The 57305-nt window shown below is 72.0% G+C and carries 49 protein-coding genes, 2 pseudogenes and 1 riboswitch (1 of these 52 only partly in view); of the genes and pseudogenes, 31 read left to right on the plus strand and 20 right to left on the minus strand.

What is annotated here, in order from left to right; all coding sequences use genetic code 11:
* Positions 1-25 precede the first annotated feature (25 nt).
* Together ACTWP8_RS20590 and ACTWP8_RS20595 are read right to left on the minus strand one after the other, a co-directional pair.
* Positions 26-739 (minus strand): hypothetical protein, encoded by a 714-nt coding sequence (locus tag ACTWP8_RS20590; protein ID WP_443323626.1) that lies wholly within the window; start codon positions 737-739, stop codon positions 26-28.
* Entirely contained in the window at positions 732-1532 is an 801-nt protein-coding gene (locus ACTWP8_RS20595; RefSeq protein ID WP_443323627.1) for an alpha/beta hydrolase, read from the minus strand. Before ACTWP8_RS20595 ends, ACTWP8_RS20590 begins: the two co-directional genes overlap by 8 nt.
* Positions 1533-1761: 229 nt before the next feature.
* Here ACTWP8_RS20595 and ACTWP8_RS20600 point away from each other — a divergent pair, with 229 nt between their 5' ends.
* The 4 genes from ACTWP8_RS20600 to ACTWP8_RS20615 all read left to right on the plus strand — a co-directional run bounded on the left by ACTWP8_RS20600 (position 1762) and on the right by ACTWP8_RS20615 (position 5721).
* Positions 1762-2505, plus strand: coding sequence for a lysophospholipid acyltransferase family protein (locus ACTWP8_RS20600; protein ID WP_443313362.1), 744 nt, complete (start codon positions 1762-1764; stop codon positions 2503-2505).
* Positions 2506-2533: 28 nt separating this feature from the next.
* Positions 2534-3808 carry a MacS family sensor histidine kinase gene (gene macS / locus ACTWP8_RS20605; RefSeq protein ID WP_443323628.1) on the plus strand — a complete coding sequence of 425 codons (1275 nt, stop codon included), beginning with the start codon at positions 2534-2536 and terminating at the stop codon, positions 3806-3808.
* Between the two features lie 56 nt (positions 3809-3864).
* Entirely contained in the window at positions 3865-4509 is a 645-nt protein-coding gene (locus ACTWP8_RS20610; protein ID WP_443313635.1) for a response regulator, read from the plus strand.
* A gap of 183 nt (positions 4510-4692) precedes the next feature.
* Complete coding sequence (locus ACTWP8_RS20615) at positions 4693-5721, plus strand: 6-phosphofructokinase (RefSeq protein ID WP_443323629.1); 1029 nt, start codon at positions 4693-4695, stop codon at positions 5719-5721.
* A gap of 105 nt (positions 5722-5826) precedes the next feature.
* Here the strand turns inward: ACTWP8_RS20615 and ACTWP8_RS20620 are convergent, their stop codons facing one another.
* The gene (locus tag ACTWP8_RS20620) at positions 5827-8010 is read right to left on the minus strand and encodes an anthranilate synthase family protein (RefSeq protein WP_443323630.1); all 2184 of its coding nucleotides are present in this window, start codon (positions 8008-8010) and stop codon (positions 5827-5829) included.
* Between the two features lie 331 nt (positions 8011-8341).
* On the opposite strand from ACTWP8_RS20620, the gene ACTWP8_RS20625 reads away from it, so the two are divergent.
* Positions 8342-9691 (plus strand): class II 3-deoxy-7-phosphoheptulonate synthase, encoded by a 1350-nt coding sequence (locus tag ACTWP8_RS20625; RefSeq protein ID WP_443323631.1) that lies wholly within the window; start codon positions 8342-8344, stop codon positions 9689-9691.
* Between the two features lie 115 nt (positions 9692-9806).
* Positions 9807-10067, plus strand: a complete 261-nt coding sequence (locus tag ACTWP8_RS20630; RefSeq protein ID WP_443313367.1) for a (2Fe-2S)-binding protein — start codon at positions 9807-9809, stop codon at positions 10065-10067.
* A gap of 80 nt (positions 10068-10147) precedes the next feature.
* Here the strand turns inward: ACTWP8_RS20630 and bfr are convergent, their stop codons facing one another.
* Entirely contained in the window at positions 10148-10630 is a 483-nt protein-coding gene (gene bfr, locus ACTWP8_RS20635; protein WP_443313368.1) for a bacterioferritin, read from the minus strand.
* 151 nt (positions 10631-10781) lie between these two features.
* Here bfr and ACTWP8_RS20640 point away from each other — a divergent pair, with 151 nt between their 5' ends.
* Positions 10782-11405, plus strand: coding sequence for a sulfite oxidase-like oxidoreductase (locus ACTWP8_RS20640; protein ID WP_443323632.1), 624 nt, complete (start codon positions 10782-10784; stop codon positions 11403-11405).
* A gap of 65 nt (positions 11406-11470) precedes the next feature.
* Here the strand turns inward: ACTWP8_RS20640 and ACTWP8_RS20645 are convergent.
* From ACTWP8_RS20645 to thiO, 7 genes and pseudogenes are all read right to left on the minus strand, one after another.
* Positions 11471-11707, minus strand: a pseudogene (locus ACTWP8_RS20645) (DUF4396 domain-containing protein); the annotation flags it as partial.
* Complete coding sequence (locus ACTWP8_RS20650) at positions 11664-12539, minus strand: deoxyribonuclease IV (RefSeq protein ID WP_443323633.1); 876 nt, start codon at positions 12537-12539, stop codon at positions 11664-11666. The gene ACTWP8_RS20650 and the pseudogene ACTWP8_RS20645, both read right to left, overlap by 44 nt.
* A gap of 68 nt (positions 12540-12607) precedes the next feature.
* Positions 12608-14548, minus strand: coding sequence for a Stk1 family PASTA domain-containing Ser/Thr kinase (gene pknB / locus ACTWP8_RS20655; RefSeq protein WP_443323634.1), 1941 nt, complete (start codon positions 14546-14548; stop codon positions 12608-12610).
* A gap of 174 nt (positions 14549-14722) precedes the next feature.
* Complete coding sequence (locus ACTWP8_RS20660) at positions 14723-15211, minus strand: SRPBCC domain-containing protein (RefSeq protein ID WP_443323635.1); 489 nt, start codon at positions 15209-15211, stop codon at positions 14723-14725.
* 147 nt (positions 15212-15358) lie between these two features.
* Positions 15359-16156 carry a thiazole synthase gene (locus ACTWP8_RS20665; protein WP_443323636.1) on the minus strand — a complete coding sequence of 266 codons (798 nt, stop codon included), beginning with the start codon at positions 16154-16156 and terminating at the stop codon, positions 15359-15361.
* A 9-nt stretch (positions 16157-16165) separates the two neighbouring features.
* A complete protein-coding gene (thiS, locus tag ACTWP8_RS20670; RefSeq protein ID WP_443313374.1) occupies positions 16166-16366 on the minus strand; it encodes a sulfur carrier protein ThiS in 201 nt (66 codons plus the stop codon).
* Positions 16363-17580, minus strand: a complete 1218-nt coding sequence (gene thiO / locus ACTWP8_RS20675) for a glycine oxidase ThiO (RefSeq protein ID WP_443323637.1) — start codon at positions 17578-17580, stop codon at positions 16363-16365. The genes thiS and thiO overlap by 4 nt, the downstream gene beginning before the upstream one ends.
* Positions 17578-17690: riboswitch (TPP riboswitch) on the minus strand. (Overlaps the previous gene by 3 nt.)
* A 228-nt stretch (positions 17691-17918) precedes the next feature.
* Between thiO and ACTWP8_RS20680 the strand changes: the two genes are divergently transcribed.
* The 5 genes from ACTWP8_RS20680 to ACTWP8_RS20700 all read left to right on the plus strand — a co-directional run bounded on the left by ACTWP8_RS20680 (position 17919) and on the right by ACTWP8_RS20700 (position 22596).
* Positions 17919-19091 (plus strand): NAD(P)/FAD-dependent oxidoreductase, encoded by a 1173-nt coding sequence (locus ACTWP8_RS20680; protein ID WP_443323712.1) that lies wholly within the window; start codon positions 17919-17921, stop codon positions 19089-19091.
* Between the two features lie 168 nt (positions 19092-19259).
* The gene (locus ACTWP8_RS20685; protein ID WP_443323638.1) at positions 19260-19625 is read left to right on the plus strand and encodes an Rv2175c family DNA-binding protein; all 366 of its coding nucleotides are present in this window, start codon (positions 19260-19262) and stop codon (positions 19623-19625) included.
* A gap of 158 nt (positions 19626-19783) precedes the next feature.
* Positions 19784-20455, plus strand: a complete 672-nt coding sequence (thiE, locus tag ACTWP8_RS20690; protein ID WP_443323639.1) for a thiamine phosphate synthase — start codon at positions 19784-19786, stop codon at positions 20453-20455.
* A gap of 144 nt (positions 20456-20599) precedes the next feature.
* Positions 20600-21517 carry a methylenetetrahydrofolate reductase [NAD(P)H] gene (metF, locus tag ACTWP8_RS20695; RefSeq protein ID WP_443323640.1) on the plus strand — a complete coding sequence of 306 codons (918 nt, stop codon included), beginning with the start codon at positions 20600-20602 and terminating at the stop codon, positions 21515-21517.
* A 35-nt stretch (positions 21518-21552) separates the two neighbouring features.
* A complete protein-coding gene (locus ACTWP8_RS20700; protein ID WP_443323641.1) occupies positions 21553-22596 on the plus strand; it encodes a hypothetical protein in 1044 nt (347 codons plus the stop codon).
* 43 nt (positions 22597-22639) lie between these two features.
* Here the strand turns inward: ACTWP8_RS20700 and ACTWP8_RS20705 are convergent, their stop codons facing one another.
* The 4 genes from ACTWP8_RS20705 to ACTWP8_RS20720 form a co-directional block, all read right to left on the minus strand.
* Entirely contained in the window at positions 22640-24199 is a 1560-nt protein-coding gene (locus tag ACTWP8_RS20705) for a phytoene desaturase family protein (protein WP_443323642.1), read from the minus strand.
* 485 nt (positions 24200-24684) lie between these two features.
* The gene (locus tag ACTWP8_RS20710) at positions 24685-25293 is read right to left on the minus strand and encodes a TetR/AcrR family transcriptional regulator (protein WP_443323643.1); all 609 of its coding nucleotides are present in this window, start codon (positions 25291-25293) and stop codon (positions 24685-24687) included.
* A 44-nt stretch (positions 25294-25337) separates the two neighbouring features.
* A complete protein-coding gene (locus tag ACTWP8_RS20715) occupies positions 25338-27425 on the minus strand; it encodes a YhgE/Pip family protein (RefSeq protein WP_443323644.1) in 2088 nt (695 codons plus the stop codon).
* Positions 27397-28242, minus strand: coding sequence for an ATP-binding cassette domain-containing protein (locus ACTWP8_RS20720; protein WP_443323645.1), 846 nt, complete (start codon positions 28240-28242; stop codon positions 27397-27399). The genes ACTWP8_RS20715 and ACTWP8_RS20720 overlap by 29 nt, the downstream gene beginning before the upstream one ends.
* A gap of 230 nt (positions 28243-28472) precedes the next feature.
* On the opposite strand from ACTWP8_RS20720, the gene ACTWP8_RS20725 reads away from it, so the two are divergent.
* From ACTWP8_RS20725 to ACTWP8_RS20735, 3 genes are all read left to right on the plus strand, one after another.
* Positions 28473-29000, plus strand: coding sequence for an SAV_6107 family HEPN domain-containing protein (locus ACTWP8_RS20725; RefSeq protein WP_443313384.1), 528 nt, complete (start codon positions 28473-28475; stop codon positions 28998-29000).
* A 181-nt stretch (positions 29001-29181) separates the two neighbouring features.
* Positions 29182-29943, plus strand: a complete 762-nt coding sequence (locus ACTWP8_RS20730) for a methyltransferase (RefSeq protein ID WP_443323646.1) — start codon at positions 29182-29184, stop codon at positions 29941-29943.
* A gap of 406 nt (positions 29944-30349) precedes the next feature.
* The gene (locus ACTWP8_RS20735) at positions 30350-30772 is read left to right on the plus strand and encodes a DUF3040 domain-containing protein (protein ID WP_443323647.1); all 423 of its coding nucleotides are present in this window, start codon (positions 30350-30352) and stop codon (positions 30770-30772) included.
* A 260-nt stretch (positions 30773-31032) separates the two neighbouring features.
* On the opposite strand, the gene ACTWP8_RS20740 is transcribed toward ACTWP8_RS20735, so the two are convergent.
* From ACTWP8_RS20740 to ACTWP8_RS20755, 4 genes are all read right to left on the minus strand, one after another.
* Positions 31033-33504: a transglutaminase family protein gene (locus tag ACTWP8_RS20740; protein ID WP_443323648.1), complete on the minus strand. Its 2472-nt coding sequence runs from the start codon at positions 33502-33504 to the stop codon at positions 31033-31035.
* Between the two features lie 31 nt (positions 33505-33535).
* On the minus strand, positions 33536-34915 hold the full coding sequence (locus ACTWP8_RS20745) for a DUF58 domain-containing protein (protein ID WP_443323649.1): 1380 nt from the start codon (positions 34913-34915) through the stop codon (positions 33536-33538).
* Positions 34915-35982: an AAA family ATPase gene (locus ACTWP8_RS20750; protein ID WP_443323650.1), complete on the minus strand. Its 1068-nt coding sequence runs from the start codon at positions 35980-35982 to the stop codon at positions 34915-34917. The genes ACTWP8_RS20745 and ACTWP8_RS20750 overlap by 1 nt, the downstream gene beginning before the upstream one ends.
* 281 nt (positions 35983-36263) lie before the next feature.
* Positions 36264-36809 (minus strand): beta-class carbonic anhydrase, encoded by a 546-nt coding sequence (locus ACTWP8_RS20755; RefSeq protein WP_443313390.1) that lies wholly within the window; start codon positions 36807-36809, stop codon positions 36264-36266.
* A gap of 375 nt (positions 36810-37184) precedes the next feature.
* Between ACTWP8_RS20755 and rsmH the strand changes: the two genes are divergently transcribed.
* The 16 genes from rsmH (at position 37185) to ACTWP8_RS20835 (ending at position 54792) form a co-directional block, all read left to right on the plus strand.
* Entirely contained in the window at positions 37185-38141 is a 957-nt protein-coding gene (gene rsmH / locus ACTWP8_RS20760) for a 16S rRNA (cytosine(1402)-N(4))-methyltransferase RsmH (protein ID WP_443323651.1), read from the plus strand.
* A complete protein-coding gene (locus ACTWP8_RS20765; protein WP_443313392.1) occupies positions 38138-38524 on the plus strand; it encodes an FtsB family cell division protein in 387 nt (128 codons plus the stop codon). Before rsmH ends, ACTWP8_RS20765 begins: the two co-directional genes overlap by 4 nt.
* Positions 38525-38558: 34 nt before the next feature.
* The gene (locus tag ACTWP8_RS20770) at positions 38559-40466 is read left to right on the plus strand and encodes a peptidoglycan D,D-transpeptidase FtsI family protein (RefSeq protein WP_443323652.1); all 1908 of its coding nucleotides are present in this window, start codon (positions 38559-38561) and stop codon (positions 40464-40466) included.
* Positions 40467-40477: 11 nt separating this feature from the next.
* A complete protein-coding gene (locus ACTWP8_RS20775; RefSeq protein WP_443323653.1) occupies positions 40478-42229 on the plus strand; it encodes a UDP-N-acetylmuramoyl-L-alanyl-D-glutamate--2,6-diaminopimelate ligase in 1752 nt (583 codons plus the stop codon).
* Between the two features lie 62 nt (positions 42230-42291).
* Entirely contained in the window at positions 42292-43722 is a 1431-nt protein-coding gene (locus ACTWP8_RS20780; protein ID WP_443323713.1) for a UDP-N-acetylmuramoyl-tripeptide--D-alanyl-D-alanine ligase, read from the plus strand.
* Positions 43719-44789, plus strand: a complete 1071-nt coding sequence (gene mraY, locus ACTWP8_RS20785; RefSeq protein WP_443323654.1) for a phospho-N-acetylmuramoyl-pentapeptide-transferase — start codon at positions 43719-43721, stop codon at positions 44787-44789. The genes ACTWP8_RS20780 and mraY overlap by 4 nt, the downstream gene beginning before the upstream one ends.
* Positions 44771-46222 (plus strand): UDP-N-acetylmuramoyl-L-alanine--D-glutamate ligase, encoded by a 1452-nt coding sequence (gene murD / locus ACTWP8_RS20790; protein WP_443323714.1) that lies wholly within the window; start codon positions 44771-44773, stop codon positions 46220-46222. Before mraY ends, murD begins: the two co-directional genes overlap by 19 nt.
* A 53-nt stretch (positions 46223-46275) precedes the next feature.
* Positions 46276-47616 (plus strand): putative lipid II flippase FtsW, encoded by a 1341-nt coding sequence (ftsW, locus tag ACTWP8_RS20795; RefSeq protein WP_443323655.1) that lies wholly within the window; start codon positions 46276-46278, stop codon positions 47614-47616.
* Between the two features lie 6 nt (positions 47617-47622).
* Complete coding sequence (gene murG / locus ACTWP8_RS20800) at positions 47623-48717, plus strand: undecaprenyldiphospho-muramoylpentapeptide beta-N-acetylglucosaminyltransferase (RefSeq protein WP_443313399.1); 1095 nt, start codon at positions 47623-47625, stop codon at positions 48715-48717.
* A gap of 51 nt (positions 48718-48768) precedes the next feature.
* Positions 48769-49569 carry a cell division protein FtsQ/DivIB gene (locus ACTWP8_RS20805; protein ID WP_443323656.1) on the plus strand — a complete coding sequence of 267 codons (801 nt, stop codon included), beginning with the start codon at positions 48769-48771 and terminating at the stop codon, positions 49567-49569.
* A gap of 276 nt (positions 49570-49845) precedes the next feature.
* Positions 49846-51084: a cell division protein FtsZ gene (gene ftsZ / locus ACTWP8_RS20810; RefSeq protein ID WP_443313401.1), complete on the plus strand. Its 1239-nt coding sequence runs from the start codon at positions 49846-49848 to the stop codon at positions 51082-51084.
* A 10-nt stretch (positions 51085-51094) separates the two neighbouring features.
* The gene (gene pgeF, locus ACTWP8_RS20815; protein WP_443323657.1) at positions 51095-51823 is read left to right on the plus strand and encodes a peptidoglycan editing factor PgeF; all 729 of its coding nucleotides are present in this window, start codon (positions 51095-51097) and stop codon (positions 51821-51823) included.
* Between the two features lie 10 nt (positions 51824-51833).
* Entirely contained in the window at positions 51834-52553 is a 720-nt protein-coding gene (locus ACTWP8_RS20820; RefSeq protein WP_443323658.1) for a YggS family pyridoxal phosphate-dependent enzyme, read from the plus strand.
* A 124-nt stretch (positions 52554-52677) separates the two neighbouring features.
* The gene (locus ACTWP8_RS20825; RefSeq protein ID WP_443313404.1) at positions 52678-53319 is read left to right on the plus strand and encodes a cell division protein SepF; all 642 of its coding nucleotides are present in this window, start codon (positions 52678-52680) and stop codon (positions 53317-53319) included.
* Between the two features lie 62 nt (positions 53320-53381).
* Entirely contained in the window at positions 53382-53666 is a 285-nt protein-coding gene (locus tag ACTWP8_RS20830) for a YggT family protein (RefSeq protein WP_443313405.1), read from the plus strand.
* Positions 53667-53712: 46 nt separating this feature from the next.
* On the plus strand, positions 53713-54792 hold the full coding sequence (locus ACTWP8_RS20835; protein WP_443323659.1) for a DivIVA domain-containing protein: 1080 nt from the start codon (positions 53713-53715) through the stop codon (positions 54790-54792).
* Between the two features lie 170 nt (positions 54793-54962).
* Here ACTWP8_RS20835 and ileS read toward each other — a convergent pair.
* A pseudogene (gene ileS / locus ACTWP8_RS20840) lies at positions 54963-57305 on the minus strand (isoleucine--tRNA ligase); it runs 794 nt beyond the window's last position.

The raw sequence follows: 57305 nt of genomic DNA on the forward strand, positions 1-57305 counted from the left end.
GAACCGTGCGAAGACCCTTGGACCGTCAGACCACCGCGCCGCGCCCTGGGTCGTCGTCCTCGTCGTCGTCGCCGTCCCTCATGCGGATGACCAGGGTGGCGAAGCCGCCCAGGAAGCCGCCGACGCCGAGGGTGGTGATCCACCAGGTCATGTTCCACTGCAGCAGCACCGCGAGCAGGAGCAGCAGCGGGCCGCCGATGACCGCGAGCCAGGCGAACTTCGCCGTGGTGTCGGCCTGGGGGAGTGGCGGCGGCTCAGGGGGCACGAAGTGCCCCTCGTCCGACTCGTCGAAGTCGTCCTCCGACGGCTCGGGAGCCGACCAGTCGCGAGGGCCCATGGCGACCGCATAGCCCGTGATGCTCGAGCCGAGGGGCCGGTCCGCGCCCTCGGGCGGCTCCTTGGCCCCGGACTCGTCCCCGTCCGCGGCTTCGTCTCCGTCCCCGGATTCGGCCCCATCCTTGGACCCGTCTCCGGCGTCCGCTCCCTCGCCGCCCCGGCCCGCGTCCCCACTCCGGCCCGCGTCCCCACTCCGGCCCGCGTCCCCGCCCCGGCGCCGCTCGCCGTCCTCGCGCCCGTCTCCGTCCGCGGCCTCGTCCCCGCCTTCGCCCCCGTCTTCCGAGGACAGGTCCGGGTCCGCCGGCTCCTCGCCGTACGCGGCCACGATCGCCGCCCAGGCGGCGTCCTCGTCGACCGGGTCTCCGCCGTCCTCGCGCCCCGGTCCGGCGTCCCGCTCAGCCACCGCTCGCCGTCTCCTTGCTCTCCTCGCCGGCGCCGGGTCCGGCGCTTCCGGGCGCGAGCCGCCCGATGAAGTCGTACGAGTCCTGGAAGATCCGCTCCGCGTCGTAGTCCAGCGTCGCCACGTGGTAACTCCGCTCGAGGACCGTCTCGGTGACGTCCGTCGACGAGACCCGGCTCAGGATGCGGGCCGAGTCGACGGGCGGTACGACATGGTCCTGCGGGCTGCGCAGCAGCAGCAAGGGCTGGGTGACCTGCGGCAGCTCGGTGTCCACCAGACGGAAGAACTGGCGGAGCGAGTGCGCGGCGTGCAGCGGCACGCGGTCGTAGCCGATCTCGTCCACGCCGGGCTTCGCGACGTCGTTCGCCAGGCCCTTGGTGGTCCGCACCAGATACCGCACCACCGGCAGCGCGTGCGCCGCCAGGCCGTGCACCCTGTTGCCCGGGTTGACGACCACGACGCCGCTGACCGCGTCGCCGTGCTTGGCGGCCAGCCGGAGCGCTAGCGCCGCGCCCATCGACAGGCCGAACACGAAGACCCGGTCGCACCGGTCGATCAGCGCCCGCAGCTCCCGGTCCACCTCGGCGTACCAGTCCTGCCAGCCCGTGAGCTGCATGTCCTGCCAGCGCGTGCCGTGCCCGGGCAGCAGCGGCAGCGCCACGGTCAGCCCGCGCTCGGCCAGGAACGCGGCCCAGGGGCGCAGCGACTGGGGCGAGCCGGTGAAGCCGTGGCAGAGGAGGACGCCGACCTCTCCGCCTTCGTGGCGGAACGGCTCGGCTCCGGGGAGGAGCGGCACCTGAGGTCTCCTGTTCTACGTGGTGGGCTGGGGGCGCCCCCAGCGGTAGTCCCCCTGGGCCTGACGGCCCGGGAGGTGCCCCCAGGGGGAGGACGTCCGGATATGAGCCCGGTGTGGACTTCACCGTACGCGACTGGACTGACACCGGGTAGATCCGACGGTGGCCTCGGGGGCGGGGCCTGCGTCGCAGCAGGTTAAGGTCTGTTCGTCAGACACAGGAGGTCCTCGGTTGCTGTACGGCGCAATGAAGCTGTCCGTGGGAGGGGCGCTGAAGCTCGCCTTCCGCCCGTGGGTGGAGGGGCTCGAGAACGTCCCCGCCGACGGTCCGGCGATCCTCGCGAGCAACCACCTGTCCTTCTCGGACTCCTTCTTCCTGCCCGCGGTGCTCGACCGCAAGGTCACCTTCATCGCCAAGTCCGAGTACTTCACCTCGCCCGGAGTGAAGGGCAAGCTCACCGCGGCCTTCTTCAAGGGCGTCGGCCAGCTCCCGGTGGACCGCTCGGGTGCGCGCGGTGCCGGTGAGGCGGCGATCAAGAGCGGTGTCGCGGTGCTGGAGAGCGGCGAGCTGTTCGGCATCTACCCGGAGGGCACCCGCTCGCCCGACGGCCGGCTCTACCGCGGCAAACCCGGCGGCCTCGCGCGCGTGGCGCTGGCCAGCGGCGCCCCGGTGATCCCGGTCGCGATGATCGACACCGAGAAGGTCCAGCCGCCCGGCAAGGTCGTGCCGAAGATGGTCAGACCCGGCATCCGTATCGGCAAGCCGCTGGACTTCAGCCGCTACAAGGGCATGGATCACGACCGGTTCATCCTCCGTTCGGTGACCGACGAGGTCATGTACGAAATCATGAAGCTCTCCGGGCAGGAGTACGTCGACATCTACGCGACCGCAGCCAAGCGGCAGATCGCGGAGGCCGCGAAGCGGCAGGCGGAGGACGAGAAGGCGGCCAGGGCGGAGAAGCCGACCGGGGCGTAGCCGCGCCGGGGAGGGGAGTCGGGGGGAGATGGCGCAGCGCAAGCGCGAAGCGCGGGAGCCCGGGAGGGCGATGCGCATGTCGGTCGAGCTGCCGCTGTGGCGTGCCCTGACCGGCTACCGGATCCTGACGTTCTGCTACGCGGTCGTGCTCTTCGCGCTCGCCTACGAGCAGTACGCCCACCCGCTCGGCGCCGCCGCCTATTTCGCCGTGCTGACCGTGTGGATGGGCCTGACCTGGAACCGGGTGCTCTCGCCCGAGCGCTGCACGAAGCACTTCCTGGCCACCGATCTCGCCATCGCGCTGACCGGCATACTCCTCACCCCGGTCATCGACACCCACGCCCATGTCGTCGGCGGCCATCCCACCCTGCCGTCCATCTGGACGGCCGGCGCCGTGCTCGGCTTCGCGATCAAGGGCGGCTGGCGGTGGGCGGCCATGGCCTCCGCGCTCGTCGCGGTCGCCAATGTCGTCGAGCGCGGCAGCTTCGCCCGGGACACCGTCCACAACGTCCTCCTGGTGTGGGTGGCGAGCGTGGCCATCGGCTACGTCGTCGAGGTGGCCCGCGCCAGTGAGCGCACCCTCGCCCGAGCCCTCCGGATCGACGCCGCCACCCGCGAGCGGGAGCGGCTCGCCCGGGACATCCACGACAGCGTGCTCCAGGTGCTCGCGATGGTGCAGCGGCGCGGTGCGGAGATCGGCGGCGAGGCGGCGGAGCTCGGCCGGTTGGCCGGGGAGCAGGAGGTCGCGCTGCGCACGCTGGTCGCGGGAGGCGTGGTCCCCGCGGCTCGTACGGCCTCCGGGACCGGGGACGAGGAGGAGCCGGGCCCGGTGCACGCGCGCGTGGCGGAGAAGGACGGCGACGAAGGTCCGGAGAGCGGCGGCCTCTGCGATCTGCGCGCGCTTCTCGCCCCGTACGCCGGAGCCCGGGTGTCGCTGGCCGAGCCGGGGGCGCCGGTGCTCCTGGAGGCCACCGCGGCAGGGGAGTTGACGGCGGCTGTCGGTGCCGCCCTGGACAATGTGCGCAAGCACGCGGGCGTGGACGCGCAGGCGTGGATCCTGCTGGAGGACGAGCCGGACGCGGTGCTCGTGACCGTACGGGACGACGGCCCCGGCATCCCGGAGGGCCGGCTGTCGGCAGCCGAGCGCGAGGGCCGGCTCGGGGTCGCGCTGTCGATCCGCGGCAGGCTGCGGGACCTGGGCGGGAGCGCCGAGCTGCTGTCGGTCCCCGGGCAGGGCACGGAGGTCGAGTTGAGGGTTCCGAGGGAGCCGGAGGCTTCCCGGGGGAGCGAGGCGAAGCGGTGAGCGAGCAGGGAACGGCGGCCGGGCCGGGGGCCGGGACCGGGACGGCGGTCAAGGTGATGGTCGTCGACGACCATCCGATGTGGCGCGACGCGGTGGCCCGCGACCTGGGCGCGGCCGGGTTCGACGTGGTGGCGACCGCGGGGGACGGCGGGCAGGCGGTGCGCAGGGCCCGGGCCGCGGACCCCGACGTGCTGGTCCTCGACCTCAACCTCCCCGGAATGCCGGGAGTCCAGGTCTGCAAGGAGCTCGTCGGCTCCAACCCGGCCCTGCGCGTCCTGGTCCTCTCCGCGAGCGGCGAGCACGCGGACGTTCTGGAGGCGGTCAAGTCCGGGGCCACGGGCTATCTGCTGAAGTCGGCCAGCACGGAGGAGCTGGTGGACGCGGTGCACAGGACGGCCGCCGGGGACCCCGTCTTCACGCCGGGCCTGGCGGGCCTGGTGCTCGGCGAGTACCGGCGGCTGGCCTCCGACCCGGCCCCCGCGGCGGCCGACGAACCGGACGCGCCCCGGCTCACCGAGCGCGAGACCGAGGTGCTGCGCCTCGTCGCCAAGGGGCTCTCGTACAAGCAGATAGCGGAGCGGCTGGTGATCTCGCACCGCACGGTCCAGAACCACGTCCAGAACACCCTGGGCAAGCTGCAGCTGCACAACCGCGTCGAGCTGGTGCGATACGCGATCGAGCGCGGCCTCGACGAGGAATAGCCGGGCAGCAGCCGGAGAGCGGAAAGGAGCTGCCGACGACAGCAGCCGCCTCCACGGGAGATCCTCCGGTCAACGAAGTCCCCTCGATTTCACCGGATTCAACGGTTTGCCCCATCCCCCTGTGACCTGGATCACCGTTAGCGTGAGCGCCGACCGGGTCAACGAGGGAGAAGGGAAGGATCCATGAGGGTCGGAGTTCTGACCGGAGGCGGCGACTGCCCCGGGCTCAATGCGGTCATCCGAGGCATTGTCCGCAAAGGCGTCCAGGAGTATCGCTACGACTTCATCGGCTTCCGCGACGGCTGGCGCGGTCCTCTCGATGCCGACACCGTCCAGCTCGACATCCCGGCCGTACGCGGCATCCTGCCCCGCGGCGGCACCATCCTCGGCTCGTCGCGCACCAACCCGCTCAAGGTGGAGAACGGCATCCGCCGCATCAAGGAGAACCTCGCCAAGTACGAGGTCGACGCGCTGATCGCGATCGGCGGCGAGGACACCCTCGGGGTCGCGGCAGAGCTCGCCGACGAGTACGGCATCAACTGCGTCGGCGTCCCCAAGACCATCGACAACGACCTGTCGGCCACCGACTACACCTTCGGCTTCGACACAGCGGTCAACATCGCGACTGAGGCCATCGACCGCCTCCACACCACCGCCGAGTCGCACATGCGCGTACTCGTGGTCGAGGTGATGGGCCGTCATGCCGGCTGGATCGCCGTGCACTCGGGCCTGGCCGGAGGCGCCAACGCCATCCTCATTCCCGAGCAGCGCTTCGACCTCGACCAGGTCTGCGCCTGGGTCGAGTCCCGCTTCAAGATCCGTTACGCGCCGATCGTGGTCGTCGCCGAGGGCGCCATGCCCAAGGACGGCGACATGGTCCTCAAGGACGGCTCCCTGGACTCCTTCGGGCACGTCAGGCTCTCCGGCATCGGCGAGTGGCTGGCCAAGCAGATCGAGAGCAGGACCGGCAAGGAGGCCCGTACGACCGTGCTCGGCCACGTCCAGCGCGGCGGTACCCCGAGCGCCTTCGACCGCTGGCTCGCCACCCGCTTCGGGCTGCACGCCATCGACGCCGTGCGCGACCGGGACTTCGGGAAGATGGTCGCCCTGCGCGGCACGGACATCGTCCGGGTCCCGATCTCCGAGGCCACGGCGAAGCTGAAGACGGTCGACCCCAAGCTGTACGAGGAGATCGGCGTCTTCTTCGGATAGCGCCCGGCCGCCTCGCGCCCCCCCGGCGTGAGAGTTCCCACCCGCCCGCCTTCTTGAAGGGCGGGCGGGTGGGAACACGCCAGCGCGGAGCACTGGGCGCGCGGCTCAGACCAGCACGGCCGCCAGCAGCGCCGCCGTGATCGACGCGCCGTCGAGCGTCAGCACCGACTCCGGGTGGAACTGCACGCCCGCGAACCCCGGGCCGCGCAGCGCGTACACATCCCCCGTCCCCGGATCGCGGCTCAGCTCGACGCGGTGCATCGCCAACTCCGCTTCCGCGGCGGCATCGCAGCGCGCCGTGAAGGTGTTGTAGAACCCCACGACCTCCTGCCGCCCGAAGAAGTCGATGCGCTCCTGCGCCCCCTGGTAGGGCACGTTCTTCCGTACGATCTCCAGGCCCAGTTCCGCCGCGATCAGCTCGTGGCCCAGGCATACCCCCAACAAGAAGGTGCGGCCCGAAGGGCCTCGGTGAGGGGTGGTGGTCGGGCGGCGGGCGGGACCCTGGCGGTGCTCGCGCACCAACTCGCCGGTCAGCCTCCGCAGAAACCGCATCTTCGGGTCGGCCGTGTCCCCCGGGTCGCCGGGGCCCGGCCCGAGGACCACGGGCCCCCGGTGCGACAGCGCCGCATCCCGCAGACCCGGCTCGTCGTAGCGCCGGACGGTCACGTCAAGACCGGTGGAGCGCAGCAGGTGCGCGAGCATGGCCGTGAAGGTGTCCTCGGCGTCGATCACCAGGGCGTGCCCCGCCTCCCCCATTGCCTTAAGGGCATGGGTGGGGGCACCCCCAGCGGTAGTCCCCCTAGGCCTGGCGGCCTGGGTGGGGGTCCCCCCGGCGAAGCCAGGGGGAGTGCCCCCAGGGGGAGTACCCCCATCGGCCGGGCGCTGCTGCATCCGCAGCCAGAAGGGCGCGAGGTCGGCCCGCCGGGCGTCCAGCGCGGCCCGTACGCGGGGGTCGTCCGCCAGCCGCGGAGGCGGGCCGTCCGCCTCGCGCGCGGGCGCGGGCCGCACGCCGAGCGCGGTCAGCACCCCCGCCGCCTTGGCGTGCGTCTCCGCCACCTCGCCGTACGGGTCCGAGTGGCGTACGAGCGTCGCGCCGACCGGCACGCGCAGCCGCCCGCCCGCGTCGATGTCGGCCGTGCGGATGAGGATCGGCGAGTCGAGGGTCCGGGTCCCACCCGCGTCCCGCCCGATGAGGGCCAGCGCCCCCGCGTAGTAGCCGCGGCCCCCGACCTCATGGCGTTCGATGACCCTGCAGGCGTTCTGCACCGGCGACCCGGTGACCGTCGCCGCGAACATCGTCTCCTTCAGCACCTCCCGCACGTCCAGCGAACTGCGGCCGCGCAGTTCGTACTCGGTGTGCGCCAGGTGCGCCATCTCCTTCAGCCGCGGCCCGACGACGACCCCGCCCTTGTCCCCGACGGTGCACATCATCTTCAGCTCCTCGTCCACGACCATGGACAGCTCCTCGACCTCCTTGCGGTCGTTGAGGAACGCCAGCAGGCCCTCGGCGCACGGCCCCTCCGGCGGGTAGCGGTAGGTCCCGCTGATCGGATTCATGACCACCGTCCCGCCCGACATCCGCACGTGCACCTCCGGGCTGGCCCCGACGAGCGTCCTCCCGCCCGTCGCCCGCCACCGCCCTTCCAAGGAAGGCCCTTCGGGCCCTTTTCCATTTCCCGTGTGCACGACGTACGTCCAGTACGCGCCGCGCTCGCCCTCCAGCAGCCGCCGGAAGAGGGCCAGCGCGTCGGCGGGGCCGTACCCCGGGATCTCGCCCTGGAAGGTGCGGCGGATCACGAAGTTCGCGCCCTCGCCCCGCCCGATCTCGTCCTCGATCACCCGCCCGACGATCGCCGCGTACTCCTCGTCCCCGACGTCGAAGGCCCCGCCCTCGACGCGCACGCCGTGCCCCGGCAGGGCCTCCCGTACGGCGGCCAGCGGCAGCTCGTACGACTCCTCGGGCCGCAGCACGGTCAGCGGCGTGCCGTCGTCGCGGACGTCGAAGCCGCGCTCGCGGACCTGCCGGAAGGGGACGAGGACCAGCGCGTCGGGGACGGCCCGGCCCGGCGCGCCCTCGCCCAGCGGGACGTCGGCGAGCCGCGGAACGTCCCGCACCGTGCCGACGAGGACCTCGACGAGGTCCTCGGGGCGCCCGGGGGTGCGGCGGTGGATCAGGGCGAAGGGCGGGCCGCCGTCGGCGGCCAGGCGGCGCAGGAGCGCGGGGATGCCGGGGACGCCGATGGCGGGGATGCCGGGGGTGTCGGGGAGGTCTGGACTGTCAGGATGCATCTGAGATGTTCCTTCCGGATTCGGAGGAACGGCCCGCGGAAACGCCGAAGGCCGCCCCTCGGGGCGGCCTTCGCGGTGGTCTTCAGGTACGCGCGATCAGTGGGCCGCCTCGGAAGCGGTCCACCACCAGTCCATGGTCGTCTGCGCGAACATGCTGCGCACCCTAACCCAGCGCCCGCGGCGAGAGGAGCACATCTCACCCATCGGACGGCTGTCGAGAAGCCGGCGCGGGTCATCCCGGGCGGCCGTCCTCCTGCGCGGACCCTCGTGGCCTGTCTCAACTTGTGGGCAGTGGATTGGGCACCCGAAAAGAACCCGTAATGTTGACAAGGTGACCGTGAACGCTGAAACCCGTGCCGGTGGCAACACCTGGCGAGACCTGCCCGCGGCGCAGCAGCCCGAATGGCCCGACTCCGAGGCGCTGCGCGGTGTGATCGCGGACCTCGAGTCGTATCCGCCGCTCGTCTTCGCGGGCGAGTGCGACCAGTTGCGTGCCCGGCTGGGGGCCGTCGCCAGGGGCGAGGCGTTTCTGCTGCAGGGCGGCGACTGCGCCGAGGCGTTCGACGCCGTGGGCGCCGACCAGATCCGCAACAAGCTGAAGACCCTGCTGCAGATGGGTGCGGTGCTGACCTACGCCGGTTCGGTGCCGGTGGTGAAGGTTGGCCGGATCGCCGGCCAGTACAGCAAGCCGCGCTCGAAGCCGACGGAGACTCGCGACGGGGTGACCCTGCCCTCGTACCGCGGCGACTCGGTGAACGGCTTCGAGTTCACTCCTGAGGCCCGCATGCCGGACCCGGAGCGGCTGAAGCGGATGTACCACGCCTCCTCGGCCACGCTGAACCTCGTACGGGCCTTCACCACCGGTGGTTACGCGGACCTGCGCCAGGTGCACGCCTGGAACCAGGACTTCGTGAAGTCCTCCCCGTCCGGGCAGCGCTACGAGGCCCTGGCCCGTGAGATCGACCGGGCGCTGAACTTCATGAACGCCTGCGGGGTGGATCCGGAGGAGTTCAAGACGGTCGAGTTCTACTCGTCCCACGAGGCGCTGATCCTCGACTACGAGTCGGCCCTGACCCGTACGGACTCGCGCACCGGCAACCTGTACGACGTGTCGGGCCACATGGTCTGGATCGGTGAGCGGACCAGGCAGCTGGACGGGGCGCACATCGAGTTCGCGTCCCGGATCCGCAACCCGATCGGGGTGAAGCTCGGCCCGACGACCTCGCCGGAGGACGCGCTGACGCTGATCGAGCGGCTCGACCAGGACCGTGAGCCGGGCCGGCTGACCTTCATCACCAGGATGGGCGCGGACAAGATCCGCGACCGGCTGCCGGAGCTGGTGGAGAAGGTCACCGCCTCGGGGGCGCAGGTGGCGTGGGTGTGCGACCCGATGCACGGCAACACCTTCGAGGCCGCGTCCGGCCACAAGACCCGGCGCTTCGACGACGTGCTCGACGAGGTCAAGGGTTTCTTCGAGGTCCACAAGGGCCTGGGCACGCACCCGGGCGGCATCCACGTCGAGCTGACCGGCGATGACGTCACCGAGTGCGTGGGCGGTGGCGACGAGATCTTCGTCGACGACCTGCACCAGCGCTACGAGACGGCCTGCGACCCGCGGCTCAACCGCAGTCAGTCGCTGGACCTGGCCTTCCTGGTCGCGGAGATGTACCGGGACCAGTGATCGCGGTACAGCACTGTGGGGCGTGGATCACTTCAGATCCGCGCCCCACGGCATTGTGAGACCCTTCGATGGCGGGTAAGGTAAGGGTAACCTCACTGATCATTTGGGAGTCCGCGTGTACGTCTGCTCTTGCTTCGGCATCACCGAGAAGCAGGTTCGCGAGCATGCGGAAACCGGCTCCTGCACCACACCGCGCCAGATAGCCGGCGCCTGCAAGGCCGGCACCGACTGCGGCTCCTGCGTGCGCCGCATCCAGGCTCTGCTGGGCCGCGGCGCGTGCCCGCGGCGCGAGCTGATCGACCAGGGTGAGCCCGCTCTGCTGGCGGGCGATGCGGGACTGGCGGCCAACGGGTCGCTCGCGGCCGACGCCGCCTGACCGGCTCGATCGGCTGCCGTCCGCCCGATCAACTGCGAACGCTCAACTGCGAACCGCTGGATCAGCTGCGAATCGCCTGGTCAGCTGCCCTCCGGCTGCTCGATCTGCTGGGAGATATAGAGCGCCTCTCCGAGCTTCTCCACCAGGTCCAGCTGGGTGTCGAGGTAGTCGATGTGGTGCTCCTCGTCGGCGAGGATCGACTCGAAGATGTTCGCCGAGGTGACATCCCCCTTCGCCCGCATGACATCGATCCCGCGCCTGAGGCGGTCGATCGCCTCCACCTCGACCTGCCGGTCGGCCTGGAACATCTCGGTGACCGTCTGGCCCACCCGGACGTGGAACAGCCGCTGGTAGTTGGGCAGCCCCTCGAGGAAGATGATCCGGTCGGTCAGCACCTCGGCATGGCGCATCTCGTCGAACGACTCGGCGCGGGTGTACTTCGCGAGCTTCGTCCAGCCGTAGTTCTCCTGCAGCTTGGCGTGCAGGAAGTACTGATTGATCGCGGTCAGCTCGGCGGTCAGTTGCTCATTGAGGAACTCGATGACCTCGGGGTCGCCCTGCATCGCAGCGGCTCCTTCCAGAGAAGAACGGCAGGATGCGCGCATCCTCGCACCGCCCGCGGCCGCGTTCCAGTAAGTGCATGCTTAGTACGAGTTGCCCGCATCGGCATTGCCCTGGTCACGACCACCCTTCCCAGTCTGTCACCATGGAGTCATGGGTCAGCCGGAAAGCCGCGAAGGGGCACAGGTCACGCTTCCTCCGGGGCAGCGGCTGCAGCGCGGCTGGCCGGTCACGCACTACGGGCCGGTCCCCAAGTTCAAGCCGGACCGCTGGGAGTTCCGGGTCTTCGGCGCGACCGCCGACGGGGACAAGCACTGCTGGACGCACGAGGAGTTCACGGCCCTGCCGTACGCGACGGTCGTCGCGGATCTTCACTGCGTCACGAAATTCAGCATGCTGGGGGCCGAATGGGGCGGCATCGCGGCCCGTACGCTCCTCGATCTCGCGCCGCCCGCGGCGGACGTCACTCATGTGATGGTGTGGGCCGAGTACGGCTTCAGCTCGAATCTGCGGCTCTCCGACTTCGCTGCCGAGCGGACGATCTTCGCCACGCACAAGGGCGGTGAGCTGCTCACCGCCGAGCACGGCTTCCCGGTCCGGCTGGTCGTACCGCATCTGTACGCCTGGAAGGGACCCAAGTGGGTCCGCGGCGTCGAGTACATGACCGCGGACCGCCGTGGCTTCTGGGAGGAGCGCGGCTACCACAACATCGGTGACCCGTGGCGCGAGCAGCGCTACTCGTACCAGGAGGAGCCGGGCGAGGGGCCGGAGCTCTGACGCCTGCGGCGGGCTTCTCAGTGGTACTGGTGCGCCACCGCGTCCTCGCCGCGGCCGATCATCCACGAGTAGCCGAAGACGAACGCCAGCACGATGGCGAGGGCCATCGTCGGTGCGTTGTGCCGGCCGAAGGCGGTGCCGACGGCCATACCGGCCACTTCGCCGATCGCGCAGCCGGTGAGGCAGTGCAGCGTCGCCTTCGCCGCCGTAGGCCAGTTGGCCGGACCGTGGCCCGCGTGCTCGTGGGTGGCGCTCTCGTCAGCCGTCCCGCAGCTCCTTGAGCCGGGCCACGTCCGTCGTATGGCCGACCTTGCCGCCAGGGGTCTCGATCATCAGCGGCACGCCCTCGGTCGCCGGGTGCCTGAAGAGGTCGCCGAAGGGGTCGGCACCGATGTGACCCGCGCCGATGTTCTCGTGCCTGTCCTTGCGGGCGCCCGCCACGTCCTTGGAGTCGTTCGCGTGGATCAACTTCAGACGACCCTCGCCGACCGTCTCCACCAGCTCGTCGAGCAGGGCCTTCGCGCCGCCCGGCGCGGCCATGTCGTGCCCGGCGGCGAACGCGTGGCAGGTGTCCAGGCAGACGCCGAGCCGCGGGTGCCGGTCCAGCGCGTCGAAGTACGGACCGAGGTCCGCCACGAGGGAGCACAGGGAGGCCCCCTGGCCGGCCGTCGGCTCCAGCAGCAGCCAGGGGTCCTCGTCGTGGGTCAGCTCGTCCAGCAGCGGCAGTACGCGCTCCCGCACCTGCGCGAGGGCCACCTCCCGCGGTCGCCCGCCGGTCGCCGAGCCGGTGTGGACCACGACCCCGAGCGCGCCGATGGCCCGCCCGCGGCGCAGCGAGTGCCGCAGCGACGCGACCGACAGCTCGGCCGTGGCCTCGGTGTGCGAGCCGAAGTTGATCAGATAAGGGGCGTGGACGTACGCGGGGACGCCCTCCTCGGCGCAGGCGGCACGGAACGCCTCGTCCTGGCGCGGACTGCCCGCCGGTGTGGCCCAGCCGCGCGGGTTCGCCACGAAGACCTGCACGGTCTCGGCTCCGATGTCGCGGGCGTACGGCAGGCCGGTGGCGGCGAGGCCGCCGGCCACCGGGACGTGGCCGCCGACGGGGTTACGAGGACGGGGTGCTGCGATGCTCACACCGCCAGGATCCCATGGGGTAACGGCCCTTCGCGCCGGGTCTCATGGTGTGCGGCCGCAGCAGGGGCTCAGCGGACGCGGATGGTGATCGTGCTGCCCTTCGGCGCCTCGTCCCCGCCATCCACCGACTGGTCGAAAACGGTGTCGCCGAAGAAGAACCGGGTGACGTTGACCTTGAAGCCCCGCTGCTCCAGCTTGCGCTTGGCGTCGCGGACGTTGTCGCCCTCGACGTCCGGCACCTCGACCATCTGCTGGCCCTTGGAGACCGTCAGCGTGACCGTGTCGCCCTTCGCCAGCTGGTCGCCCCCGGCCGGAGACTGGGCGGCGATCTCGCCCTTGTCCTCCTCGGAGAAGACCTGCTCGGGCGCCACCCTGACCTTCAGCCCGTCCTCGCGCAGTTCCCTCGTCGCGTCCTCGAGCGAGTCGCCGACCACGTCCGGCGCCTCGACGCGCTCGCCCTTGCTGACGGTGATCGCGACCGCCGAGCCGGGCCTGCGCTTGAGGCCGGCGTCCGGCTCTGTGCGGATGACCGAACCCTGCGCCACCTGGTCGTTGAACTCCCGCCGGATGATGCCCGGGACCAGGCCGAGGTCCTTGAGCTCCTGCGTTGCCTTCTCCAGCGGCGTGCCTTCCAGGTCGGGGATCTTCACGACCTCGGGACCCTTGGAGACGATGATCGTGACGGTGCCGTTGTCGCGGATGCGCTTGCCGCGCGCCGGTTCCGTGTCGATCACCTTTCCCCGGTCCACGGTGCCGCTGAAGTCCTCCTTGGCCCGTACGTCGAAACCGGCGTCGCGGAGCTTCTTCTCGGCCTCCTTCTGCGGCAGCGCGAGGACGCCGGGCACCCTCGTGAACTGCCCGGAATTGATGTACCAGACGCCCGCGCCCACCCCGAGCGCGAGCAGCACGGCCGCCACCAGCGCGAGCACGCCCTGCCTGGGCGCGCGCCGCCCCGCGCGCGTGGCCGGCGGGGCGGGGGGCGGGCCGGCCGGCGCACCGGCCGGCGGCATCTCGAGGCGGCTGGTGCGGTTCAGCCCGTCAGCGGCCGTCCCCGCAGCCGCGCCCGCGACAGCCCGCGGGAGGACGCTCGTACGGTCCTCGGAGCCGAAGAGTCCGGCGTCGTCGGTCACGGCCTGCGGCGGTACGGCGTCGAGCTGCTCGTCGGTGAGCGTGGCGCGGGCCTCGCGGGCGGCCGACAGCAGCGCCACGGCGTCCCCGGGCCGCAGCTCGGGGCTGCGGGCCGTTGCCGCCGCGACCAGGCCGTCCAGCTGCGGAGCCAGGCCCGGCACGGCCTCGGACGGCGGCGCGATGTCCTCGTGCAGGTGCTGGTAGAGCACCTGCACGGGGGTGTCGCCGCTGTGCGGCTTGGCGCCGGTCAGCATCTCGTACAACACCACCCCGCAGGCGTAGACGTCCGCGCGCGTGTCCGTGATGCCGTGCTCGATCTGCTCCGGTGCCAGGTAGGAGACGGTGCCCAGAAGCGACCCGGAGGAGGCGGTGGTGTTGGTGTCCACGGCCCGTACGAGCCCGAAGTCCGCGACCTTGACCCGGCCGTCGTCGCCGATGAGGACGTTCTCCGGCTTCATGTCGCGGTGGACGAGACCGGCGCGGTGGGCGGCGCCGAGGGCGGCGAGGACCGGCTCCAGGATGTCGAGGGCGGCGCGGGGCTGCAGGGCACCGCGCTCGCGCAGCACGTCACGCAGGGTGCACCCGGCGACGTACTCCATGGCCAGATAGACATACGTGCCGTCGGCGCCCTGGTCGTAGACGCCCACGACGTTGGGGTGGGCGAGCCGGGCGACGGACTTGGCCTCGCGGATGAAGCGGTCGGTGAACGCGCTGTCGGAGGCGAGGCCGGGGTGCATCACCTTGAGGGCCAGCACCCGGTCGAGACGGGTGTCCACGGCCCGGTAGACCGTGGCCATGCCGCCGACGGCGATCCGCGCCTCGACGCGGTAGCGGCCGTCGAGCACCTGCCCGACGAGCGGGTCCTGGAGGGTCGTATCCACGGTCACGCAGTCTACGAGCCGTCACGGACACACCTGCCCACAAGGGCAGATCCGGCGCCCGACTGCAGCCGAACGGTGACCGCGGGCCTTACGGGGCGCGGGGGACGCGGTACGGGGACGTGGGCGGGGGGCCGCGGGCGTGGGCCCGGACGGACGGCGGGGCCGGGACCCGGATCAGACGTGCTGGGCGGCGCCCGGAGGCGGCGGGTCGGCGTGGGTGGCGGCGGCGATGGCGCACAGCTCCTCGAGGGCGGCGGTCCACGCCAGGCGCGCGTACTCGGCGTGCCGGCCCTTCTCCTCGTCCGGGGCGGCGAGCCCGGCGATGCCCGACTCCTCCACCGTGACGCGAGTGCCCTCGCCCTCCGAGGACAGCCGGAAGTCGACCAGGGTGGAGTCGCCGTGGACAGGCTGTGTGTCGGGTTTCACGGCCATACGGAAGCAGAGCCGGGACGGTGGGTCGACGACCTCCACCCGGCCGTGGAACTCGCCGTGCTCGTCCCAGCGAAAGCGCAGGGCGCCATCGGGCCGCAGGTCCACTTCGGCTCCGCCGAAGGCGTACCAGGCGTGGATGTGCTCGGCGACGGTGAGTACCCGCCATACGCGGTCGACGGGGGCCGGGACGTACACCTCGCGCTCGATGCGGTCGACAACCTCTGCCACCACGGGGACCACCTCCGTCTCCACGCTATGCCCTGCTGGGCCGCGGCGACGGGGAAGCAGGGGAGGCCCGCGCCTCAAGAGGCCGGTGCTCCGGTCGGCCGCAGCACCGGGCGTGCCCGCGCTGCGTCTGCCCGCGCCGGCGTGCCCGCGCTAGCGGAACGCCGGACGCTCCGGGTCGAGCGCGGCCACGCCCTCCGTGGGCGAGGACGCCTCCGCGAAGTGCCGCCGAGGGATCCGGCCCGCGCGGTAGGCCAGCCGCCCCGCCTCGACGGCGTGCCGCATCGCCTCCGCCATGAGTACGGGCTCCTGGGCCCGGGTGACGGCAGACGCGAGCATGACGGCCGCGCAGCCCAGCTCCATGGCCAGCGCCGCGTCCGATGCGGTGCCGGCCCCCGCGTCGAGGATCACGGGCACGCGCGCGTGCTCGGTGATCAGCTGGAAGTTGTGCGGGTTGCGGATGCCGAGGCCGGAGCCGATGGGGGAGCCCAACGGCATGATCGCGGCGCAGCCGGCGTCCTCCAGCCTCCTGGCCAGCACCGGATCGTCGTTCGTGTACGGAAGCACCGTGAAGCCGTCGTCGACCAGGGTCTCCGCGGCGTCGAGCAGCTCGACCGGGTCGGGCAGCAGGGTGCGCTCGTCCGCCACCACCTCCAGCTTGATCCAGTCGGTGCCGAGGGCCTCCCGGGCGAGCCGGGCGGTGAGCACCGCCTCGCCCGCGGTGAAGCACCCCGCGGTGTTCGGCAGGGCGCGGATGCCGAGCCCGGCCAGCACGGTCAGCACGGAGCCCTGCACGGTCGGGTCGAGGCGGCGCATGGCCACCGTGGTCAGCTCGGTGCCGGAGGCGACCAGCGCGCGCTCCAGGATGTCGAGGCTCGGCGCACCGCCCGTCCCCATGATCAGCCGGGAGCCGAAGGTGGTGCCGCCAATGGTGAGGAGATCGTCGGCCATGTCGCGGGGTCAGCCTCCCTGGACCGCGGTGAGGACCTCGACGCGGTCGCCGTCGCCGAGCGGGGTGGTGGGCCACCGGCGGCGCGGTACCACGGTCTCGTTGAGCGCGGCGGCGACGCCCGAGGGGGCGGTGGTGAGGGTGGCGACGACCCGGTCGAGTGTGGTGCCGTCGGGGAGTTCCCTGGGTTCCCCGTTCACGGAGACGGTCATACGGGCTGCTCCTGGAGTACGCGGGGTGCGCGGGGTGCGGAAGTGAAGCGGCAGGGGGAGAAGGGCCGGGCCTCACCGGGGAGTTCGCCGGTGGTCAGCGCCTCGGCCATCGCGTCGCCCGTGACCGGCGTCAGCAGCACGCCGTTGCGGTAGTGGCCGGTCGCCAGGTGCAGCCCCGGCAGCGCCGTCGGGCCCAGCAGGGGCGCGTTGTCGGGCGATCCCGGCCGCAGCCCGGCGCGGGTCTCGACAAGCGGCAGTTCGGTGATCCCGGGCACCAACTCGTGGGCATCGCGCAGGAGTTCGTACACCCCGCCCGCGGTGACGGTGGTGTCCCAGCCCAGTTCCTCGCTGGTCGCGCCGACCACCAGCTCGCCGCTCTCGCGCGGCACGAGGTAGACCTGCCCGCCGCGCACCACCGCCCGTACGGTCCGGGACAGGAACGGCGCGTACGCCCCGGGAACGCGCAGCCGCAGCACCTGCCCCTTGACCGGCCGGACCGGCGGCAGCACCTCGTCCGGCACCCCGGCGAGCTGCCCGCTGCGGCTGCCCGCGGCGAGGACGACCTGCCCGGCGCCCAGCTCCGTGCCGTCCTCGAGGACCGCTCCCGCGGCCCGGTCCCGTACGACGGACAGCCGGCGGACCCAGGCGCGGCGCAGCTCCACCCCGGCCCGCTCGCAGGCCGTGACGAGCGCGGCGGTGAGCCGGCGGGGGTCGGTCTGGTGGTCGCCGTCCACGCGCAGGCCGCCGCGCACGCCCGGCGCAAGCAGGGGCTCGAGGCGGCGGCACTCGCGCCCCGTCAGCCACTGCGAGTCGAGGCCGTGGCGGAGCTGCAGGGCATGGAGCTCGCGCAGGTGTGCCCGGTCGTCGGCGTCCAGCGCGACGGCGAGGGTGCCGCAGGCGCGGTAGCCGATGTCCTGCCCGCTCGCCTCCTCGAGCTCGGCCGCGAACGCCGGATAGCGCGCTGCGGAGGCGAGGTTGAGGCCGAGCAGGGTCTCCTCGCCGTAGTGGAGCTCGGTGACGGCGGCCAGCATCCCGGCGGCGACCTGCGCGGCGCCACCCCCGGGCGACGGGTCGGCGACCGCGGTGCGCAGGCCCCGCTGCGCCGCCCGCCAGGCCGTGACCAGACCGATGATCCCGCCCCCGATGACGAGGACGTCGTACGACGTGCGCGGACCGCGCACACCGCTGCCTTCAGTGCCTTCAGGCGCGTGCATGGGTATCAGGACCCTCCCTTCGCCGGCATGACCCGGATCAGGTTCGTACGGTCGGAGGCCGGCCAGCCTCCCTCTCAGCCCGGTGCGTCCGGGCTCCCGCGAGTGCTCTTGGCTCGCCACCATAACGCCTGCCCCTGGAGGGCAGTAGAGGAGCGGCGCCCCAAGGCCACCCATGCTCCCACCCCTGGCACGCCCCGGCCGGGGCGCACTGATCAACTTGATGCTGTGTCAGAGCTCTCGATGCGCGCGTCTCCGGCAGCCCCCCGCGGCCGTCCTACAGTGATCGTGTGAGCGAGGACAGGCAGCCAGTGCAGCGGGTCGTGATCGTCGGCGCGGGCATGGCCGGGGTGCAGACCGCGGTCGCCCTGCGGGAGCAGGGCTGGAAGGGCACGATCACGCTGCTGGGCGCCGAGTCGCACCAGCCCTACGACCGGCCGCCGCTGTCCAAGGCCGTGCTCCTCGGCAAGGCCGACGGCTCGGCCTTCGAGGTCGACTTCCCGGCCCTGAGCATCGAACTGCTGCTGGGCCGCCACGTCACGGCGCTCCGCCCCGACCGCCACCTCCTGGAGACCGCAGCCGGGCCCGTCCCGTACGACCGGCTGGTCATCGCCACCGGCGCCGAGCCGATCACGCTGCCCGGCACCGACGCGGGGCCCGGCATCTACGTGCTGCGCACCCTCGACGACGCCGAGCGGCTGCGGCCCGTCCTCGAGGGCAGGCAGGAGGTCGTCGTGGTCGGCGCGGGCTGGATCGGCGCGGAGTTCGCGACCGCGGCGCGCGAGGCGGGCTGTCCCGTCACCGTCGTCGAGGCCGCTGATCGCCCGCTCGCCGGTGCCCTTCCCGCCGAGGTCACCGAGCACATGGCCGCCTGGTACGCCGACAGCGGCGCCCGGCTGATCACCGGCGCGAAGGTGGCGGCGGTCGAGCCGGGCTCGGTGCTCCTGGAGGACGGAACCCGGCTGCGCGCGGACGCGGTGCTGGTCGGGATCGGCGCCCGGCCCACGACCGCCTGGCTCGCGGGCTCGGGCGTCGAGCTGTGCTCCGACGGCTCCGTGCGCGCCGACGAGCGGCTGCGCACCTCCCAGCCGGACGTCTACGCGGTCGGGGACTGCGCGTCGTTCCCGTCCGCCCGGTACGGCGAACGGCTCCTCGTCCACCACTGGGACAACGCCCTCCAGGGGCCCCGCGCGGTCGCCGCCAACATCGCCGGGGGAGCGGCCGAGGAGACCGTCTACGATCCGGTGCCCTACTTCTGGTCCGAGCAGTTCGGCCGGTTCGTGCAGTACGCGGGCCACCACGCCGCGGCCGACGCCACGGTCTGGCGCGGCGACCCGGACGGGGCCTCCTGGTCGGTCTGCTGGCTGCGCGGCGGGGCGCTGGTAGCGCTGCTCGCGGTGGGCAGGCCGCGGGATCTGGCGCAGGGGCGCAGGCTTATCGAGCGCGGCGCGCGCATCGACCCGGACCGGGCCGCCGACCCGTCCGTGCCGCTCAAGTCGGCGGTGCTCCGCTGAGACCGTGAGCTACGTACGTACGTACGGGCCGGAGGGCGGGCCGGGCCGAACGGGCGGAACCGGGCCGTCAGCCCGGCGGAACAGGTGCCCCCGGTCTGCCGGAACCGGTGAGCCCGCCCGGCCGCGCTCCGCTACCGGCTGTCAGTCCGGGATGGCAGGCTTGGTCCCGTGACCGAGATTGACACGAAGACCGATGCGCTCGTTCCCGCCTGGCTCACCCTCCCCGACGTCGCAGAACGGCTCGGGGTCGAGGTGACCCGCGTCAGGCAGCTGGTCAAGGAGGGCCAGCTGATCGCGGTCCGCCGCGGCGAGAACCGGGTGCTGCAGGTACCGGCCGCCTTCGTCGGCGACGGCAAGGTCGTCAAGGGCCTCGCCGGGACGCTGACACTCCTGAAGGACGACGGCTTCACCGACGCAGAGATGCTGGAGTGGCTCTTCACGCCGGACCCGAGCCTGCCGGGCACGCCCGCGCAGGCCCTGCGCGAGAATCGCGGCACGGAAGTGAAGCGCCGTGCCCAGGCGCTCGCCGTCTGACGCTGCCGAGCGCTTGCCGTCCGGGGGCTCGCCTCTGAGCGCTTGCCGTCCGAGCGCCTGACGGCCGCCGTCCGATCCAGTGAACCCGTACGGTGTGCGGGCCGGGACGCCCCGGCCCACACGCTGCCGACCCGTACGCCGCCGATCCGGGGGAACCCATGGCCACCACCGCCGCAGCAGCCGCCACCGCGCGCGTGCAGCTCGCCGACGCCCTGCTCTACCTCTGCACCGACGCGCGCAAGCGCCAGGGCGACCTCGCCGAGTTCCTGGACACGGTCCTCGCCTCCGGCGTCGACATCGTGCAGCTGCGCGACAAGGGCATGGAGGCGGGCGAGGAGCTGGAGCATCTGGCGGTGTTCGCGGACGCCTGCCGACGGCACGGCAAGCTGCTCGCGGTCAACGACCGGGCCGATGTGGCACACGCGACCGGCTCCGACGTGCTGCACCTGGGCCAGGGCGACCTGCCGGTGCCCGCCGCCCGCGCGATCCTCGGCGAGTCCGTGCTCATCGGGCGGTCCACGCACGCCGAGGCGGAGGTGGACGCGGCGGTCGCCGAGCCAGGCGTCGACTACTTCTGCACCGGCCCCTGCTGGCCCACCCCCACCAAGCCGGGACGGCACGCCCCCGGCCTGCCGCTGGTGCGCTACGCGGCCTCGCTGGAGCCCGTACGGCCCTGGTTCGCGATCGGCGGCATCGACGCGTCCAATCTCGACCAGGTGCTGGACGCCGGGGCCCGGCGGGTCGTGGTGGTCCGGGCGATCACGGACGCGGACGACCCGGGGGCGGCGACCGCGGACCTCGCGAAGCGGCTGCGCGAGCGCAGTGCGTGACGGCCCCGCTGCAGCTCGTCATCGCGTCCGACCGCGGTGCGTAACCGGACAAGTTGTCCGAGTGGTGGACGAGGTTCCGGGCTAACCGGGCATATCGTCCGCCTTTTGTTGGGGCTGCAGCGAGCCGCTGGTTAACCTGCCTTTATGGCCCTTGGTACCGCGTCCACCAGGACGGACCGCGCGCACACCGTCCGTGACCTCCTCGCCTCCGGCAGGCGGTCCTATTCGTTCGAGTTCTCCGCCCCGAAGACCGAGAAGGGTGAGCGGACCCTGTGGAACGCCATCCGCCGGATCGAGGCGGTCGCGCCGACCTTCGTCTCCGTGACGTACGGCGCGGGCGGCTCGTCCCGCGACGGGACCGTACGGGCCACCGAGCGCATCGCGACCGACACCACCCTCACCCCGGTGGCCCACCTCACCGCCGTCAACCACTCCCTCGCCGACCTGCGCAACATCATCGGCCGCTACGCCGATGCGGGAATCCGGAACATGCTGGCGCTGCGCGGGGACCCGCCGGGCGACCCGATGGGCGAGTGGGTGCCGCACCCGCAGGGCGTGCACTACGCGGCCGAGCTCGTTCAGCTCATCAAGGAGTCGGGCGACTTCTGCGTCGGCGTCGCCGCCTTCCCCGAGATGCACCCGCGCTCCACGGACTGGGATGCGGACATCCGGCACTTCGTGGACAAGTGCCGCGCGGGTGCGGACTTCGCGATCACCCAGATGTTCTTCTTCGCCGACGACTACCTCCGGCTGCGGGACCGGGTCGCGGCGGCCGGCTGCGACACCCCGATCATCCCGGAGATCATGCCGGTCACGAACGTAAAGCAGATCGAGCGATTCGCCCAGCTCAGCAACGCGGCCTTCCCGCCGGAGCTAGCGGACCGGATCCTCTCGGTCAAAGATGACCCAGCGGCTGTACGCTCCATTGGGATCGAGTACGCCACGGAGCTGTGCGCGCGGCTGATGTCCGAGGACATCCCGGGGTTGCACTTCATTACCCTGAACCACTCCACGGCGACTCTGGAAATCTACGAGAATCTGGGACTGTCGCAGCAGTCCTGACGGCTAGGCCGGAAAGCGGCGGAAGAGGGGCGGACATGGGCTGGACGGTCCTCTACATCGCGTTTGGCATCGTTGCGCTGTGGCTGCTCGGTGAGGTCCTGCTGCAGTACAAGGCCCGGCTGCGCTGGCGGCTGCTGGCCTTCACGGGCTTTCTGGGCGTGGTACTCGGCGTGCTGATGCCGTCGGTGGTGGTCATCGGGATGGGCGCGGCCGCCTTCGCGGTCGGCCAGACCTACGTCACGCTCTCCTTCCGGCGCGGCTTCGCAGCCGGCTGGGCGCTTCGCGGCGGCGGCTTCGGCTTGGGCCGGGAGCGCGAGGAGGAAGAGGCCGAGGAGTACAGGGAGTACCTGGACCCGAGGCTGCAGGCCCCCGACCCCGCCGAGCCGCTTCCGGACGGATACGGGCAGGCCGAGGCGCCGGATGGATACGGGCAGGCCGAGGTACCGGGTGGCGGGGCGGGCCCGGAGGTCTACCAGCCGCAGCCGATACCGGACGACACCGGCCAGTACGGGGTCTACAACGACGCGGCGTACGCCACCACGGGCGCGGCCACGGACGGGCAGAGCCCGTACGCCTCCACGTACGGCGGCTACGGTCAGGACGACCTGGCGGGCCAGGGCGGCTACGCGGACCAGAACAGCTACGCGGACCAGAACAGCTACGCGAGCCAGGGCGGCTACGCGGACCAGAGCAACTACGCGGGCCAGAGCGGCTACGCGGACCAGAACACCTACGCGGACCAGAACACCTACGCGGCCGCGGGACAGTACGACTACGGGACCGCGCAGTACGCCGGGTACTCCGACCCGTACGCCGGCGCCGGGAGCGCGCAGCAGTACGACCAGCCCGCGTCCTACGGCGGGCAGCAGTACGACTACGGCACCGGCCAGTACGTGACGCCCGACCCCTACGCGACGGGCGCACCGCAGCAGTACGGCGAGACTCCGCCCGGCGGCGTGTGGATGCCGCAGCAGCGCGAAGGCGAGCAGCAGCAGTCCGGCCAGCCGCTGCCGGACGAGCAGACGTACCCGTACCAGCAGGGCTACAACGCGGGCTACGGCGAGCAGTACCGCTACTGATCCGAGCGGCGCGTCCGGCGGCCCGCCCCCGGTCGCTTCCGGCTCATTGCGAGCCGCGCCAGTCGTCTCCCTCGACGATCAGCCCGGCGACGAGCGCGCCCGACATCCCGGCATGCGCGAGTCCACCGCCGGGGTGGAACCAGCCGCCGACCGTGTAAAGCCCCGGCAATCGCGTCAGGTTGGCCGCTCGCAGCTGCTCGCCGCGGACCCCGGCCAGGGCCGGTCCCGGCACCGCGCCACCCGCCGTCCCCGTCTCGTCCGCGTTGTCCGCAGGCGTACGGGCTTCCCGCCAGAGCAGCCGCTCGCGCAGATCCGGGATCGCAGCCCCGGCCACCGAGATCACCCGCTCCGCGAAGTCCTCCGCCACGCCGTCCGCTGCCCAGTCGACGGAGTCCGGCGCTTCCTCGGCGTGGCCCGGCACCGTCGCGGTCAGAGTGACCGCCTCGTGCCCGTCGTCGGGGCGCTGCGTGGGGTCGTCGGGGCGCAGCACCGTGACGGTCGGCCGCTCGCACGGCACGGGCCGCGGTCCCGCGGGACCGCGGCCCGTGCCGAAGACCGACGTCAACTCCGCCTCCCGGTCGGCCGCGTGCACCACGGTGCGGTGGGCCGTGCCCTCGGGGCGCGCGCCCCTGAGGGCGAGGAGGACCGTGAACCGGGCGCGGGGGCGGCGCAGCCGGGGCAGGACGTCGTCGGCGTCCCACAGCCGGTTGTACGCGACGGGCGAGTCACCCGCCATCATGGCCAGCGCCCAGGGGTCCACGCCCGCGACGACCAGATCGGCGTCCACCCGGGTCCCGTCCATCAGCACGAGGCCCGCCACCCGCCCGCCCTTCTCGGCGATGACATCCACCTCTGCGCCGAAGGTGAACTCAACCTTCCGGGACAGGCAGCGCTCGTAGAGGGCGTGCGCGAGCGCGCGCATGCCCCCGCGGACGTACCAGCTGCCGAACGTCTGCTCCACGTAGGGCAGCACCACCGCGCTCGGCGGGGCACTGCGCGGATCGAAGCCGTACGCCAGGGCATGGCCCTCCAGCAGCGCACCCAGCCGCGGGTCGTGCAGCTCGCGCTCCGCGACCTCGGCGAGCGTCGTGGCGCCGCGCCGGAACAGGCCGCGCCGCACCGCCGGGTACGGGTCCTTGCCGAGCGCCTTCCAGTCCGCGCGGAGCGGCTCCTCGAGCAGCGGCCTGCGGGTGGCGTCCCAGACGTCCCGCGCCCGGCTGATCAGGTCGCTCCAGCGCTCGCCCGCGCCCGCGCCCAGGGCGGCGTCCAGCGCCGCGACGACGCCCGCGCGCGAGGCGTTCGGCAGCGAGACCTCCGTGCCGTCCGGGAAGACGTGCCGGCTCGCGGGGTCGACCTGGGAGAGCTCGACGCGCTGCTCCAGGGGCTCCTTGCCGGTCTTGACGAACAAGTCGCGGTAGACGGCGGGCAGATGGAGGAGACCTGGGCCCGTGTCGAAGCCGAAGCCGTCCCGCTCGAAGCGGCGTACGGCACCTCCGTACGTCTCCCCGCGCTCGTACACCGCCACCTGGTGGCCCGCCACGGCCAGCCGGGCCGCAGCCGCCATCGCGCCCATCCCGGCGCCGATCACCGCAATCCGTGCCATGGACGAGACCTTATCCGCCGTCCCCACGCGCGCGTGGGGACGGGAGCGGACGTCTGAGTAGGTATACCTATCCGCCGGGATGAGTAGCCGCGCGGATGGGTTCCGACCTGCGCAGACGGAAGAGTGGAGACCACGGAAGGGGCGCGGCGCCGGAACCGCCGGCACGGGGCGGCGGAAACGGCGCGGCACCCCGGACGGAACGGGGGAGCGACGGGGAAACGGAGAACGGGGGCTCCGTCGGGGGATGGGGGACGGGGGAAAGCACGGGGGAGACGGGGGCCCTACGGGGCCTACGGGGGACGTGGGGGAAAGCGCTGCCCTGTCGCGGCTCGGGGGGATCGAGCCGCGCCGGGGCAGCGCGCTTTTCGTACGCGCGCCGCCCCGCGGCCCTGACCGGCCGACGAGCCCGGCTTACCCGGCCGACCAGCGGGCTTATCCACCGATCAGCGCAGCCGACCAGCCGAGTTGCTCCGGCCGCCTCCGGACTATCCGCCGCTGACCCGGCCCTGGAGAAGCCGGGAGAGCGCCGCGTGCACATCGTCCAGGGACCGCTCCGGCTGGAACGCCTTCCAGTCCAGGGCCGCGACCAGCACCATGCCGACCAGCGCCGCCGCCGTCAGCGGCACGTCGATCTCGTCGTTCAGCTCCCCGCGCTCGACGGCCTCGCTCAGCACCGTCTCCACCACCGCGACGGCCTGCTGCCGCACCACCATCAGCGTGGACTGCCAGGCGCGGTTGGTACGCCACAGCTCGGCCACGTAGAGCTGGGTGAAGGCCGGATAGCGGTCTATGAAGACGAGCCCGGCCCGCATCATCGCGTCCAGCGCGTCCACCCGGCTGCCGCCGCGCTCCGCGGTCTCGTCCGCGGCCCGCTGCAGCGAGGCGGTGAGCAGTCCGACGCCGTGCCGCAGCAGCTCCTCGAAGAGCTCGTTCTTGCTGGCGAAGTTGTAGTAGACCGTGCCCTTCGCGACCCCGGCCCGGTCGGCGATCTCGTCCACCGTGGTGGAGGAGAAGCCCTTCTCGGCGATGAGGGTGACGGCGGCCTCGTAGAGCCTGGTGCGGGTCGCCTGACGGCGCCGGGTGCTGCTGTCCATGCGGCTGATTCTGCCCGCTGCGGGACGCGTTCTGATCACAGGCGTCACAGGCTCAGCTCCGGATGCAGCCGGTTGAGCGTCCAGACCTGCTGCCGGCGGGCCGACCAGGCGGTGAGCGCGAGCGCGCCCAGCGTGTACGCGACTAGCACCGCGGAGCCCTCCCAGACGGGGCCCAGGCCGCCGCCCGTGATGAGCCGGCGCAGGCCGTCGACGACGTGGGTCATCGGCAGGAAGGGGTGGATGGCGTTGAAGAAGCCCGGACTCGTCTGCACCGGGTACGTGCCGCCCGCCGAGGTCAGCTGCAGCATCAGCAGCGCCAGGACGAGGATCCGGCCCGCGGGCCCGAAGCGCGCGTTGAGCCACTGCACGATGGCCGCGAAGCACGCCGTGGTCAGCAGCAGGAAGCCGACCGTACCGGCCGCCCGTACCATCTCCAGGCCAAGTCCCCAGTGCAGTACGGACATCAGCGCCGCCGTCTGCAGCACGCCGAGGGCGGCGACCGGCAGCCAGCCGGCCAGCGCGATCCGCCAGGACGAGGAACCCACGGCCAGCGCCCGGCGGTTGAGCGGCTGGATGATCATGTAGGCCACCATCGAGCCGACCCAGAGGGACAGCGGGATGAAGTACGGGGCGAAGCCGGTGCCGTAGTTGGGCGCGTCGTGCATCGACTGGGAGGCGAGCTGCACCGGGTCGGACATCACGGCGGTACGGGCGTCCCGGTCCTGCTTGTCGTAGTCGGGGATCTTCGCGGCGCCGTCGTGCAGTCCGCCGGCCAGCTTGCCGGAGCCGTCGGCCAGTTTGAACATGCCGCCGTTGAGGGTGTGCGCGCCGCCGGACAGCCGGTTGATGCCGCTGTCGAGGTCGGCCGAGCCCTGCTGAGCGGAGCCCAGACCCGTGTGCAGGGTGCTCGCGCCCTTGGCGACGGCCTGTGCGCCCTTGTTGAGCGCGTTGATCTTCGCCACGGCGGACTCGAGGTCGCTGCCCAGGGTCGGGGCCCGGTCGGCCAGGTCGAGCGCCATGCGGTTCAGGGCGTCGAGGTGGGAACCCAACTCGTCGAGGTTCTCGTGGTCCTGGACGAGGTTGTTGAAGTCCTCGGCCGTGTCCGCCGCGCTGTCGGCCGCGTCCACGAGCTTCTTCAGGTCGGAGCAGTCGGCGGTGATCTCGAGCTTGACCGGGCCCTCGCACTTGCGGGCGTAACTCTCCGCCAGCCGGTCGGAGATCTCGCGGGTGTCCTTGGCGGCCTGGGCGGCCCGGGTCGGCAGGTTGGCGAGGTCCTGCTTGAGCTTCCTGCTCGCCTCGGCGACGTGCCGGGCGCTGCTGGCGATTTCGTCGCCGTGGTCCTTCAGGAAGGGACCGGCCTCGTCGTAGGCGGCGTTGACCTTGTCCGCCAGCTCCTTGGTGCCGTCCGCGACCCGCCGCGAGCCGTCCTTGAGGTCGCGCGCCCCGGAGTGCAGCTTCGTGACGCCGTCCTTCAGGTCACGGCTGCCGTCCTTCGCGTCGGTCAGGCCGTTCGCGAGGTCGCCGGCGCCCTTCTTCGCCTTGCCGATACCGCCGTCGAGGTCGTCGGCGCCCTTGGCCGCCTTCTCGGTCGCGCCGTGGATGTCGGAGAAGGAGATGAAGATCTTGTCGAGGAACGAGCGCGCGGATTTCGTGGACGCCGCGGACCGCACCTCGGAGAACACGCTCCGGGAGATCTGCCCGACGATGTAGTTGTTCGCGTCGTTGGTGCGGACCTTGAGTGCCCCGGTCTCCGGATTGTCGCCGGAGCTCGACGCGATGCGCTTGCTGAAGTCGGACGGCACGGTGAGGGAGAGGTAGTACGTGCCCTCCGCCACGCCCTTACGGGCCTCCGCGGGGCTCACCTCGCGCCAGTCGAAGGTCTTGCTCTCGCGCAGGCCCTCGACGATGTCGTCGCCCGCGGTGATCTTCTTTCCCTTTGTGGTGGCGCCCGCGTCGGTGTTGACGAGCGCGACCGGGATCCGGTCCAGGTGGCCGTACGGGTCCCAGAAGGACCACAGGTACAGCGCCCCGTAGAGCAGGGGCAGGAGCAGCAGCGCCACGAGCGCCGCGCGCGGCAGCTTCCCCCTGCCGAACCGCTTCAGTTCAAGTGCGGCCAGTCTCGGCGAGCGCATCGGCCGCCCCCTCCTCGGTCTCGTCGGTCTCGGACTTGCCGGTCTCGGTTGTGCCGGTACCGGTCTTGCCGGTCTCGGTTGTGCCGGTCTTGCCGGTCTCATCTGGCCCGGACTTGCCGGGCTTCGTGGTGGGGACGACCACCGCGCCATCCGGCGGTTGGCTGCACACGGCCAGCACCGTCGTCCCGCCGTCCGTCACGCCGCGCAGCAGCGCCCACGCCTGCTCGCGCTCGGCATCCGAGAGCTTGAGGTCGGCGTCGTCCACGGCCAGCAGCCGCGGTCGCGCCATCAGCGCGAGCGCCACCGACAGTCGCAGCGACTCCAGCCGCTCCAGGTCCCGTACGGCCGTGCGCGGCCCCTTGGGCAGGGACTTCAGGTCCAGCCCGGCCGCCTCCAGGGCGCCGTCGATCCGGCGCCTGGCGTCCCGCACGCGCTCTCGCCTGGGCCGCAGCAGGGCGCGCAGCGAGCTGTTGAACCGGCGCTGCAGCAGGGCCCGTTCGCGCAGATGCTCGGTGACGGTCAGCGCGGGATCGAGCTCGGAGACGCCCGGCACCGGGCCCAGCGCGCTGATCCGTCGTACGGCGGCCATCTTCCTGGGCAGCCGCAGCCCGGCGATCTCGGCGTGGCCCGCGCCCGGGCGCATACGGCCGGTGAGCGCGAGCAGCAGGCTGGTGCGGCCCGAGCCCGAAGGGCCTGTCACGGCGATCAGCGCGCCGGGCTCGGCACTGATGTCGATGTCCCGGAACGCCCAGCCGCGCGGGCCTTCGACGCCGAACTTCACGGCCGTGACCGCCGCCCCCTGTGGGGTGCTGTCCACGAACCCTCCCCTTTGAACTGACTGGTCAGTGCAAAAGTATGCCTCATGGTGGGCGGTTGTCTCAAACGCGTCCCGTCAACGGTCGGCAAGGGGCGGGGTCGGGAGCGGGTCAAGAGCGGGTCAGGAGTGGGCCAGACGCGGGAAAACTGCAGGTCAGGGCCGATTGTCAGTGGTGTGCCCCACGATGTCGGCATACGGCAAGAGCCGTCCGCGACGACAGGAGGTTCGTCATGGCCACAACGTCCGCCGCTGCGCGCCGACGCCGCACCACCCGTCCCGACCCTTCCCTGAGCGGCCCGGCGAGCGATGTGCACCCCGTAGTGCGCCGGGCCACCGCACCGCCCGAAGCGCTCGGCCTGCTCGCCCAGGCCCATCAGGGCCTCGACGAGGCGGCCGAACTGGAGACCCCGAACGAGCGCTTCGCCATCGCGCATCTCGCCGCGCTGCGCACCGCGGCCGCGGTGCTCGCCGTCCGCGGCAGGCCCGAGCCGACGCCGCGCCGCAGGCAGCGCATCCGCAGCGCCTGGGAGGTGCTGCCCGAGGTGGCACCCGAACTCGCCGAGTGGAGCATGCTGTTCGCGTCCGGCGCGACCCGCCGCGCCCGTGCGGAAGCGGGTATACGCGATGCGGTCAGCTGCCGCGATGCCGACGACCTGTTGCGGGACGCCGGGATGTTCCTGCGCATCGTGGAGCGGATGCTCGTGCTGCAACCGGTGCTGCCGCAGCCGCGGATCGACGCCAGGCCGGACGCGGGATGAGCGCCTCAAGGCAGCGGGACGAGCGCATGAGGGCCCTGGGGTGAGCGCCTGAGGGCAGCGGGATGAGCGCCTGATCGCAATGGGCTGAGGGCAATGGGCTCCGGAGGCCATAGGGTGGGAACCACCCGCACCAGTTCGTTCCCGCCGTCCGCGGCGGTCCCGCGCCGAGGAGCCACTCGCTGTGTCCGACCCGATGCGCCCCCGCGCCTCTCTCCGTACCGCCGTGGTCTGGGAGGTGCTCCAGGACGCCCTGGACCGCCGGGTGAAGGCCGCGGGCCGGGAGAGCCTGGATGTCCTCGACACCGGCGGCGGCACCGGCAACTTCGCGGTGCCCGCCGCCCGGCTCGGCCACCGCGTGACCGTCGTCGACCCGAGCCCCAACGCGCTGTTCGCCCTCGAGCGGCGGGCCGCCGAGGCCGGGGTCGCCGACCGGGTGCGCGGCGTCCAGGGCGACGCCCACGGCCTGTTCGACGTCGCGGAGCGCGGCGGGTACGACGTCGTGCTGTGCCACGGGGTGCTGGAGTACGTGGACGACCCGGCCGAGGGCGTGCGGAACGCCGTCGAGGCGCTCCGGCCCGCCGGGACCCTGAGCCTGCTCGCGGCGGGCCTCGGCGGTGCCGTGCTCGCCCGGGCGCTCGCCGGCCACTTCACGGAGGCGCGGCACGCGCTCACCGATCCCGACGGGCGCTGGGGCGAGGGCGACCCGGTGCCCCGCCGGTTCACTCCGGAGCAGTTGACCGGCCTGGTCGCGGCGACCGGCCTGTCCGTCGGAGCCGTGCACGGCGTCCGGGTCTTCTCGGACCTCGTTCCCGGAGTGCTGGTCGACACCGAGCCGGGCGCGGTGGAGGCCCTGCTCAAGCTGGAGGCCGCCGCGGCCGAGCTGCCGGCCTTCCACGCCGTGGCCACTCAGCTGCACGTGCTCGCCGAGCGGGACGCGGACTGATCCCGTACAAGCAGGCCAAGTCCCGTACGAGCAGGCCCAGCACAGCGCGGCCCGTACGAGCGGCGCGGGTCGGTACAGGTCCGCGGGGCATGGCCCTGCGCGGGTCCTGCCGGTCCCCCTCCCGGACGACCCACGGTCCGCCGGCGAGGCCTCTGATCGGCAGCGATCGGCGGATGCAGTAACCCACACGCCACCCGATCAGCCGCATCGCCCCGTATGATCGGGGAACACGGTCCGGCATGACGGACGGGAGGCCGGGGAATGCACTGCCCACCACCTGCGCTGCCATGGCGGTCCGGAATGGCGAATTGGCGCAGAGGGGCGGGTTTCACGGGGGCGATTCCCTGCCTATCCTGAAAGGGTCGCACCCCGGTCGCCCCCCGCGACCGACGAGTAGGAGGACTCCGTGCCGCTCTCGGAGCACGAGCAGCGAATGCTCGAGCAGATGGAGCGAGCGCTGTACGCCGAAGATCCCAAGTTCGCGACAGCGCTTGAGGGAAGCGGGCTGCGCACGTACACCCGGCGACGGGTCTACCAGGCGGTGGCGGGCTTTCTGGTGGGTATCGCGCTCCTCATGGCCGGAATGGTGGCCCAGCAGATCTGGATCAGCGTGGTGGGCTTTCTCGTCATGCTGGGGTGTGCCGTGCTCGCGGTGACCGGGTGGCGCAAGGCGCCGAAGCCCGGCGAGCAGACACCGGCGCAGACACCGGCAGCGGACGGCGGAGGCCACGGAGGCCACTTCCGCCGCCACCATCCTCGGCAGCGCCGATCGCTGATGAACCGTATCGAGGAGCGGTGGCAGCGCCGCCGCGACGAACAGGGTCACTGACCCTCACCGAACTCATGTGAAGGGCGACCACCGTGCGGTGGCCGCCCTTCACAAGTTCACATGCTCTGCCCTTCGCAGGCACGGCCCTTCACGTGGGTGGCGCTTCGGCCCTTCACGTAGGTGGCGCTTCACATGCGCAGCTCACGTGCGCGGCCTCAGCCCGCACGCCCGCAAGCCGCACGTTCACAGCCGTGCGGCCGCTCGCACCGGCCGCGCCGCTTCCAACGGCCTCTCCCAACGGCTGTACCAGCGGCCCGGCCTCAGCCCTGCTGCTTGCTGGGCCGGGCCCGGCGGAGCGTCTGTGCCCAGCGCTCCACGCCCCACCGGGCGACCAGCGCGGACCACCAGCGGGAGAAGGCCCACACCACCCGCACCGCCGAGCGCGGCGCGAGCAGCGCCCGCAGCCGAGCGCCCCGGCTCGCCGTGGCGTGCAGCCCTGCCCGCACTCGCCGCACGTCGCCCGCGAGACCCGGCACCGGATGCGGCTCGGGCGCGTACAACACCTGCTCGACCGCGGCCGCCACCCGCCGCGCCGACGCTGCCGCCGCCGAGTCCAGCCTGCCGCTGCCGACGAGGCGGTCGGCGGCCTGCCGCGGTGTCTGGGTGTCGTCCGGCAGGATGCCGTAGTCCCATCCGGAGTCGATGAGCTCACGCCAGGCCGCGAGCGTCTGTCCGGCCGCGACCCCGGCCGCGGCGTCTTCGCTGGCATGTTCCACGTCCCCCGGCCGTACGGCCGCGTCCCCTGCCGTGGCTCCGGCGCCGCTCAGCCGTCTGCTGCGGGTCCGCACCCGCCACAGCAGCGGCAGCACGGGGACCGCGACGAGCAGCAGCCCGAGTGTCGTCCAGGTCAGGATCCTGGCCCAGGGCGGCCCCTGGTCCGTGGGACCGCCGCTCGCCTGCTCGGCGGGGATCCCGCAGTCGCCGCGGCGGCGCTCGTCGGCGCCGCAGCTCTGCGAGGGGGCCGGCTGCGCGGACGGCTCGGCCGAGCTGGGCGGCCGGGGGAGGCCGGGGTCGGTGGCGCCGCCCGTGGGCGTCTCCTCGATCGCGTAGTCCGGCACCGTGCCACGGGTCGGGGTCGGCTCGAAGCGGGTCCAGCCCACGCCTTCGAAGTACAGCTCGGGCCAGGCGTGGGCGTCCTTCAGCCCGACCGACATCGAGCCGTCCGCCCGCGCCGAGCCGGGTGTGAAGCCCACCGCCACCCGCGCCGGGATGCCCAGAGTCCGCGCCATGGCGGCCATCGAGAAGGAGAAGTGCACGCAGAAGCCCTCCTTCTCCTTCAGGAAGCGGGTTATGGCCTGCGTCCCGCTGCCCGCCTGTACCTCCGTGTCGTAAGTGAAGCCGCCGTCGGAGGCGAACCAGTCCTGGAGCCTGACGGCCCTCTCGTACGCGTCGGATGCGCCGGCGGTCACGTCGCGGGCGGTTCTGGCAACCACGTCGGGCAGCGCGTCGGGTACCCGCGTGTACTCCTTCAGCAGACCGGCCGGCGGCGGTGCCGCGCCGGCCAGCTGATCCGCCGTCGGCTCCACGAGCAGGCTCGACACCTGATATTGCGCGCTGCGCGTCGTCTGTCCGCGGTCGCCGACCAGAGTGCGGCCCTCCGGTTCGAACCGCCACCGCCCGCCTATCTCGACCCGGGTGGCCGGGTAGGGAAGCGGCAGCCAGTTCTGGCGGTACCAGCCGGCCGCCGAGATCGTCGTCTCCACGGGGCTCGTCCGCACCGAGGGGCTCAGCCCGGGGGGCGCGGGCAGCGTCGGCGGTACGTCGCTGACTCTCCGCTCCGACGGCTTCCAGGAGCTTCCGTCGAACTGGTCGAGCGCGACGATCCGCAGATACATGTTCTGCGTGCTCTGCGCGTTCGTCCGGTAGGTCAGGACCTCCTGGTTCTCCGGCTGGTTGAGGCTGTTCTGCAGCGACACCAGCGGGTTCACGGCGGAGATCGTGCCGCCGCCGGGCCCGGCGCCCGGGCCGCCCGTCCGCGCCTCCAGCAGCCCGCCGCCCAGGGAGGGCAGGGCCGCCGGCACCACCAGGGCGATGCCGAGCGCCACCGCGCCGATCCGCCGCCCGGTGCGTACCGGAGCGACCGCCGGGCCTCCGCTCTGTTCGAGGCCCGCCCCGAGGCGGCTCGGAGCCCTGGGAGCACCGCCGAACACCCGCCCCCACCGCGACAGCCGGTCCCGCCCCTCGGCGAGGAGCAGCAGCAGATATCCGCAGGCAGCGAGCAGGAACCACAGCCAGCCCGCGCCGCCGGGGGAAAGACCGGCTGCGACGGAGTACAGCGCGAGCAGAGGCAGCCCCGCGGGCGCGGCGCTGCGGTACGTCACGGCCAGCGTGTCCACCGTCAGGCCGATCAGCAGCACGCCGCCGACCAGCAGCAGCCGTATGCCCGAGGTGACCGGCGCCGGGATCGCGTACTGACTGACGTCGTCGGCGCCCTCGGCCAGCAGCTGGCCGAACTCACGGAACACATCGGGTCCTGGCAGCACCCCGCCGAGTGCCTGCTCGCGCGCGAACACCAGCGTCAGCAGCAGCAGCGTCACCAGCGCCTGCACCGCCACGGTCAGCGGTCTGGCCACGGGCACTCTGCGGGTCAGGGTGCCCGCCACGGACACGATCCCCAGCAGGAACGCCGCCTGCACGATCCACGTGGCCGGTTCGACCAGCGGCAGCAGCGCGCACGCCGCCATCAGCGTGGCCAGCACCGCACAGACCGTCAGCCGTCCCCGCCCGCTCATCCCGCACCCCCGCTCGTGCCCTGCCCCCGCTTCATCGCGCGCCGCCCGCCTGCGCGCCGGTGCCCGTGCCCGTGCTCGCGCCCGTGCCCGGGCTCGTACGCTGTCCGTCCGCCTGCCGCCACAGGTGTGGCAGGGACTCGCCGGGCCCGACCGGCAGCGCGGTCCAGCCGGCCTCGCGCAGCAACCTCAGCCGCTCCTCGAACGCCTCCTGGCCGTCGCCCCTGGCATCCCTGGACCAGGCGGCGCCGTTCAGTACGAACGCCACCGCCGCCCCGCTGCGCTGCCGCATCCGGGCCACCACCGCCGTCTGCTCCTCGTCGAGGCCGCCGAGGAAGGCCACCAGCAGCCCTTCCCTGCCACTGCGCAGCACCTCGTAGGCCCGGGAGAGATCCGAGCTCGCGGAGTGGTCGACCACCGCGAGCGTGTCCAGCAGCAGCCCCGCCACGTCCGACGAGTCCCCACCGGAGCCGCCCCCGTCGGGGCCGGGCACCGAGCTGCCGGTGTCGGTCAGCAGCCGCACCGAGAAGCCGCGCTCCAGCATGTGCACCGCCACCGAGGCCGCGCCCGACACCGACCATTCGAAGGCCGAGTCCGGCCCGGCCCCCTGGTGGGCGATCCGGCGGGTGTCCAGCAGCACCGTGCAGCCCGTGCGCTGCGGCTGCTCCTCGCGGCGCACCATCAGCTCGCCGTACCGCGCCGTGGACCGCCAGTGCACCCGGCGCAGGTCGTCGCCGTGCCGGTAGCCGCGCGGGATCACGTCGTCATCGCCCGCCAGCGCCAACGAGCGCTGCCGCCCGTCGCCGTACCCGGAAGCCTCTCCGGAGAGCCGGATCGCGGGCAGCGGCTCGACGCGGGGGACCACGGTCAGCGTGTCGTACGAGCTGAAGGCCCGGGTCAGCTCGCACATCCCGAAGGGGTCGGTGAGCCGCAGCTGCAGCGGCCCGAGCGGATAGCGGCCGCGCAGATCGGACCGGACGCGGTAGGAGACCTCGCGCCGCCCGCCCGGCTCCACCCGGTCCAGCACGAAGCGCGGCCGGGGCCCCAGCACATACGGCACCCGGTCCTGGAGCATCAGCAGCCCGGTGGGCAGCCGGGAGACGTTGTCGACCCGCAGGTGCACGCGCGACTCCGAGGCCGCGGGCACGCGCGCGGGGGAGAGCCGCCGACTGCCCGCCACCCGGTAGCGGGTGCGGAGCAGCACGGCCACGCAGACCAGCGGCAGCGCGGCCAGCAGCAGCCCCACCCGCAGCAGATCGGACTGTCCCAGCACATAGGCGCACACGGCCGCGGCGACACCCGCCGCGAGGAAGGACCGGCCGCGCGTCGTCAGCCCGGCGAGCGCGGCCCGCAGGCCGCCCCGGTCCTCCTCACCGACGTCCGGTGCCGGTGCCGGTGCCGGCGCCCCGGACATCACAGCCTCCGCGCGCCGGGCGGCTGATGACCGTGTGGCTCGGGTCCGTGCGGCCGGCGAGTCGGTGGCCGGTGCCCGTGCGGCTGCCGCCACTGCTGCGCCGACGGGTCGGGCACCGGGGTGAGCTGCAGGATCTCGGTGACGACCTGCTCGGACGTCCGCCGGTTCAGCTGCGCCTGCGCGGTGGGCAGCAGCCTGTGCGCCAGCACCGCCACGGCCAGGGCCTGCACGTCGTCGGGCAGCGCGTACTCCCGGCCCCCCAGGGCGGCCGCCGCCTTCGCCGCCCGCAGCAGGTGCAGCGTCGCGCGCGGCGAGGCGCCGAGCCGCAGCTCCGGGTGGTTGCGGGTGGCCGCGACCAGGTCCACCGCGTAGCGCCGCACGGAGTCGGCCACATGGACCGTGCGGACCGCCTCGACCAGCTTCACGATCTCGTGGGCGTGCGCCACCGGCTGCAGGTCGTCCAGCGGCGAGGCGCCGCCGTGCACGTCCAGCATCTCGAGCTCGGCCTCGGGGCTCGGGTAGCCGATCGAGACGCGGGCCATGAAGCGGTCCCGCTGGGCCTCGGGCAGCGGGTACGTGCCCTCCATCTCCACCGGGTTCTGGGTGGCCACCACCATGAAGGGGCTGGGCAGCTCGTACGTCTGCCCGTCGACCGTGACCTGCCGTTCCTCCATCGACTCCAGCAGCGCCGACTGGGTCTTCGGCGAGGCGCGGTTGATCTCGTCCCCGATGACGATCTGCGAGAAGATCGCCCCCGGCTTGAACTCGAAGTCCCGCCGCTGCTGGTCGAAGACGCTGACCCCCGTGATGTCTGAGGGCAGCAGATCGGGAGTGAACTGGATGCGCCGAACCGAGCAGTCGATGGACCGGGCCAGCGCCTTGGCCAGCATGGTCTTGCCCACGCCCGGCACATCCTCGATGAGCAGATGGCCCTCGGCGAGCAGCACGGTCAGTGAGAGCCGTACGACCTCCGGCTTGCCCTCGATCACGTTCTCCACCGACCTGCGGACCCGGTCCGCTGTGGTGGTCAGATCCGTGAGGCTCGCTCGATCGTCATAGGTCGTCACCCGGCCCTCCTCGGCCCGTTCTGCGGGCCGGGGCCCTTTCGACGGACCCGGCCCTCCCCGAAGCGTGCGCACCGCATCCCGGACGGCTCCGGAACGCGATGCCACACCACGCATTCTTGCTGCCGATATGGCTTTACGTCACTCGGCTGTGGATAACCGCGGACAACCAGGGGCGATATGAGGTGACCGGGCGCCTTATGCGCCGTTCGGAACAGCGCCCGGGACGGCGCTCACAGCCCTGGGGGCCGCGCTCAGGGCAGTTCAGGACAGCTCGGGAGAGCTCAGGACAGGGGGTCTATCTCGCGCAACAGGCCCGTGTGGACGTCGAAGACGAAGCCCCGGACGTCGTCGGTGTGCGGCAGGAACGGAGAGGTCCGCACCCGCTGCATTGACTGCCGGACGTCCTGGTCCACATCGCGGAAGGACTCCACGGCCCACGCCGGCCGCTGGCCTACCTCGAGCTCCAGCTCGTGCCGGAAGTCCTCGGTGAGGCTCTCCAGACCGCATCCGGTGTGGTGGATGAGTATGACGCTGCGGGTGCCCAGGGCCCGCTGGCTGATCGTGAGAGAGCGGATGGTGTCGTCGGTGACCACGCCGCCCGCGTTGCGGATGGTGTGGCAGTCGCCGAGCTCCAGGCCGAGCGCGGCATGCAGGTCGAGCCGGGCGTCCATGCAGGCCACCACGGCCACCTGCAGGATCGGGTGGGCATCCATGCCCGGATCGGTGAAGTCGGCGGCGTACTTCCGGTTGGCCTCGACGAGGCGGTCGATGACGGTACCCCCGCTGCGGGCGGTACGGCCCTCGGAACGGTGCGCTGATGTCGACATGAGTCAACGGTATGCGTCACCTTCGCCGGAGTCCGCCCGTGAGGCCGGGCAAAGCCGGTCAACGCACACCCTTGTGACCTAACCCACAGGCCTGATCCCGCTGGGCCATACGGGTGAAGAACCGGTTCTGCGGCGCGCAGGCCGAGTTGGTTGACCGAGGGGACGAGTGGACTAAAGTGACGCGAAGTGGGAGGCGTGACGCTCCCCTCGGAACCGATTCCCCCGCGTGCGCGGTGCGTACGTACGGCTCGGCCTCCTCCCGCTCCCCGGTCGGCTGACGCCCCTTCCCCGGCGCCAGCAGGCCACTTCCCCTTCAGAGCGGGCGGGGACCCGGTGGTACGTGCGCCCGGTGCACGCCGGACCTGAGAGGGGCGCATGAGCGAGACCCGACATGTCCCGGTGATGCTCCAGCGGTGCCTGGACCTGTTGGCCCCAGCTCTCGCCCAGCCCGGCGCCCTCGTCGTCGACTGCACGCTCGGCCTCGGCGGTCACGGCGAAGCCCTGCTGTCCGCCTTCCCCGACGCCCGCCTCATCGGGCTCGACCGCGACCCGGTGGCGCTGAAGCTCTCCGGCGAGCGGCTCGCGCCCTTCGGCGACCGCGCGACCCTCGTGCACGCCGTCTACGACGAGCTGCCCGAGGTCCTCGACCGGCTCGGCATCGCGCGCGTGCAGGGCGTCCTCTTCGACCTCGGGGTCTCCTCGATGCAGCTGGACGAGGCCGAGCGCGGCTTCGCGTACGCCCAGGACGCCCCGCTCGACATGCGCATGGACCAGACGACCGGGATCAGCGCGGCCGAGGTCCTCAACACCTACCCGCCCGGCGAGCTCGTCCGCATCCTGCGCACCTACGGCGAGGAGAAGTACGCCAAGAAGATCGTGGAGGCGATCGTCCGGGAGCGGCGGAGGGAGCCGTTCAGCACCAGCGCCCGCCTCGTCGAGCTGATCCGCGAGGCGCTCCCGCAGGCCGCCAAGCGCACCGGCGGGAACCCGGCCAAGCGCACCTTCCAGGCGCTGCGCATCGAGGTGAACGGGGAGCTCGCGGTCCTCGAGCGCGCCGTGCCCGCCGCCGTCGCCGCGCTCGCCGTCGGCGGCCGGATCGCCGTCCTCTCGTACCACTCGCTCGAGGACCGGCTGGTCAAGCATGTGTTCGCGGAGGGCGCGGCGAGCAGCGCACCGCCCGGCCTGCCCGTCGTGCCCGAGCAGTACCAGCCGCGGCTGAAGCTGCTCACCCGCGGCGCCGAGCTGCCGACGGAGGAGGAGATCGCCGAGAACCGGCGGGCCGCCCCCGCCCGGCTGCGCGGCGCGCAGCGCATCCGGGAGGACGTGGCGTGAAGCGAGCCGTCCGCGGCAGGGCCGCGCGGCTGGCGCGGTTGGTGCCGGCCCGGTCCGGCCCGGCCCCCCGGATGCCGTTCGTGCTGCTCGTCGTGCTCCTCCTCGGCAGCGGACTGATCACGCTGCTGCTGCTCAACTCCTCCCTCAACCAGGGCTCGTTCAAGCTGAGCAAGCTGAAGCGGGAGACCACCGAGCTGACGGACGAGCAGCAGGCGCTGCAGGAGCAGGTCGACGGGTACTCGGCCCCGGACGCCCTGGAGCGGCGGGCGCGGGAGCTCGGGCTCGTGCCCGGCGGCAGCCCGGTCTTCCTGTTCCCCGACGGCACGGTCCGCGGATCGCCGTCCCCCGCCCCCGGCTCGTACGTGCCGGGGGCGGCGCCGTGACCGAAGCCCTCGCCCGTTCTCCGGAGGCCATCGCATGACCCCGCCCCAGGAGCCCCCGCGCCGCCGCGTGCCAGGACCCCCGAGGCCGCGCGGCGAGGCCAGGCGCCCAGCGCGCCCAGCGCGTCCTCCGCAGCAGATCCGCCTCGCCGCACATCGCCCCAGGCTCCGCCTCGTGAGCCTCGGTTTCACGCTGGTCCTGATCGCCTTCGTGGTGCGCCTGCTCCAGGTGCAGGCCGTGGACGCGAGCGCCTACGCGGCCAAGGGCGACGTCAACCGCTACGTCACCCACACCCTCGCCGCCGAGCGCGGTTCGATCACCGACCGCACCGGCGTCGCCCTCGCCACCACCGTGGACGCGTACGACATCACCGCGGACCCGCTCCTCTTCACCCGCAAGCAGACCAAGGTCAGGGACGCGCCGGAGCAGGCCGCGGCCCTCCTCGCGCCGATCCTCGGCAGGGACCAGCAGGAGCTCGCGGAGAAGCTCTCCAGGCCCGATACGCGGTACGTGGTGCTGGCCCGCCGCCAGTCGCCGCAGATCTGGAATCAGATCAGCGACCTCAAGAGGGCCTTCGAGGACAAGGCGGCCGACGGCAAGGGGCACAACGTCCTCGCCGGGGTCTTCCAGGAGCCGCACAGCAAGCGGGTCTATCCCAACAAGGACCTCGCCGCCGGTGTACTGGGCTTCGTCAACGCCGAGGGCCACGGCGGCGGCGGGCTCGAGGGGAAGTTCGACAGGAAGCTCGCCGGGACGGACGGCAAGATCACGTACGCCCAGTCCGGCGGCCGCCAGGTGCCCACTGTCGGCACCCAGGAGCAGCCCGCCGTCCCCGGCTCCGACATCGAGCTGACCCTCGACCGGGACATCCAGTGGGCCGCCCAGAAGGCGATCAGCGAGCAGGTGCGGGCGTCCGCGGCGGACCGGGGCTACGTCATCGTCCAGGACACCCGCACCGGCGAGATCCTGGCCATGGCGAACGCCCCCGGATTCGACCCCAACGACATCTCGGCGGCAGGCCGTTCGGCGCTCGGCAACGCCGCGCTGGAGGACGCGTACGAGCCCGGCAGCACCAGCAAGGTCATGTCCATGGCCGCGGTGCTGGAGGAGGGCGTGGCGACGGCCGGCACCCACGTCATCGTCCCCAACCGGCTGCACCGCGCCGACCGGCTCTTCGCCGACGACATCGACCACGCCACCTGGCAGCTGACGCTCAACGGCGTGCTCGCCAAGTCCAGCAACATCGGCACGATCCTCGCCGTCGAGCAGCTGGGCCGGACGCGGCAGGAGACGAACCGGGTCCTCAACTCGTATCTGCGGAAGTTCGGCGTGGGACGGCCGACCGGGCTCGGCTTCCCCGGCGAGACCCCGGGCATCCTGGCCAGGCCGGAGGAGTGGAGCGCCTCCCAGCAGTACACGATTCCCTTCGGCCAGGGCCTGTCCGTCAACGCCCTCCAGGCCGCCTCCGTGTACTCCACCATCGCCAACGGCGGCGAGCGGATCGCGCCGACGCTGGTCCGCGGAGCCCGCGGCCCCGACGGTCACCTCACCCCGGCCGCGGCCCCCGGCAGAAACCGCGTGATCAGCGAGGACACCGCGAAGACCCTCACCCACATGCTGGAGTCGGTCGTCGACGACGAGGAGGGGACGGGCACCAAGGCCCGTATCCCCGGCTACCGCGTCGCGGGCAAGACCGGCACCTCCAACCGGGTGGACCCGGACACCGGCCGTTACCACGGCTACACGGCCTCCTTCGCGGGCTTCGCGCCCGCCGACAAGCCCCGGGTCACGGTCTACTGCGCCGTGCAGAACCCGACCAGCGGCAGCTACTACGGCGGCCAGGTCTGCGGCCCGGTCTTCAAACAAGTCATGGAGTTCGCGCTGAAGACCCTGCAGGTCGCCCCGACCGGCGCGAAGCCCGCGCGCCTCCCGGTCACGTTCTAGGGAGCACAGCCGTGACGACGATCACCCCCGAGCCCGGGAATCAGGACGCGGCCCACCCCTCTTTTCGCCGCGAGCCCGGTGCGCCCGGTACGCTCACCGCCGTGCCACATGCTGATCAGTCTCAAACCACCCCGCAGGATGTTTCCGCGACCTATCCGGGAGCACCGCGCCCGGAGCAGGTCCGCCCGACACCGCTCGCGGCCCTGGCGGATCAGCTCGGTACCAAAGCGCCCGATCCCGGCGCGGACGCCGAGGCCACGGGCATCACGCACGACTCGCGCGCCGTACGCCCCGGCGACATCTACGCGGCGCTGCCCGGCGCCCGCTTCCACGGCGCCGACTTCGCCCCCCAGGCCGCCGACCTCGGCGCCGCCGCGATCCTGACCGACCCGGCGGGCGCCGACCGCGCCGCCGCCACCGGGCTGCCGGTCCTCGTCGTGGACGACCCGCGCGGCCGGATGGGCGCCCTGGCCGTCGCGATCTACGGCGAGCCGGGCCGTGACCTGCTGCAGATCGGCATCACCGGCACCTCGGGCAAGACCACCACCGCGTACCTCATCGAGGGCGGGCTGCGCGCAGCGTCCGTTGAGGGCGGTGGTGGGCGACGGGAGGGAGGGCTCAGGGCCGCGGCCGAGAAGGGTAAGGGGGGCCTCACCGGGCTGATCGGCACCGTCGAGTCCCGGATCGGCGACGAGCGGCTCAAGAGCGAGCGGACCACGCCCGAGGCCACCGACCTCCAGGCGCTCTTCGCGGTGATGCGCGAGCGCGGCGTCCGCTCGGTCGCCATGGAGGTCTCCAGCCACGCCCTGGTCCTCGGCCGGGTCGACGGCACCGTCTTCGACGTCGCCGTCTTCAACAACCTCAGCCCCGAGCACCTCGACTTCCACCCGGACATGGAGGACTACTTCGCGGCGAAGTCGCAGCTGTTCACCGCGGCCCGCAGCCGCGTCGGAGTCGTCAACTTCGACGACGAGTACGGCAAGCGGCTCGCCCGGGAGTCCGAGGTTCCGGTCACCACCTTCTCCGCCGAGGGGCACCCCGACGCCGACTGGCGCGCCGAGGACGTCGAGGTCGGCCCGCTCGGCTCGACGTTCACCGCGGTCGGCCCGGCCGGCGAGTCCGTACGGGCCGCGGCCCCGCTGCCCGGCCCGTTCAACGTCGCCAACGCGCTGGCCGCCATCACCGCTCTCGTCGTCGCGGGGACCGACCCGCAGACCGCCGCCGACGGGGTCGCCGCCGTTCCGGGCGTCCCCGGCCGCCTGGAGCGCGTCGACGCGGGCCAGCCCTACCTCGCGGTCGTCGACTACGCCCACAAGCCCGACGCCGTCGAATCCGTCCTGCGCGCCCTGCGCAAGGTCACCGACGGCAAGGTGCACGCCGTCCTCGGCTGCGGCGGCGACCGCGACCCGCACAAGCGCGGCCCGATGGGCGCCGCGCTGGCCCGGCTCGCCGACACCGCCGTCCTCACCTCCGACAACCCGCGCTCCGAGGACCCGCTCGCCATCCTCGCCGCCATGCTCGCCGGGGCCGCCGAGGTGCCCGCGCACGAGCGCGCCACCGTCCTCATCGAGGAGGACCGGGCCGCGGCCATCGCGGCCGCCGTCGCCCGCGCCGAGCCCGGCGACACCGTCCTCGTCGCAGGCAAGGGCCACGAGCAGGGGCAGGACATCGCCGGTGTGGTGCGGCCCTTCGACGACCGGCAGGTGCTGCGCGAGGCCATCGAGTCCGCCGAGTCCGCCAAGCACCGGAACCACCAGGGATGACAGAACGCCATGCGCGCACCGACCAACAGCTGGAAACCCCCCTCCCGCACCGGGGGGGACCGGTGATCGCCCTCTCCCTCGCCGAGATCGCCGCCATCGTCTCGGGGCAGCCGCACGACATACCGGACCTCGACCGCAAGATCACGGGCCCGGTCGTGATCGACTCCCGCGAGGTGCGCCCCGGCGGCCTCTTCGCCGCCTTCGCGGGCGAGAACGTGGACGGCCACGACTTCGCGCAGCGCGCCGTCGAGGCGGGCGCGGCAGCCGTACTGGCCGCCCGCCCCGTGGGCGTTCCCGCGATCGTCGTCGACGATGTCGAGACCGCGCTCGGCGCCCTCGCCCGCGCCGCCGTCGAACGCCTCGGCACCACCGTCGTCGCCCTCACCGGCTCGTCCGGCAAGACCAGCACCAAGGATCTGATCGCGCAAGCGCTGGAGCGGATCGCCCCCACCGTCTGGACTCCCGGCTCTCTCAACAACGAGATCGGCCTGCCGCTCACCGCGCTGCGCGCCGAGCCCGGCACCCAGCACCTCGTCCTGGAGATGGGCGCCCGCGGCATCGGCCACATCCGCTACCTCGCCGGGCTCACCCCGCCCCGGATCGGCGTCGTGCTCAACGTCGGCACCGCGCACATCGGCGAGTTCGGCGGCCGCGAGCAGATCGCCCAGGCCAAGGGGGAGTTGGTCGAGGTGCTGCCCGCCGCGGCCGAGGGCGGCGTCGCCGTGCTGAACGCCGACGACCCCCTCGTACGCGCCATGGCGGCCCGCACCAAGGCCCGTACGGTCCTCTTCGGCGAGGCCGAGGACGCGGACGTACGAGCCGAGGACATCCGCCTCGGCGAGGCCGGGCAGCCCGCCTTCACGCTTCGAACACCGACCGGGTGCAGCGGCGTGACCTTGCGGCTGTACGGTGAGCATCACGTGTCGAACGCGCTCGCCGCGGCCGCCGTCGCCCATGAGCTGGGCATGCCCGTCCACGAGATCGCCCAGGCGCTCTCCGCGGCGGGACAGCTCTCCCGCTGGCGGATGGAGGTCACCGAGCGCTCGGACGGCGTGACGGTCGTCAACGACGCCTACAACGCGAACCCCGACTCCATGCGAGCCGCGCTGCGCGCCCTCGCCGCCATGGGGAAGGCCTCACGGGCCCAAGGGGGTCGTACGTGGGCCGTCCTCGGCCTGATGGCCGAGCTCGGCGAGGAGTCGCTCGCCGAGCACGACGCGGTCGGGCGGCTCGCCGTCCGGCTCAACGTCAGCAAGCTCGTGGCGGTAGGGGGCCAGGAGGCCGCCTGGCTCGACATGGGCGCCAAGAACGAGGGTTCGTGGGGTGAGGAGTCGGTGCACGTGTCCGACGCGGAGACGGCGATCGACCTGTTGCGCAGCGAGCTGCGCCCGGGGGATGTCGTGCTGGTGAAGGCGTCCAGGTCGGTCGGCCTGGAGCGGATCGCCCAGGCATTGCTCGACGGCACGGGTGAGGGCGAGGTCGCCGGCCGATGAGGCAGATCCTGTTCTCGGGAGTCATCGGGCTCTTCCTCACCCTGGTCGGTACCCCGCTGCTGATCCGGCTGCTCGCCCGCAAGGGATACGGGCAGTACATCCGCGACGACGGCCCGCGCGACCACCACAGCAAACGCGGCACCCCCACCATGGGCGGCATCGCCTTCATCCTGGCCACGCTCATCGCGTACGTCCTGACGAAGGTGATCACCTCCAGCGAGCCGACCTTCTCGGGCGTGCTGGTGCTGTTCCTGATGGCCGGGATGGGCCTGGTCGGCTTCCTGGACGACTACATCAAGATCGTCAAGCAGCGGAGTCTCGGCCTGCGCGCCAAGGCGAAGATGGCGGGCCAGCTCATCGTCGGCATCGCCTTCGCGATCCTGTCGCTCAACTTCGCCGACTCGCGCGGCCAGACCCCGGCCATCGACAAGCTGTCCTTCACCCAGGACTTCGGCTGGTCCCTCGGCCCGGTGATCTTCACGATCTGGGCGCTGTTCATGATCCTTGCGATGTCGAACGGCGTGAACCTCACCGACGGCCTCGACGGCCTGGCCACCGGCGCGTCCGTGATGGTCTTCGGCGCTTACACCTTCATCGGCGTCTGGAAGTACCAGGAGTCCTGCGCCAACGCGGCGACCCTCACCAACCCCGGCGCGTGCTTCGAAGTCCGCGACCCGCTCGACCTCGCCGTCGTCGCCTCCGCCCTGATGGGCGCCTGCTTCGGCTTCCTGTGGTGGAACACCTCTCCCGCCAAGATCTTCATGGGCGACACCGGCTCGCTGGCCCTCGGCGGCGCGCTCGCCGGCCTGGCGATCTGCTCCCGTACGGAACTGCTGCTCGCCCTGCTCGGCGGCCTCTTCGTCCTTATCACCATGTCCGTGGTGATCCAGGTCGGCTCCTTCCGGCTCACCGGGAAGCGGGTCTTCCGCATGGCGCCGCTCCAGCACCACTTCGAGCTCAAGGGCTGGACAGAAGTGCTGGTCGTGGTCAGATTCTGGATCATTCAGGGCATGTGCGTCATCGTGGGTCTGGGTCTCTTCTACGCGGGCTGGGCGGCCGACAAGTGATCTGGACAGGCAAGCGTGTCACCGTTGCCGGCCTCGGCGTCTCCGGGGTCCCCGCCGCGCGCGTGCTGCGGGATCTCGGCGCCGAGGTGACGGTCGTCAACGACGGCGACGACGAGCGCGCACGCCTGCAGGCGGCCGAGCTGGAGGCCCGGGGAATCACGGTGCGCCTCGGCGACGCGGCGACGCTGCCCAAGGGGACCGAGCTGATCGTCACCACGCCGGGGTGGAAGCCCGACAAGCCACTCTTCGCGGCGGCTGCCGAGGAAGGCATTCCGGTCTGGGGCGACGTCGAGCTGGCCTGGCAACTGCGCGGCCCCGGGGCCGCCCCCTGGCTCGCGGTCACCGGCACCAACGGCAAGACCACCACCGTCCAGATGCTGGCCTCCATCCTGGAGGCCGCGGGACTGCGGGCCGCTGCCGTCGGCAACATCGGCGTCTCGCTGCTGGACGTCGTGCTGTCGGAGCAGCCGTACGACGTCCTCGCCGTCGAGCTCTCCAGCTACCAGCTGCACTGGGCGCCCTCCGTGCGCGCCCACTCCGCCGCCGTGCTCAACCTCGCGCCCGACCACCTCGACTGGCACGGCTCCATGCAGGCGTACGCCGCCGACAAGGGCCGGATCTACGAGGGCAACAAGGTCGCCTGCGTCTACAACGCCGACGACCCCGCAACCGAGGAACTGGTCCGCGCGGCCGACGTCGAGGAGGGCTGCCGCGCCATCGGCTTCACCCTCGACACTCCCGCCCCCTCCCAACTCGGCGTCGTCGAGGGCATCCTCGTCGACCGCGCCTTCGTCCAGGACCGCTACAACAGCGCCCAGGAGCTCGCCGAGGTCTCCGACGTCCAGCCCCCGGCCCCGCACAACATCGCCAACGCCCTCGCCGCCGGGGCCCTCGCCCGCGCCTTCGGCGTCGAACCCGCGGCCGTACGCGACGGGCTGCGGGCCTTCCGCCCCGACGCCCACCGCATCGCGCACGTAGCGGACGTGGACGGGATCGCGTACGTCGACGACTCGAAGGCCACCAACACCCACGCCACCGAGGCGTCTCTCGCCTCCTTCGAGCACATCGTGTGGATCGCGGGCGGCCTCGCCAAGGGCGCCACCTTCGACGACCTCGTCGCGAAGTCCGCGTCCCGGCTGCGCGGTGCGGTCCTCATCGGCGCCGACCGGGCCCTGATCCGCGAAGCGCTCGCGCGACACGCCCCCGAGGTCCCGGTCGTGGACCTCGACCGGACCGACACTGGGGCGATGGCCGCGGCGGTGGGCGAAGCGGCGCGGCTCGCCCGGCCGGGAGACACCGTCCTGCTGGCCCCGGCCTGCGCCTCCATGGACATGTTCGTCAATTACGGCAAGCGCGGCGACGCCTTCGCGGACGCCGTACGGGACCTGGGAGCCGGCACCGGCGGTGGGCAGGAGCAGGCGCAGGGGCGGTAGCCGGAGGTCCCCGCCGCGGAACGATCCGGCGCACCACACCTTACGGAGGGGACATGACGGCGCGGACGGAGAGACCGGCGGCGCTGCGCCCCGAGGGGCGCGGCACCCGTACCCCGAAACCCCCGAGCGGCAGCGCCTGGCGGGGGCTTCGTCAGCTGCACACCCGGGCCCGGCGCGCCTGGGACCGGCCGCTGACCGCGTACTACCTGATCCTCGGCGGGAGCCTGCTGCTCACCGTGCTCGGCCTGGTGATGGTGTACTCCGCCTCGATGATCCAGGCCCTGCAGTCCGGGCTCGCCCCCACGTACTTCTTCCGCAAGCAGCTGGTGGCCGCGGTCCTCGGCACCGGGCTGCTGCTCCTCGCCTCCCGCATGCCGGTACGCCTGCACCGCCTGCTGGCCTACCCGCTGCTCGCCGTCTCCCTGTTCCTGATGGCCCTGGTCCAGGTGCCGGGGATAGGGCACTCGGTCAACGGCAACACGAACTGGCTCCAGCTCGGGGGCCCGTTCCAGCTCCAGCCCAGCGAGTTCGGCAAGCTCGCCCTCGTCCTCTGGGGCGGCGACCTGCTCGCCCGCAAACAGGACCTGCGGCTGCTGACCCAGTGGAAGCACCTGCTCGTCCCGCTCGTCCCCGCGGCCTTCATCCTGCTCGGACTGATCATGCTCGGCGGCGACATGGGCACCGCGATCATCCTCACCGCGATCCTCTTCGGCCTGCTGTGGCTGGCCGGCGCCCCCACCCGGCTCTTCGCGGGCGTCCTCGCGGGCGCCGGGCTGCTCGGCGCCATCCTCGTCACCACCAGCGAGAACCGGATGGCCCGGCTCGGCTGCCTCGGCGCCACCGAGCCCGGCGAGGGCGACCGCTGCTGGCAGGCGGTGCACGGAATCTACGCGCTGGCCAACGGCGGATGGTTCGGTTCCGGGCTCGGTGCGAGCGTGGAGAAATGGGGCGAACTCCCGGAACCTCACACGGACTTCATCTTCGCCGTGACCGGGGAGGAACTGGGGCTGGCGGGGACGCTGTCGGTCCTGGCACTGTTCGCGGCTCTAGGCTATGCGGGTATCCGCGTGGCCGGACGCACGGAGGACCCCTTCGTGAGGTACGCCGCGGGAGGCGTGACCACCTGGATCACGGCCCAGGCCGTGATCAACATCGGTGCGGTGCTCGGCCTGCTGCCGATCGCCGGTGTCCCGCTCCCGCTGTTCTCCTACGGGGGCTCCGCCCTGCTGCCGACCATGTTCGCCATCGGGCTGCTGATCGCCTTCGCGCGAGCCGAGCCCGCCGCCAGGGCGGCCCTGGCCACGCGGCAGCCCGCTTTGCGGAAGAAGCTGGCTGGGGTGAGATGGAAGACGATGCGACGGCGCGCCACGAGGCGGCCGTCCGGAGAGCGGTGAATTTCGGTGCATGTCGTACTCGCCGGTGGGGGGACCGCCGGCCACATCGAGCCCGCGCTCGCCCTCGCGGACGCCCTGCGCAGGCAGGACCCGACCGTGGGGATCACGGCCCTCGGCACTGAGCGCGGACTCGAGACCCGGCTCGTGCCCGAGCGGGGCTACGAACTGGCGCTGATCCCCGCCGTACCGCTGCCGCGCAAGCCCACGCCGGAGCTGATCACCGTCCCCGGCCGGCTGCGCGGCACCATCAAGGCCGCCGAGCAGATCCTGGAGCGCACCAAAGCCGACTGCGTGGTCGGCTTCGGCGGCTATGTGGCGCTGCCCGGCTATCTGGCCGCCAAGCGGCTCGGCGTGCCGATCGTCGTCCACGAGGCCAACGCCCGCCCGGGCCTCGCCAACAAGATCGGCTCCCGGTACGCCCACCAGGTCGCGGTCAGCACCCCGGACAGCAAGCTGCGGAACGCCCGCTACATCGGCATTCCGCTGCGCCGCGCCATCGCCACCCTCGACCGGGCCGCGGTGCGCCCCGAGGCGCGTGCCGCGTTCGGCCTCGACCCCCACCTGCCCACGCTGCTGGTCTCCGGCGGCTCGCAGGGCGCCCGCCGCCTCAACGAGGTCGTCCAGACGATCGCCCCGGCCCTCCAGCGCTCCGGCATCCAGATCCTGCACGCCGTCGGCCCGAAGAACGAACTGCCGCATGTGGACAACATGCCGGGAATGCCCCCGTATATCCCGGTACCGTACGTGGACCGGATGGACCTCGCGTACGCAGCGGCCGACATGATGCTCTGCCGCGCAGGCGCGATGACCGTCGCCGAACTGTCCGCGGTCGGCCTCCCGGCCGCGTACGTTCCGCTGCCGATCGGCAACGGTGAGCAGCGGCTCAACGCCCAGCCTGTGGTCAAGGCGGGCGGCGGCCTGCTGGTCGACGACGCCGAGCTGACCCCGGAGTGGGTGCAGGGCAACGTGCTCCCGGTGCTGGCCGATCCGCACCGGCTGTACGAGATGTCCCGCGCCGCGGCGGAGTTCGGCCGCCGGGACGCCGACGACCTGCTCGTCGGCATGGTGTACGAGGCGATTGCCGCACGCCGCCAGGTGTGAGGCCGGGCAGGCCCGGGGTGCCCCGGGCCCTTGGTAAGGAGGCCAGGGAGCGTGGCCGGACCGACCACCGCCGATCGCGGTGCCAGGGAGTCATCGCCGTCCGGCCCGCCCCCGCAACCCCGGCGGAAACGGCGGCTCCGGCTGTCGGTGGCAGGCCGGCGCGCCCTCCTCGCGGCGCTGGCGGTCGTCTCGCTGCTCACCGCGGGCGGGGTCTGGGTGATCTACGGCTCGCAGTGGCTGCGGGTGGAGAAGGTGAGCGCCAAGGGGACCCGGGTCCTCACCCCCGGCCAGGTGGTGGCGGCGGCCGACGTACCGCTGAACACCCCCCTGATGTCCGTCGACACCGCGGCCATCGCCGCCCGCCTGCGCGCGGAACTGCCGCGCATCGACTCCGTGGATGTCGTACGGGTATGGCCGAACGAAATCGGTCTAAAGGTGACCGAGCGGAAGCCGGAAGCCCTTATTGAAAAGGGCGGAAAGTTCATCGAAGTGGACGCCAAGAGCGTCCGCTTCGCAACGGTGGCCAAGGCCCCCGAAGGTGTCCCGCTTCTGGAATTGGACGCGAGCAGGTCGCCGAGTCTCCGCAGATTCGGACCGGCCAGGCTCCAGCGGGAGGCGGTACGGGTCTCCGCCGGACTCCCGGACGCGATTCGCCGCGACACCCGCGTCATCCGAGTCAGTTCATATGACTCCATCACCCTTGAACTGACGGGTGGTCGGATGGTGGCGTGGGGAAGCAGTGAACTGGGCGTGGCCAAGTCGAGGGCACTTCTCGCGCTCATGAAAACCGCGCGGGATGCCGACCACTTCGACGTCAGTGCCCCCACGGCCCCTGTGGTGTCGGGGAGTTGACGCGCCGAGCGGCGGACACGCACCCTGGTTGGCCAGTGCTTGGCGTGATCACATAGGGTGAAAAGAAAAACGGGAGGTTCGGCGTGTTCGTTGAACGCGCAGTGCTTGTCGACTTAGTGTCTCGTTCGAAGAGTCCACAGGGCAGGCACAACTGGTAACCCTAAACTTGACCGTTAGGGTTCGGGTCGGCGATGTGACCGTCCCATTCGGCATCCGTCCGCGCACCGCGACAAACGCGGGACGCGGACACGTAACTCGAGGCGAGAGGCCTTCGACGTGGCAGCACCGCAGAACTACCTCGCAGTCATCAAGGTCGTCGGCATCGGCGGCGGTGGCGTCAACGCCATCAACAGGATGATCGAGGTCGGTCTCAAGGGCGTCGAGTTCATCGCGATCAACACCGATGCACAGGCCCTGCTGATGAGCGACGCCGACGTCAAGCTCGACGTCGGCCGCGAGCTCACCCGCGGCCTCGGCGCCGGCGCCAATCCCGATGTCGGCCGCAAGGCGGCCGAGGACCACCGCGAGGAGATCGAAGAGGTCCTCAAGGGGGCCGACATGGTCTTCGTGACCGCGGGGGAGGGTGGCGGCACGGGCACCGGCGGCGCTCCGGTCGTGGCCAACATCGCGCGTTCCCTGGGCGCCCTGACGATCGGCGTGGTCACCCGCCCGTTCACCTTCGAGGGCCGCCGCCGCGCGAACCAGGCCGAGGACGGCATCGCCGCGTTGCGCGACGAGGTCGACACCCTCATCGTGATCCCGAACGACCGGCTGCTGTCGATCTCCGACCGTCAGGTGAGCGTGCTCGACGCCTTCAAGTCGGCGGATCAGGTGCTCCTGTCCGGTGTCCAGGGCATCACCGACCTCATCACCACCCCTGGCCTCATCAACCTCGACTTCGCCGACGTCAAGTCCGTGATGTCCGAGGCCGGGTCCGCGCTCATGGGCATCGGCTCGGCCCGCGGCGACGACCGCGCGGTGGCCGCGGCCGAGATGGCCATTTCGTCGCCGCTGCTCGAGGCATCCATCGACGGCGCCCGCGGCGTACTGCTGTCCATCTCCGGCGGCTCGGACCTCGGTCTCTTCGAGATCAACGAGGCCGCCCAGCTGGTCAGCGAGGCGGCCCACCCCGAGGCGAACATCATCTTCGGCGCGGTCATCGACGACGCGCTCGGCGACGAGGTCCGGGTCACCGTCATCGCGGCGGGCTTCGACGGCGGTCAGCCGCCGTCCAAGAACCGCGACAAGGTGCTCGGCACGACCAGCGGCCGCGACGACTCGTACCCGGGCGCGGGCCGTACGCCCTCCGACGGAGCGGGCGGCCGCCCGTCGTTCGGCGGCCTCGGCACCGTCACCCCGCGCGATCTGCCCGGCGAGCGTGAGCCGGACCGGACCGAGTCGGCCCCGGCGGGCGAGGTGCCCTCGCCTCCGGCGGGGCCACCGCAGGTTCCCTCGGCCCGCCCGTACCAGGACAGCCAGGCCGAGGAACTGGACGTCCCGGACTTCCTGAAGTAACCGGCCCGACGTGATAGGGCAGCAGCACTCGACGAGCGGCGCGCACTTCGCTTTCACCGACCGGTGGGGCGGGGTGAGCGCCGCTCCGTACGACCAGCTCAATCTCGGCGGCGCGGTCGGCGACGACCCCGGAGCCGTACGGGCCAACCGCGAACTCGCGGCGAAGGAGCTGGACCTCGACCCGGCGCGGGTCGTCTGGATGAACCAGGTGCACGGGCGGGACGTAGCGGTAGTCGAGGGGCCGTGGGAGAGCGACGGCACTCCGGAAGTGGACGCCGTGGTGACGACCGGGCGCGGTCTCGCCCTGGCCGTTCTCACCGCGGACTGCACCCCCGTCCTGCTGGCCGACCCGGTCGCGGGCGTCGCCGCCGCGGCCCACGCCGGGCGCCCGGGACTTGTGGCCGGAGTCGTGCCGGCGGCCGTCGAGGCGATGCTGTCCCTCGGCGCCGAGGCGTCGCGCATCACGGCCGTTACGGGACCCGCGATCTGCGGACGTTGCTACGAGGTGCCGGAAGAGATGCGGGCGGATGTGGCGCGGGCCGTTCCGGAGACGTGGTCGACCACGAGCTGGGGTACGCCGGCCGTGGACGTCACCGCCGGAGTTCTTGCGCAACTTGCCCGGTTTGGCGTGGAGATGTGCTCGACGTCTCCCATCTGCACCCTGGAATCGCCCGATTTCTTTTCATACCGCCGCGATCGCAAGACGGGTCGGCTGGCCGGATACGTCTGGCTGGACTGATGGGACTGGCATGACTGACCGCAGAGCTCAACTCGCCGAGAATCTGGTGCGGGTGGAGGAACGTATCTCCGCCGCCTGTGCCGCCGCGGGGAGGAAGCGGGACGAAGTGACCCTGATCGTGGTCACCAAGACCTACCCCGCGAGCGATGTCCGGCTGCTCGCGGAGCTCGGCGTACGGCACGTCGCGGAGAACCGGGACCAGGAGGCCGCATCCAAGGCGGCCGAGTGCTCCGATCTCCCTCTCAACTGGCACTTCGTCGGGCAACTCCAGACGAACAAGGTCCGTTCCGTGGTGAGTTATGCCGATCTGGTGCAGTCGGTCGACCGGCCGAAGCTCGTCACCGCACTCTCCGGCGCGGCCGTGCGCGCCGGACGCGAGATCGGCTGCCTCGTCCAAGTCGCCCTGGACGCCGAGTCGGGGGAGACCGGAGGCAGGGGCGGGGCGGCACCCGACGCCGTGCCGGAACTCGCCGCCGCGATCGCCGGGGCCGAAGGGCTGCGCCTGGGCGGGGTGATGACCGTCGCGCCGCTCGCCGGGCCGTACGCGGGGCGGCAACGGGCCGCGTTCGAGCGGCTGATGGAAATCTCAGCAAGCCTGCGCGCGGAGCATCCTGCTGGGAACATGGTATCGGCGGGAATGAGCTCGGACCTCGAGGACGCCGTGGCGGCCGGAGCGACACATGTGCGCGTAGGCACTGCGGTACTCGGAGTCAGACCCATGCTCCGGTAACGTCGCGAAGCAAGTCGGACCACAGCAGAAAATATGGTCATTTCCGTCAATAGGCGGACAGGCCGAGTGGATCCAGGGCGACCGGTGACGGGGCCGATCCACCACAGAGCGGAGGACGCAGAGAATGGCCGGCGCGATGCGCAAGATGGCGGTCTACCTCGGCCTCGTGGAGGACGATGGGTACGACGGCCGGGGCTTCGACCCCGATGACGATTTCGAGCCGGAGCTGGGGGCACCTCCCAGCGGTCACGCTGGGGGAGAGCCCGAGCGGGCTCGCCGGCAACATCAGCCACATCAGTCCGAACGGACACAACGGGATGAACCGGTACGGGTCGTCCACCCCCCGGCGCAGCGTGAACCGCTGGCGATCGCCGCGGAAAGCGGACGACCCGCCCGTATCGCACCCGTGGCATCCATCACACCTGAACGCCAGAATTTGGAGAAGAACGCACCGGTGATCATGCCCAAGGTCGTGTCCGAGCGTGAGCCCTACCGCATCACGACTCTGCACCCCCGGACCTACAACGAAGCCCGTACCATCGGGGAACACTTCCGTGAGGGCACTCCGGTGATCATGAATCTGACGGAGATGGATGACACCGATGCGAAGCGACTTGTCGACTTTGCGGCTGGATTGGTGTTTGGTCTTCACGGCAGTATCGAGCGAGTGACGCAGAAGGTGTTCCTGTTGTCGCCTGCTAACGTCGATGTCACGGCGGAGGACAAGGCCCGCATCGCAGAGGGCGGGTTCTTCAACCAAAGCTGAGACGCAACACCGGTCACCGAGGCTGCGAGGCCCGGCGCGAGTAAGGGGAGAGGCAACGCGAGATGGACATCGCACTGCAGGTGGTCTACATCGCGCTGTACTGCTTCCTGATCGTGTTGATCTTCAGGTTGATCATGGACTACGTCTTCCAGTTCGCCCGCTCATGGCAACCCGGCAAGGCGATGGTGGTGCTCCTCGAGGCCACCTACACTGTCACTGATCCGCCGCTCAAGCTTCTGCGGCGGTTCATTCCGCCGCTGCGTCTCGGGGGCGTGGCGCTCGACCTGTCCTTCTTCGTACTGATGATCATCGTCTACATCCTGATCTCCGTCGTGAGGCAGCTGTGAACGATACGGTCTTGCCGAATGCCGACGACTACGTTGAGGTGAAGAGATGCCGTTGACCCCCGAGGACGTGCGGAACAAGCAGTTCACGACCGTCCGCCTCCGAGAAGGCTATGACGAGGACGAGGTCGATGCCTTCCTCGACGAGGTCGAAGCCGAACTGACCCGGCTGCTGCGGGAGAACGAGGACCTGCGCGCCAAGCTGGCCGCAGCGACCCGTGCCGCCGCGCAGAACCAGCAGCAGGGGATGCGCAAGCCGCCGGAGCAGCAGGACCGTGGCGGTGCGCCCGTACCCGCCGCCATATCCGGACCGCAGCCGGTGCCGCCACAGCAGCAGATGGGCCCGCCCCAGCTGCCCGGTGGCGCACCCCAGCTGCCCGCAGGTCCCGGTGGTCACGGCCCGCAAGGTCCGCACGGCCCCGGTCCCATGGGCCAGGGCGGCCCCATGGGTGGTCCGATGGGCGGCCCCATGGGCCCCGGCGGACCGCAGCTGCCGCAGCCCGGTCAGGGCCCCGGTGGCGACAGTGCCGCCCGCGTGCTCTCGCTTGCCCAGCAGACCGCGGACCAGGCGATCGCGGAGGCCCGTTCCGAGGCCAACAAGATCGTCGGCGAGGCCCGCAGCCGTGCCGAGGGCCTGGAGCGGGACGCCCGTTCCAAGGCCGACGCGCTCGAGCGGGACGCCCAGGAGAAGCACCGCGTCGCGATGGGCTCGCTCGAGTCCGCCCGCGCCACGCTGGAGCGCAAGGTCGAGGACCTGCGCGGCTTCGAGCGCGAGTACCGGACCCGCCTGAAGTCGTACCTGGAGAGCCAGCTGCGCCAGCTGGAGAACCAGGCCGACGACTCGCTGGCCCCCCCGCGTACCCCGTCCGCGCCTTCGCTGCCGCCGTCCCCGTCGATGGCGGGCGCGGGTGCCGGGCCGATGGGCGGCCACACCATGGGGGGTAACCAGACCATGGGCGGCCACGGTCACGGTCCGGGTGGCGGTGCCCCGTCGTACGGCGGACAGCAGCAGCAGATGTCCCCGGCCATGACCCAGCCGATGGCGCCGGTGCGGCCGCAGGGTCCGCAGCCGATGCAGCAGGCGCCGTCGCCGATGCGTGGCTTCCTCATCGACGAGGACGACAACTGACGGCCCACCGCGCGGTGAGCGCGTAGCCGTCGGCAGCTCGAACGGGCGGGGCCCGGGACATCGTCCCGGGCCCCGCCCGTTGCCGTGCTGACGCGCGTGGCCCGGCGCTCTGCGGCCAACGCCCCCGGCGCGGTGCGCCAGGGGCGTTGGTGGTGCCGGCTGCAGGCCGTTTATGCCTTGCGGAGGCGGAAGGTGAGGGACAGGCCCTCGTCCTCGAGCGGGTCCCCGTACGACGCGTCCGCCTCGCCGGAGGCGAAGTCCGTTGCGAGGACCTCGTCGGCGATCAGCCCCGCGTGATCCTCCAGCGCCGTACGGACCTCCTCGTCCGTCGACTGCCAGCGCAGAGCGATGCGGTCGGCGACATCCAGGCCGCTGTTCTTGCGGGCCTCCTGGATCAGCCGGATCGCGTCACGGGCCAGGCCCGCGCGCCGCAACTCCGGTGTGATCTCCAGGTCGAGCGCCACCGTCGCGCCCGCGTCCGAGGCCACCGACCAGCCCTCGCGCGGGGTCTCGGTGATGATGACCTCCTCCGGCGAGAGGGTGACCCGCTCGCCGTCCACCTCCACCGAGGCCGTGCCCTCGCGCAGCGCCACCGACAGCGCGGCGGCATCCGCCTCGGCGATGGCCTTGGCGACCGCCTGGACGCCCCTGCCGAAGCGCTTGCCCAGGGCGCGGAAGTTGGCCTTCGCCGTGGTGTCCACCAGGGAGCCGCCGACCTCGGAGAGTGAGGCCAGCTCGCTGACGTTCAGCTCCTCGGCGATCTGGGCGCGGAGTTCATCACCCAGCGACTCGAAGCCGGCGGCCGCGACGAGCGCACGGGACAGCGGCTGCCGGGTCTTCACACCCGACTCGGCACGCGTCGCACGCCCCAGCTCCACCAGGCGTCGCACCAGCACCATCTGTTGCGAGAGTTGGGGGTCGATCAGCGCGGTGTCCGCGCGGCCGGCCAGGTCGACAGGTGCACCGACTCCGGCGCGTCCGGGGTCACCGGCACCACCAGGTCCTGCCACACCCGCTCGGTGATGAACGGGACGACCGGTGCCATCAGCCGCGTCACCGTCTCGATCACCTCGTGCAGCGTGCGGAGCGCGGACGCGTCGCCCTGCCAGAAGCGGCGGCGCGAGCGGCGCACGTACCAGTTGGACAGGTCGTCGACGAAGGCCGAGAGCAGCTTGCCCGCGCGCTGGGTGTCGTACGACTCCAGGGCCTGGGTGACCTGGTCGGTCAGCGCGTTCAGCTCGCTGAGCAGCCAGCGGTCCAGCAGCGGCCGCTCCGCCGGGGCCGGGTCCGCGTCGCTGGGCGCCCAGCCGGACGTCCTGGCGTACAGCGCCTGGAAGGCGACCGTGTTCCAGTACGTGAGGAGCGTCTTGCGGACGACCTCCTGGATCGTGCCGTGGCCGACCCGGCGCGCCGCCCACGGCGAGCCGCCGGCCGCCATGAACCAGCGCACCGCGTCCGCGCCGTGCTGGTCCATGAGCGGGATCGGCTGGAGGATGTTGCCCAGGTGCTTGGACATCTTCCGGCCGTCCTCGGCGAGGATGTGCCCGAGGCAGACCACGTTCTCGTACGACGACCGGTCGAAGACGAGCGTGCCGACCGCCATCAGCGTGTAGAACCAGCCGCGGGTCTGGTCGATGGCCTCCGAGATGAACTGCGCGGGGTAGCGCTTCTCGAAGGTCTCCTTGTTGCGGTACGGGTAGCCCCACTGCGCGAAGGGCATCGAGCCCGAGTCGTACCAGGCGTCGATCACCTCGGGCACCCGGGTCGCGGTCAGCGAGCAGCCTTCGGCGGTGCAGGTGAAGGTGATCTCGTCGATGAACGGGCGGTGCGGGTCGAGGCCCGTCTGGTCGGTGCCGGTGAGCTCGGAGAGCTCGGTGAGGGAGCCGACGCAGGTGAGGTGGTCCTCCTCGCAGCGCCAGACCGGGAGCGGCGTGCCCCAGTAGCGGTTCCGGGAGAGCGCCCAGTCGATGTTGTTGTTGAGCCAGTCGCCGAAGCGTCCGTGCTTGACCGCCTCCGGGTACCAGTTGGTGCGCTCGTTCTCCCGCAGGAGGGCGTCCTTGACCGCGGTGGTGCGGATGTACCAGGACGGCTGCGCGTAGTAGAGCAGCGCGGTGTGGCAGCGCCAGCAGTGCGGGTAGCTGTGCTCGTACGGCAGGTGCTTGAAGAGCAGTTCGCGCTGCTGGAGGTCCTTGACCAGCGCCTCGTCGGCCTTCTTGAAGAACGTGCCGCCGACGAGCGGGACGTCCGCCTCGAAGGTGCCGTCCGGGCGCACCGGGTTGACGACCGGCAGACCGTACGCGCGGCAGACCTTGAGGTCGTCCTCACCGAAGGCGGGGGACTGGTGGACCAGGCCCGTACCGTCGTCGGTCGTCACGTACTCGGCGTTGACGACGAAGTGCGCGTTTTCGATCTCGACGAGCGAGAACGGGCGGTCGTAGGCCCAGCGCTCCATCTCGGCGCCGGTGAAGGTCTGGCCGGTCGGCTCCCACCCCACGTCGAGCGCCTTCTCCAGC

It is taken from the genome of Streptomyces sp. 7N604 (genome assembly GCF_052245475.1).
Taxonomy (GTDB): Bacteria; Actinomycetota; Actinomycetes; order Streptomycetales; family Streptomycetaceae; genus Streptomyces.

Coding starts and splice junctions, on each gene's coding strand:
- macS (WP_443323628.1), top strand. CDS start 2,534: ATGGCGCAGCGCAAGCGCGAAGCGCGGGAGCCCGGGAGGGCGATGCGC.
- ACTWP8_RS20610 (WP_443313635.1), top strand. CDS start 3,865: ATGGTCGTCGACGACCATCCGATGTGGCGCGACGCGGTGGCCCGCGAC.
- ACTWP8_RS20615 (WP_443323629.1), top strand. CDS start 4,693: ATGAGGGTCGGAGTTCTGACCGGAGGCGGCGACTGCCCCGGGCTCAAT.
- ACTWP8_RS20620 (WP_443323630.1), bottom strand. CDS start 8,010: ATGCATCCTGACAGTCCAGACCTCCCCGACACCCCCGGCATCCCCGCC.
- bfr (WP_443313368.1), bottom strand. CDS start 10,630: ATGCAGGGCGACCCCGAGGTCATCGAGTTCCTCAATGAGCAACTGACC.
- ACTWP8_RS20640 (WP_443323632.1), top strand. CDS start 10,782: ATGGGTCAGCCGGAAAGCCGCGAAGGGGCACAGGTCACGCTTCCTCCG.
- ACTWP8_RS20665 (WP_443323636.1), bottom strand. CDS start 16,156: ATGGCCGACGATCTCCTCACCATTGGCGGCACCACCTTCGGCTCCCGG.
- thiS (WP_443313374.1), bottom strand. CDS start 16,366: ATGACCGTCTCCGTGAACGGGGAACCCAGGGAACTCCCCGACGGCACC.
- thiO (WP_443323637.1), bottom strand. CDS start 17,580: ATGCACGCGCCTGAAGGCACTGAAGGCAGCGGTGTGCGCGGTCCGCGC.
- ACTWP8_RS20680 (WP_443323712.1), top strand. CDS start 17,919: ATGGCCGGGGTGCAGACCGCGGTCGCCCTGCGGGAGCAGGGCTGGAAG.
- thiE (WP_443323639.1), top strand. CDS start 19,784: ATGGCCACCACCGCCGCAGCAGCCGCCACCGCGCGCGTGCAGCTCGCC.
- metF (WP_443323640.1), top strand. CDS start 20,600: ATGGCCCTTGGTACCGCGTCCACCAGGACGGACCGCGCGCACACCGTC.
- ACTWP8_RS20700 (WP_443323641.1), top strand. CDS start 21,553: ATGGGCTGGACGGTCCTCTACATCGCGTTTGGCATCGTTGCGCTGTGG.
- ACTWP8_RS20705 (WP_443323642.1), bottom strand. CDS start 24,199: ATGGCACGGATTGCGGTGATCGGCGCCGGGATGGGCGCGATGGCGGCT.
- ACTWP8_RS20710 (WP_443323643.1), bottom strand. CDS start 25,293: ATGGACAGCAGCACCCGGCGCCGTCAGGCGACCCGCACCAGGCTCTAC.
- ACTWP8_RS20715 (WP_443323644.1), bottom strand. CDS start 27,425: ATGCGCTCGCCGAGACTGGCCGCACTTGAACTGAAGCGGTTCGGCAGG.
- ACTWP8_RS20725 (WP_443313384.1), top strand. CDS start 28,473: ATGGCCACAACGTCCGCCGCTGCGCGCCGACGCCGCACCACCCGTCCC.
- ACTWP8_RS20740 (WP_443323648.1), bottom strand. CDS start 33,504: ATGAGCGGGCGGGGACGGCTGACGGTCTGTGCGGTGCTGGCCACGCTG.
- ACTWP8_RS20745 (WP_443323649.1), bottom strand. CDS start 34,915: ATGTCCGGGGCGCCGGCACCGGCACCGGCACCGGACGTCGGTGAGGAG.
- ACTWP8_RS20755 (WP_443313390.1), bottom strand. CDS start 36,809: ATGTCGACATCAGCGCACCGTTCCGAGGGCCGTACCGCCCGCAGCGGG.
- rsmH (WP_443323651.1), top strand. CDS start 37,185: ATGAGCGAGACCCGACATGTCCCGGTGATGCTCCAGCGGTGCCTGGAC.
- ACTWP8_RS20770 (WP_443323652.1), top strand. CDS start 38,559: ATGACCCCGCCCCAGGAGCCCCCGCGCCGCCGCGTGCCAGGACCCCCG.
- mraY (WP_443323654.1), top strand. CDS start 43,719: ATGAGGCAGATCCTGTTCTCGGGAGTCATCGGGCTCTTCCTCACCCTG.
- ftsW (WP_443323655.1), top strand. CDS start 46,276: ATGACGGCGCGGACGGAGAGACCGGCGGCGCTGCGCCCCGAGGGGCGC.
- ACTWP8_RS20820 (WP_443323658.1), top strand. CDS start 51,834: ATGACTGACCGCAGAGCTCAACTCGCCGAGAATCTGGTGCGGGTGGAG.
- ACTWP8_RS20825 (WP_443313404.1), top strand. CDS start 52,678: ATGGCCGGCGCGATGCGCAAGATGGCGGTCTACCTCGGCCTCGTGGAG.
- ACTWP8_RS20830 (WP_443313405.1), top strand. CDS start 53,382: ATGGACATCGCACTGCAGGTGGTCTACATCGCGCTGTACTGCTTCCTG.
- ACTWP8_RS20835 (WP_443323659.1), top strand. CDS start 53,713: ATGCCGTTGACCCCCGAGGACGTGCGGAACAAGCAGTTCACGACCGTC.